Here is a 41,821-nt window from a genome sequence, read left to right as displayed (position 1 = left end):
GAGGCTCCCTGTTCAACGAGAGCGCCTCCTTCGCCGGCCCCTACGGCGCGGCCGAATGGGACGTCACCAGCTTCGCCGGCGGCGACGGCTGGGGCTTCGGCGGCGGCTGGGGCGGCGGCTGGGGCGGTTGGGGCGGCGGCTCCTTCTACGAGGAGAACGCCTCCTTCGCCGGCCCCAAGGGCGCCGGTGAAGTCAACGTCACCGCCTCCACCAACGACGGCCTCTTCTACTAAGCCACACCAACCGGCGGCCACCACACCGCCCACGACTTCCTTCCCAGGGAAGACCCTGGCGAGCACCCGCTCGCCAGGGTTCACACATATATAAGGGGTCCTCTTCCCCGATGGTCAGCCGCCGTCCCCGCCGCGCATCCAGGCATTGCGACCGGAGGCCCGATCACTCGCCTCATGCGGCCGGACCGCGTCGTCCTGGCCCAGACGGCGCGGATCGCGGGGCGGCCGGTTGCGCTCCGCGCGTTCCCGCCGCCCACGCAGCAGGATCGCGGTGACCGCGCCGACGACGAGGACCGCGATCAGGGCCGACCACAACAGCACATCGCCATCCACCTGACTCCCCCCTTCCAGACGGTCGGGCGCCGCACGGTGGCGGCGCGGTGATCCCTTACCTCCGCCCCTACCCGCTCCTGGGACGGACATGACGACCGGGCCGCCCTGCCGGCGGGAAGCCCGGTGGTTCGGGCCGCTTCCGGGGACATCGCGGGACGCGGACCGCCTCGTTCGGCGGGGGTAGGCTGACCCGGGCGTGGACGTCCGCCTTCCGTCGGATCCGGCCGGACGCGCGCCCCCACCCCACGCGCCCAGGAAGGAAACGGTGACCGATGGCTGTGCGCTTGATGGCGCGGACCCTGCGCGGCCTTGAGGACGTCGCGGCGCGGGAGATCGAGGAGCGGGGGCTGGGCCGGGTCGAACGCCTGCGTCACCGCGAGGTCTGGTACACCGCTCCACGGCCCGACCTCGGCCTTCGGACCGTGGACGACCTGTTCCTCCTGGCCGGGGTCGTCGAGGGTGTGGGGCACACAAAGGCCGACCTGGCACTCTTCGGCGAGCTCGTGGACGAGACGGTCCTGAAGGAGCTCCTGGAGGTCCGGCGCGCGAGTGGGGGCTCCGCCGCGGTCCCGGGAGTGGACGTCGCGGCCTCCTTCCTCGGAAAGCGCAACTACAACAGGTACGACATCGAGGACGTCGTGGGGGAGAGGGTGGCCGGGCTGCTGCGATTGCCCTACCACTCCCGCCGGGGCGGTACCGCGCCCCCGCAGGGGGGACTCTCCCTGCGGGTCACGGTCGAGGGGGCCCAGGCGGTGCTGGCGTTGCGCCTCGCCGACCGGCCGCTGCACCGCCGCACCTACAAGGAGGCGTCCACGCCGGGCACCACCCACCCCCCGCTCGCGGCGGCCATGGCCCGGTTGGCCGGCATCGAACCGGGCATGCGGGTGCTCGACCCCTGCTGTGGGACGGGCACGATCCCGATCGAGGCCCGCGCCATCGCCCCCGAGGCCAGGATCGTCGGAACCGACCATGGCGCCGACATCACCGCCAAGGCGGCCGCCAACGGGGTGGCGGCGGCCGGCGGCGAGGCGGGCGAGACGGCTTGGGCGGTCGCCGACGCCGGTCGGCTTCCCCTCGGCCCCGCCACCGTCGACCGGATCGTCAGCAACCCGCCATGGGGGCGCCAGGTCGAGGCGCGCGCCAGGCTGGCGGGAGGGCCGGGGCGTTTCTACGGCGAGATCGAGCGGGTGCTCACCCCCCAGGGGACCGTGGTGCTCCTCCTGCACGAGCCCGAGGAGCACATCGCGCACGCGGAGGGGGCGGGGCTCCGGCTGCGCGAGGCCATCCCGGTCAGCCTGTTCGGAACCCGGCCCTCGATCGTGCTCCTCAGCCGGTAGGACACGGCCCCGGCAGCGCCGCCTCCAGATCATGCCGTCCGGTCCCGGCTTGTCGCTGCCGCTGTGGGGGCGTCCCTTCCGGGCTGTGCCTTTTCTGCCGGGCGGGCGCGTTGCGATCAAGCCGTTGTGGGGTGAACCGGGATAGAACGCGCGGGCGCGGTGTATTCCGCTCCACGAGGGAGGGGCGTCCTCGACCGAGAAGTATTCTGGTCGGCGTCGACCGGCGCGGGCATCGTTGATCCGGCGGAGGAGGTCGAGACGCTTGAGAACCTTCGGTGCCCATGGAATCCCAGGGAGGTTCCCAAGTATGTTTGGGAGGTTTTCAGGGATCATGCCCGTTTCTGCCCTAGGGTTCGGTGCCGTCCGGCCGGGTGTTCGGGCTGTTCAGGCGCCGTGGCAGCCGCCCTCCGGGGCGGCTGAGGATCGCAACAGGGTCTTCAGTGGGTCTTGTGCGGGGCGGAGGATGTGGCAGCCGCCCTCCGGGGCGGCTGAGGATCGCAACAGGGTCTTCAGTGGGTCTTGTGCGGGGCGGAGGATGTGGCAGCCGCCCTCCGGGGCGGCTGAGGATCGCAACGTTTAGTTACTGCACTGTTTTCAGTGCGTCCGGACGGTGGCAGCCGCCCTCCGGGGCGGCTGAGGATCGCAACCACCGCCCACCAGGGCGGAGTCCACATCCGGGCCTCCCAGGTGGCAGCCGCCCTCCGGGGCGGCTGAGGATCGCAACGTTTAGTTACTGCACTGTTTTCAGTGCGTCCGGACGGTGGCAGCCGCCCTCCGGGGCGGCTGAGGATCGCAACCACCGCCCACCAGGGCGGAGTCCACATCCGGGCCTCCCAGGTGGCAGCCGCCCTCCGGGGCGGCTGAGGATCGCAACCTCCTTGTGGTGAGCCTGCCGCGCCCGGCCTGGGCGCGTGGCAGCCGCCCTCCGGGGCGGCTGAGGATCGCAACACGAGGGTCTTCAGTGGGTCTTGTGCGGGGCGGAGGATGTGGCAGCCGCCCTCCGGGGCGGCTGAGGATCGCAACACGTCACACGAAATGGTGTGGCGGAACTCGGAGAGTGGCAGCCGCCCTCCGGGGCGGCTGAGGATCGCAACACTGTGCCTACTCGTAGATGTCGATGTCGGCATACAGTGGCAGCCGCCCTCCGGGGCGGCTGAGGATCGCAACTGATCGGGCTAGCCGGGTCGATGCTGCTCTACGCCGTGGCAGCCGCCCTCCGGGGCGGCTGAGGATCGCAACTGCTCAGGGTGCTGACCAATCTCACCACGAAGGAGAGGTGGCAGCCGCCCTCCGGGGCGGCTGAGGATCGCAACTCGAGGCCGAGGGACCGGCCGTGTCCAACGGTGCGGTGGCAGCCGCCCTCCGGGGCGGCTGAGGATCGCAACCCCGCCTCCCCGGCCGACCCCGACCCTGAGACCTAGTGGCAGCCGCCCTCCGGGGCGGCTGAGGATCGCAACGCGCGGGCGATGGCCGAGGCCCGCGCGGAACAGGAGGTGGCAGCCGCCCTCCGGGGCGGCTGAGGATCGCAACATGGGCCTTGGCGGCGCTTTTGGTGACGCCGATCGCGTGGCAGCCGCCCTCCGGGGCGGCTGAGGATCGCAACACGGCTGAGCCGTGGACCGAGCGGCAGGCAGCAGAGTGGCAGCCGCCCTCCGGGGCGGCTGAGGATCGCAACTTCGCAGGAACCAGAACAGCGCCAGGCACAACGCGGTGGCAGCCGCCCTCCGGGGCGGCTGAGGATCGCAACGGGGGGACCCGGCTGCACGGTCCAGGCCAGCGGCGGTGGCAGCCGCCCTCCGGGGCGGCTGAGGATCGCAACCCCGCTGCGGCAGGGCCGGATGAGCCGTGGCAGGTCGTGGCAGCCGCCCTCCGGGGCGGCTGAGGATCGCAACCCGCCAGCACCGGCGGACGCCCCAGGCCGCGGAACGTGGCAGCCGCCCTCCGGGGCGGCTGAGGATCGCAACCCCTGGTAGCCGTCCCGTGGGAGCTAGGGATAGGGCCGTGGCAGCCGCCCTCCGGGGCGGCTGAGGATCGCAACTACGACCGGGCGCCGGGCGGCGCCGCCCACATGGAGTGGCAGCCGCCCTCCGGGGCGGCTGAGGATCGCAACCCCATTGTGGGATGGCGTCCGACCGGCTTTGGGGATGTGGCAGCCGCCCTCCGGGGCGGCTGAGGATCGCAACCACATCTCGGGCGGGATGTAGCCGTGCCACTGCTCGTGGCAGCCGCCCTCCGGGGCGGCTGAGGATCGCAACATCGCCTGGTACCTGCGCCGCCCCAAGGCGAAGCTGTGGCAGCCGCCCTCCGGGGCGGCTGAGGATCGCAACCCCGGCGACGGGCTCACCGTCGAGGTCATCGACGCCGTGGCAGCCGCCCTCCGGGGCGGCTGAGGATCGCAACTTCCTTGTGCTGCGGGTGTCGAGCACCAGCTTGGGAGTGGCAGCCGCCCTCCGGGGCGGCTGAGGATCGCAACAGCCGGCCGCCGAGCGGGCTCCTCTCCGGTAAGTCGTGGCAGCCGCCCTCCGGGGCGGCTGAGGATCGCAACTTCCTTGTGCTGCGGGTGTCGAGCACCAGCTTGGGAGTGGCAGCCGCCCTCCGGGGCGGCTGAGGATCGCAACAGCCGGCCGCCGAGCGGGCTCCTCTCCGGTAAGTCGTGGCAGCCGCCCTCCGGGGCGGCTGAGGATCGCAACCACCAGCAGGGCCGCGCGCGACCCCGGAGAGGTCGTGGCAGCCGTCCTCCGGGACGGCTGAGGATCGCAACAGCCTCACCACGGGGGAGCGGTCGCCTGCGATCATGTGGCAGCCGTCCTCCGGGACGGCTGAGGATCGCAACCGCCGAGGCGTCGGGTACCCCGATGGCGGTGGTCGCCGTGGCAGTCGCCCTCCGGGGCGGCTGAGCGATCGCAACTACAACTGGTACTAGGGCCACCTGAGCGGGTGGACGAGGCAGCCGCTCTCTGGGGCGGTTGAGGAACGCAATCGGGCGCCTCGCGAACGCGGGCGTGAGTTGCCTTATCCTCGGAAAGCGGGTCCGAGGAGTCATTTGGAGGTCGTCCTCGGGCCCCGGAGAGGGTCCTAGAAGGGGTTAAATAAGGCCCCCTTCTAGGACCTATTCGCATTTCAGGGGAAAATCCTGAGCAGCGAGAGGACGGTCCTGGCTAGAGCTGACGCCAGCCTGACCAGCTTGAGTGTCCGAAGTAGGTAACTCATGAAATTTCCCTCTCTGTCCGAATCGTGCCCGCGGCGTCTGCGGGCCTTGCGGTGAGGAGCTTAGATCACCGCAAGGCCCTGTTGGGGGCAACGGGGTAATTCATTGACCCGCTACGCGCTAGAGCTTCCTAGAAGGAGGCGGCCTGTTAAGGTCGTTGGTGTGGGTGAGGCCCAAGGCGGTGCCGGCCTGTTCTGGGTTCATGCGGCGCCGAGGATCGTAAATAGGACGCTCTGCGTGTAGCGGGACAAAATGGGAAACTCTGGCCCGGTTGGGGCCAGAGTTGTTCCATATGTCGATCTTTTAGGCATTTCGCGGAAACTCCAGCGGTTGTCGGCGGGGTGGGCTACCGTTCCAGAGATTCCAGCTCAACGCGCTTAAAGCGGGAGGGGGACATGGAACTCTGGGGGCATAGCGCTGATGAGTGGGGGAGACGCCATCGGCTCGAAGATCACCTGCGTGGTACGCAGGAACGGGCACGGCGCCACGCGGAGGTGTTCGGCGCCGGCGAGCTGGCCGCCTACCTCGGGATCGTCCACGATGTCGGTAAAGGCGCCTGTTCCTGGCAAAACGGGCTGCTACGGGCCGAGGCGTCCGGCGGCCGAGTAGGGGTTCCGCACAAGCACGCCGGGACCTGGCTGGCCGATAAGGCCGGACTGGACGTGTTCAGTGGGGTGGTGTTCGGTCACCACGGCGGGCTGCCCTCCAAAGCCGGCTTGGAGGCCGCGCTGGACGAGGCCGACAACGAGCAGTCCTCGCTGGTCCAGGAGGCCATCGACCGGGTGGCCGCACGGGTACCCGAGATCCTTGACGGACCGGACTTTCCGGTCTGGCTTGAGGAAGCCGCGGCGCGGGATCCGCTGGTGGTCGAGGTGCTGGTGCGCATGGTCTTCAGTGCGGTGGTCGACGCCGACTTCCTCGACACCGAGGAGCACTTCGCCGCCGCGCCGCGCCGCGAGCATCCCGTGCGTGCCTGTGACCTGGCGGAGCGCTTCGAGGAAGGACTGCGAGCCAAGCTCGCCAGGCGGAAGCCCACACCGGTGGACGGGATCCGACGCCGGGTCTACGCCCAGGCGGTCGCCGCGGCCGAGGGGCCGCAGGGGTTCTACCGCCTCCCCGCCCCGACGGGCTCGGGCAAGACCTTCGCCGCGGCCGGATTCGCCCTGCACCACGCCCACCGCCACGGCCTGCGCCGGGTGATCGTGGCAGTGCCGTTCACCGCGATCACCGAGCAGAACGCCCAGGAGTACCGGGACCTGCTGGACCGGCAGGGGGAGGAGCCGGTCGTGCTGGAGCACCACAGCGGTGTGGACCTCGACGACGGCGACGACGCCCCCGAGCACCGGTGGGCCAAACTCGCCGCGGAGAACTGGGACGCCCCCTTCGTGGTCACCACCACCGTGCGGTTGTTCGAGTCGCTGTTCGACCGCCGCCCGGCGGCCACGCGCCGCCTGCACAACCTGGCCGGGTCGGTGATCGTGCTGGACGAGGTGCAGTCCCTCCCCGATGGGATGCTGGTGCCGATCCTCTCGATGCTGCGCACCCTGACCGAGCACTTCGGGGTGACGGTGCTGCTGGCCTCGGCAACCCAGCCCGCTTTCTTCGAACTCTCCCCGCTCAGGGATATCAGCGCTCGCGACATCATCACCGAGCCCGCGCCGCTGTACGCCGAGCTGTCCCGGGTGGACTACGAGTGGTGGTGCGACCCGGCGCCCAGCCTGCAGCAGGTCGCCGAGCGCGCCGCGCGATGTGCCTCGGTGCTGGTGGTGTGTAACACCACCGCCCAGGCCGGCGAGCTGCACCAGAAGATCCAGCGGGAGCGCGGAGCGGGCAAGGGGCCGGTACTGCACCTGTCCACCCGAATGGTCGCCCTCCACCGTAAAAAGACCATCGAGGAGATCGCCGGGCTCAATGCCGCGGGCGCCCCGGTGGCGGTCGTCTCGACCCAGCTGGTCGAGGCCGGGGTGGACCTGGACTTTCCAGAGGTGTTCCGTGCCTTCGCCACCGCCGAGGCGATGCAGCAGGCGGCCGGCCGCTGCAACCGCTCGGGGCACCTGGACAAGGGACGGGTGGTGGTCTTCGAGGTCGCCGGTGAGGACGGCCGCCTGCGCACCGGCGGGGAGTTCGTCTACGGGGCCGCGCTGGGGGCCACCCGCGCCTACTTCGGGCCGGGGCGGGCCCTGCCCGACGATCTGGAGGCCCTGAGCAGGTACTACCCCGTCCGGTTCACGGGCAAGGGCGTCGAAAAGCGCGGCGAGGAGATCCAAAAGGCCCGGACCGACTGTGACTTCCCCAAGACCGCCGCCCTGTTCCGGATGATCGAGGAGCACACCGTCCCCGTCGTCGTCCCCCATGCCGTCCCCGAGGCCGAATCGCGTGTCCGCCAGGTGATCGGCCTGCTGCGCCGGGGTGTGCCCGCGGGCGGGCTGTTGCGCGAACTGCGCCCCTACCTGGCCACCCTGCCCAAGGGGGCGGTGGGCAGGCAGGCCGCGGGCCTGCTCGCCCCGGTGGCGGGCGACCTGTGCGAGTGGCTGGGCGACTACGACCCCTTGCGCGGCATCGAACTCTCCGACAGTCAGGAGTATGTGCTTTGACCACCCCCAACAGGGGCGGACCCCCGCCGCTGGCGGTCGAGGTTACCGGCCCCTATGCCTGCTTCACCCGTCCCGAGCTCAAGACCGAGCGGTTCAGCTATCCGGTGATGACCCCCTCGGCCGCCAAAGGGCTGCTGGAGGCGATCTTCTGGAAACCGGAGTTCACCTACCTCATCGAGCGCATCGAGGTGCTTTCCCCCATCGCCTGGTTCTCGGTGCGCCGCAACGAGGTCGATGAGATCACCTCTACCGACTGGGTGCGCCGTGCCATGGCCGATCCCGCAGTGCGCTTCGACGCCGAGACCAAGCGCGACCAGCGCAACATGGTCGGCCTGCGTGACGTGGCCTACCGCGTCTTCGCCCACATCCGGTTGCGCGAGCACGCCGACGCCCCCCAGGCCAAGTACCGTGACCAGTTCCGCCGCCGCGTGGAGCGCGGCGCCTGCTTCTCCCAGCCCTTCCTGGGCACCCGCGAGTTCTCCGCCTCCTTCAGCGCACCCACCGCCCGCCGCCCCATCCAGGCCAGCGAGGACTTCGGGATGATGCTGCACAGCATCGATTACTCCGGGCCTCGCGAGACCTACCGGTGGTTCCACGCCCGCATGGACAACGGTGTGATGCAGGTGCCCGAGCAGGGGGCCGAGCTGCCCGGGGCCCCGACGGCGCGCACCGGTGGGCGGGGGTGAGCGGGGTGCTCCTCAAAGCCCTGGCCGATCACGCCCCCCACGTGGCGGGGCTGCCCCCGGCCGGCTACCGCCCCCGTGCTCTGCGCTGGCGCATCCTCATCGACGAGCAAGGGCGCCCGCTCAGCCGTGACGCCGAGGGCAGGCCGGCCCCGGACGATCTGGCCGACGCCGACAACCGCAACGGCATCCTCACCGACGCCCCCTACATCTACCGTGCAGGGACCAAACCGCCACCGATGCTGCTGGTGGACACCCTGGAGTTCGTCCTGGCCCGGCCCAAGACCGACACCGCCAAGGCCGCGGAGGAGGCCGTCCGCCGCAACGACGCCTACATCGAGCTGCTGCACCAGTGGGCCGCCACCGAGCCCGCCGACCCCACGGCCGCGGCCGTGCTGGCCTTCTTCACCAATGGGCACCATCTCGACATCACAGTGCCCGAACAGGCCAAACCCTCCGACACGGTGGCCCTGCAGGTCGCGGGGCAGCCGGGCTGGCCCCACCTGGGCCAGGCCGCCCAGGAGTGCTGGCGGCGCACCGTGACCCAGCGCAAAAGCGCCCGCGCCGGCCAGGGATACTGCCTGTCCTGCGGCCAGGAGGGCGTGCTGCTGGACACCCTGCCCGAACCCATCAAGGCCGGGGCGATCCCCACCGGCAATACCCGTGGCCGCGACGCCCAGCTGGTGTCGGTCAACAAGAGCGCCCAGGGGCGGGGCGGCCGCATCCAACTGACCGACATCCCGCTGTGCGAGCGGTGTGGCGCTGGGTCGGCCGCGGTGCTCAACGCGCTGCTGGCCGAGGAGAAACATCGCTATCGGACGGCTGACTCGGTCACGGTGTGGTGGCTGAAGGATCCGGTTCCCTTCTCTCCGCTGCGCACGCTGCGCGAGGCCCGCCCCGACCAGGTCGCTGCGGTCTTCACCGAGCTGGACCGGGCCCGCCACCCCCGGGCAGGCCGGCGGATCGACCCCAACAAGTTCTACGCGCTCACCCTGTCGGCCAACCAGAGCCGGGTGGTCGTGCGCGACTGGGTCGAGGTCCCCCTCGAACGGGCCTTGGCCAACATCGCGGCCTGGTTCGACGACCACCGGATCCAAGACCCGCGCTCCGCGGAGCCGGTGTGTGTTCCGCTGTGGCTGATGGCGCTGAGCCTGGGGCGTGGAACAGGCGAGGGAGACAGCTCCTGGCGCTACATCCACGGTAGCGAACCCGCATACGCCGAACGCGACCTGCTGGCCTGCGCCCTGCAAGGCCCCCGGCACCGTCCGCCCGACCGGCTGCTGCAGCGCCTCATCCAGCGCGTCCGCGCCGATGGCCGGGTGGACCTGGCCCGGGCGGCCTTGCTGAGGCTGCTGCTCATCCGACGCGACCCCGCCGAAAGGAACCGGCTGATGCCTCAGCTCAACCCCGACGACGATCGCCCCGCGGTGCTCTGCGGGCGGATCTTCGCCGTACTGGAGGACATCCAGTACTACGCCCTGCGCGACCCCCGCTCCAAGAAGGGACCCAACACCACCATCACCGACCGGTTCTTCAAACAGGCCGCCGTGGCGCCGCTGTCCCAGCTGGTGCGGCTGCGGACGAACGCCAACGGTCACCTCAAACGCCTGCGCCGCGAGGCCCCCGCAACCGCGGTGGCGCTCAGCGACCGGCTGCACGAGCTGTTCGGCCGTCTGCCCGAAGGCCCGCCGGCGACCTTGGACCTGCACGGTCAGGGCCTGTTCATCGTGGGCTACCACCAGCAGCGCGCCGCCACCCGCGCGGCCCAGCGAGCAAACCGCACCACCACCCCTGAGGAGAACAACACGTGAGCACGCCCAGCCCGTACCTGGACCCCGCCCGCAAGCACGACTTCGTCTTCTTCTTCGACGTGCGCGACGGCAACCCCAACGGCGATCCCGACGCCGGCGGCATGCCCCGCACCGACCCCGAGACCGGGCAGGGCCTGGTCACCGACGTGGCCATCAAACGCAAGATCCGCAACACCATCCCGCTGTTCAAACACGGCGAGCCCGGTTTCGACATCTACGTGGAGGCCGGGGTATCGCTGAACTCCCAGCACGAGCGTGCCTACGCCGCCCTGGGCCTCGAAGGCGACAAGAAGAACAAGAAGCAGACCGCGGTCAACCAGCCCCGCGCCCGGGACTGGATGTGCGAGACCTTCTTCGACGTGCGCATGTTCGGCGCGGTCATGAGCACCGGCGACAAACCCGCCGGGCGGGTCCAGGGCCCGATGCAGCTCACCTTCTCCCGGTCGTTGCACCGGGTGCTCGACCAGGAGCACGGCATCACCCGCGTCACCCAGACCAAGACCGAGGACACCGAGCAGGGCGAATCCACCGAGATGGGCACCAAGCACACCGTTCCCTACGGCCTCTACCAGGGATTCGGGCACTTCAGCGCCCCGCTGGCCCAGCGCACCGGTGTCACCACAGCCGACCTGGAGGCCTTCTGGCGGGCCATGACCATGATGTTCGAGCACGACCGGGCCGCCTCCCGCGGCGAGATGGCATTGCGCGGCCTCTACGTGTTCACCCACGACGACGCCTTCGGCCGCGCCCCGGCCCACACCCTGTTCGACCGTGTCCAGGCCCGCCTCACCGACCAGCCCCAGGGCGCGGACGAGCGGGCCCGGGTGGTGCGCTCCTTCGACGAGTACAAGATCACCGTCGACCAGGAGGGCCTGCCCGAAGGCATCACGCTGACGCCACTGGTGGACGGGTGAGCGCCACCCCCGGTCACCGGCCGCCCTGGCCGGTGACGCTGTCGGCGCTGGAGCACTACGCCTACTGCCCTCGCCAGGCCGGGCTCATCCTCCTGGAGGACGCCTTCACCGATGACGCCGCAACAGTGCGCGGGACCCTGGCCCATCGCAGGGTCCACGACCCCGGTCAGGAGTCCCGTCCCCGCGTGCGCACCCTGCGGGCGCTGCCCGTCTGGCACGACGAGCTGGGCCTGACCGGGGTGTGCGACGTGGTCGAGATCCACCCGGACGGCACCGTGCTGCCCGTCGAGCACAAATCCGGCGCCTACCGGCCCGGCGGGGCCGCCGACGTGCAGGTCGCCGCCCAGGCCATCTGCTTGGAGCAGCGCCTGAGCACCCGCATCGACACCGCCGCGATCTACGCGATGGCCGATCGCCGCCGCCACACCGTGGCCGTCGACGCCGCCATGCGCCAGAGGGTCGCGCGCATCACAGAACAGGTCCGCGAGGTGATCAAGAGCCAGGCCCTGCCGGCCCCGGCCGCCGATGCCCGCTGCCGGCGCTGCTCGATGAACACCGGGTGCATGCCCAAGGTCCTGGCCAAGCGCCCCCGGTTCGAAAAACTGCGGGGCGCGCTGTTCACACCGGCTCCCGAGACGGAATGGGATGACTGAACTCCTCAACACCCTGTACGTGCAGACGCCGGGCGCCTCGCTGCACCTGGACGGCGACGCGGTGCGGGTCGCGCTGCCTGAGGGCGGGCCCCGCCGCCCCCTGCCGCTGCTGCGCCTGGAGTCCATCGTGGTGATGGGCAACATCCAGGTCTCCTCCCAGCTGCTGGGACGCTGCGCCGATGACGGCCGTCCGGTGGTGTGGATGAGTCAGGGCGGGCGCTTCCGGTTCCGCACGGGCGGGCCCACCCGCGGCAACGTACTGCTGCGCCACGCCCAGCATCTCGCCCACGCTGACCCCGGTGTCCGGGTGGAGATCGCCCGGGCCTGCCTGGCCGGGAAGATTCAGAACTCCCGCCAGATCCTCCTCAAAGGCGCACGCGACTCCACCACACACAAGACCCGGTTGCGCGCGGCCGCCGAAGATCTGGCGGGGTCGCTGGAATCGGCGGGAAGAGCCGGGGACGTGGAAACCCTGATGGGGGTGGAGGGCAACGCGGCCCGCACCTACTTCGAGGCTTTCGCGCTGCTGGTGCGCCCCGAGACCGGGTTCGTGTTCCCCGGCCGTGTCAAGCGCCCGCCCACCGACCCGGTCAACGCCTTGCTGTCCTTCCTCTACGGGCTGGTGCGCTCGATGGTGCACGGCGCCTGCGAGCAGGTCGGCCTGGACCCCTATGTAGGGTTCCTGCACGGCATCCGCCCGGGCAAGCCGGCGCTGGCTCTGGACCTGATGGAGGAGTTCCGCTCGGTGTTGGCCGACCGGGCGGCGCTGACCCTGATCAACCGACGTCAGATCGACCCCGAGGATTTCGAGACCCTGCCAGGGGGAGCGGTCCAGCTCACCGAGGAGGGCCGCAAGACGGTGCTGGGGTACTGGCAGCAGCAACGCGCCAAGGAGTACAACCATCGGGTGCTGGGACGGCAGGTGCCCGCGGCGCTGCTGCCTTCGGTGCAGGCCCGTCTGATGGCCCGCCACCTGCGCAAGGACCTGCCCGGATACCTGCCCTGGACGGTGTGAATGGAACTGCTGGTCACCTACGACGTCTCCACCACCACCCCGGAGGGCGCCCAGCGGCTGCGGCGGGTGGCCAAACTGTGCGAGGGCTATGGGCTGCGGGTGCAGAAGTCGGTGTTCGAGGTGGTGTGCAGCGACGCGGATCTGGTGCGCTTGAACGACGCGCTGCACCGGATCATCGATGACACCGAGGACAGCATCCGCATCTACCGGATGAACCGAGGCTCGTTCAAGGCGGTAGAGGTATTGGGGGCGGCCCGCCGGCTGCCGCACGACGAGGCGCTGGTGCTGTAGTTGGGAACCTGGAGTGGACATGGATTCCCGGGGAGGTTCCCAAGCATGTTTGGTGGGTTTCCGGGTGTCGTGTCTGTTTCGGATCGGGTGCTCGACGCTGTTCAGCGGAACGTTTTCGCTGCTCGGGCGCCGTGGCAGCCGTCCTCCGGGACGGCTGAGGATCGCAACGCGTCCGTGTGACGCCGGTCCGTCCCCACCGCGTGGTGGCAGCCGTCCTCCGGGACGGCTGAGGATCGCAACCTCCTTGTGGTGAGCCTGCCGCGCCCGGCCTGGGCGTGGCAGCCGTCCTCCGGGACGGCTGAGGATCGCAACCTGCCCGGGGAACCGCTCATCCTCTCAGGAGCTGGGTGGCAGCCGTCCTCCGGGACGGCTGAGGATCGCAACGCTGGCCTTGGCCTCCAGCAGCTCGACCAGTAGGGGTGGCAGCCGTCCTCCGGGACGGCTGAGGATCGCAACCCGGTCGCGATCTGGCAGAACGGGCAGGGCTCGTGGGTGGCAGCCGTCCTCCGGGACGGCTGAGGATCGCAACCCCGCGCCGCTCGTCCCGGCCACCAGCACCCGGCCGTGGCAGCCGTCCTCCGGGACGGCTGAGGATCGCAACCAGGCGTCGGTGGACCAGGCGTCGGTGGACCAGGCGGTGGCAGCCGTCCTCCGGGACGGCTGAGGATCGCAACCTCCCAGAAATCATCCAGCTCATCAGCAAGCGAATTGTGGCAGCCGTCCTCCGGGACGGCTGAGGATCGCAACTCTCCTTCGGGGAAGGCCCGCCCCGGGGACGGCGGGGTGGCAGCCGTCCTCCGGGACGGCTGAGGATCGCAACCCAGTCGCCTTGGGGGGTCTGGTGCCAGCGGACCCCTGTGGCAGCCGTCCTCCGGGACGGCTGAGGATCGCAACAAATTCCCCGGCGGGGGGCTGGTGCCCCTATTGGTGTGGCAGCCGTCCTCCGGGACGGCTGAGGATCGCAACACACCGGCGGTGCCGGGATCGTGGCGAGCTTTGTCGTGGCAGCCGTCCTCCGGGACGGCTGAGGATCGCAACGTCTCCCCGGCGGCAGGGGTCAGGACACCGGTGGCGGGTGGCAGCCGTCCTCCGGGACGGCTGAGGATCGCAACGTCGACCACGATGAGGATCTGGGGGCGGTCGGGGGGTGGCAGCCGTCCTCCGGGACGGCTGAGGATCGCAACATGGGCCTTGGCGGCGCTATTGGTGACGCCGATCGCGTGGCAGCCGTCCTCCGGGACGGCTGAGGATCGCAACGGGCTGGCCTACTGGCTAAATTCCAAATCGAAGTTGTGGCAGCCGTCCTCCGGGACGGCTGAGGATCGCAACCGCAGTAGGCGTCTCGGAGAGCAAGATCGTTGGGGGTGGCAGCCGTCCTCCGGGACGGCTGAGGATCGCAACAGCACCGAAATCCGGGCGATGGGTCACACCCCGCGGGTGGCAGCCGTCCTCCGGGACGGCTGAGGATCGCAACGTGCACCTCCTCATTGAGGAGGCCGCCGAGCTGGTGTGGCAGCCGTCCTCCGGGACGGCTGAGGATCGCAACCGGTGGACCACCGCCCTGTACAACCTGGACCTGGGGGTGGCAGCCGTCCTCCGGGACGGCTGAGGATCGCAACGCCACCTTGGGGATCGGCTACCTGACCCCACCAACTGTGGCAGCCGTCCTCCGGGACGGCTGAGGATCGCAACCCAGTCTGATCTCCGGGCCACCGTGTTCCAGGGGTGTGGCAGCCGTCCTCCGGGACGGCTGAGGATCGCAACTTGGGGGTGGGTGCCCGGTATTGGCAGTATCACCGCGTGGCAGCCGTCCTCCGGGACGGCTGAGGATCGCAACATGGCCACGATCGGGAGGCCGTCTCGGACCGCGTCGTGGCAGTCGCCCTCCGGGGGGCGTGGGGGATCGTGAGCACCGAACTTCTAATCCGGTGGTCGTGGGTTCGAGGTGGCAGCCGCCCCTCTGAAGTGGCTGGGGGCCGCGACGACCGCGTACAGCCTCGTCCCGGAGGTGTCTGGGAAAGGGGCGGCGCCCTGGGGATGGATCCCGGGCGCCCGCGCGTCCGCCCGGGGTGAGGGGCGTGGTGGCTGCGGGGCGTCTCCGGAGCGGCACAGGGACACGCGGGGGACGAACACGGGGCCGGTGGGGACGAAACGGGTGTCGGGAACGGGGAACCCCAGGCCGGGGCCGCGCTGGAGTGAGGTTGACCTGGGGTTTCGGGGCGCACCCGGCAGGATTCGAACCTGCGACCATCGGATTAGAAGTCCGGTGCTCTATCCACTGAGCTACGGGTGCCTGATTCAATTGTGGACCGTCGGCGGGGGGCGTCGTGGACCTGGGTCCGGCGGTGTTCCCCGCTGCTTGGTGATGCTACGGCCGACAGGGGAGAGCCGGTCGGCTCTCTCATGTCCTCAAGGGGTCATCTTAGGGTATTCGGCAGATGTCACCCATGGCCGGGCGAAATAGTAACAACTACGGCCATTCGTAGTCGCGCCTCGTTAGCGTGTGGTATCCGCCAAAACGGTGGCTATCGGCTCGGGGAACACGTTACCGCTGATCAATGGTCGGCGCGGCGCAGGCCGTGGGTGTTTCGCCATCCCACGGGGGCGCGCGCGAGCACGGGACTTCTCCGGGCGGAGGGCCCTCCAGGAGGGAACGCGTGGGTCACCAGGTGAACCACTGGCCGCAGGTCAGCATGGCGATCCAGGTGAGCAGAACGATCATGAGGCCTCTCCCTAACGAGCCCGGCAGGGTGCGGGAGGGAAACGCGTGTGCCGATTTCGTACATGTGTGTTCACCGAAAGCGGATAGTGCTGGCTCGCCCTCGTGCCCGCCCGACCGGAGGGGGACGACCGGCGCACTACGGTTGAGCCCGTGAAGAACAGACGCCGGCGACGACGATCCGGTTCCAGCGCGCTCGGCCTGATCGGTGGCGTGGTGCTGGACCGGGTGCTTCCCGACCCCCGCCGCGGCCACCCGGTCGCCCTGTTCGGCGCCGCGGCCGCGGCCCTGGAGCGTCGCGTGTACGCCCCGAAGCGGGCCCGGGGCGCCGTCTTCGCGCTCCTGGCCGTCGCCCCGGCGGCCGCGCTCGGGGCGCTCGCCGAACACGGCGCCGGCCCTCGTCGCGAGGCCGCCGTCACCGCGGCCGCCACCTGGGCGGTCCTCGGAGGCAGCATGCTGCGGCGCGAGGCCGCCCTGATGGCCGACGCCCTGGAGGCCGGCGACCTCGACGCGGCCCGCCGGAGGCTGCCGCACCTGTGCGGACGCGACCCCGACGGGCTGGACGCCAAGGACCTGGCCAGGGCGACGGTCGAGTCCGTGGCGGAGAACACCTCCGACGCCGTCGTGGCGCCGCTCCTGTGGGGGGCCCTGCTCGGGGTGCCCGGACTGCTCGGCTACCGGGCGATCAACACGCTCGACGCGATGGTCGGGCACAGGTCGGAGCGGTACGAGCGCTTCGGATGGGCCGGCGCGCGCCTGGACGACGTCGCCAACTGGGCGCCGGCCCGGCTGACGGCGCTGCTCACGGCCGCCGCCGCCCCCGTGGTCGGTGGCGGAGTGGCGCGGGCCTGGCGGACCCGCCGGGCCTACGGCCACCGGCACCCCAGCCCGAACTCGGGCCAGTGCGAGGCCGCGTTCGCGGGCGCCCTGGGCCTGCGCCTGGGCGGGACGAACGTCTACGGGCAGCGGGTCGAGCACCGCCCGGAGCTGGGCGACGGCCGCCCTCCCGAGGTGGGCGACATCCGCCGGGCCATCCGGCTGGCCGGGGCCGTCGACACCGCGGCGGCGGTCACCGCGGCGCTCCTCGCCCTCGCCCTCTCCCGCCGCTTCGGGCGGGATCGCGGGTGAGATCGGGCGGGCGCGTCCCGCACTGATGTCCAGACCACCGGACATGCCGGGACCGCCCGGCTATATCGTGTTCTGGGCGTCCCGCCGGGCCGGTGGGACGATCCCACCACGCCCCTGACCCGCGAACGAGGAACGACGTGAACCGCGCCACCAACGACGGCGACGCCCCGGCGCTGCTGATCGCCGGAACGACCTCCGACGCGGGCAAGAGCGTCATCACCGCAGGGGTGTGCCGGTGGCTGGCGCGTCAGGGCGTCAAGGTCGCCCCGTTCAAGGCGCAGAACATGTCGCTGAACTCGGTGGTCACCCCCGACGGGGCCGAGATCGGCAGGGCGCAGGCCATGCAGGCCGCCGCCTGCGGAATCGAGCCGAGCGCGGCGATGAACCCGGTGCTGCTCAAGCCCGGAGGCAACCGCAGCAGCCAGGTCGTCGTCCGGGGAAGGCCGATCGGCGAGGCCGACGCGGTGAGCTACCAGGACTACAAGGAACGGTTGCGCGGGATCGCGGTGGAGGCGCTGGCGGAACTGCGCTCCTCCCACGACGTGGTGATCTGCGAGGGCGCCGGCAGCCCGGCCGAGATCAACCTGCGCGCCGGGGACATCGCCAACATGGGACTGGCCCGCGCCGCCGGCCTGCCCGTCCTCGTCGTGGGCGACATCGATCGGGGCGGGGTCTTCGCCGCGCTGCACGGGACGCTGGCGTTGCTGGAGCCGGAGGACCAGGCGCTGGTCGCCGGCTTCCTCATCAACAAGTTCCGCGGCGCGCCCGAGCTCCTGGAGCCCGGCCTGGACATGCTGCGCGGGCTCACCGGACGTCCGGTCATGGGGGTGCTGCCGTGGCTGGACGGACTGTGGCTCGACGTCGAGGACTCCCTGGGGCTCGGCGCCGACCGCGGCGCGCCACGTCCTCCGGTGGGCTCCCAGACGCTGCGCGTGGCGGTGGTCCGGCTTCCGCGCATCAGCAACTTCACCGACATCGACGCGCTGAGCGTCGAACCGGGGGTGGACGTCCGCTTCGTGACCGCGCCGCACGAGCTCGCGGACGCGGACCTGGTGATCCTCCCGGGCAGCCGGGCCACCGTGGCCGACCTGTCCTGGCTGCGCGAGCGCGGATTGGCCGACGTGATCGCGCGCCGTGCCGCGCAGGGCCGCCCCGTCCTGGGGATCTGCGGCGGCTACCAGATGCTGGCACGCGCCATTCACGACGATGTGGAGTCGGGAGCGGGAGAGGTGGCGGGCCTGGGCCTGCTGCCGGCCCGCGTGGTGTTCGCGGCGGACAAGACCCTGGGCCGCCCCGTGGGCGCCGCCTACGGCGAACGGGTGAGCGCCTATGAGATCCACCACGGGGTGATCTCCGTCGACCATGAGACGGAGGCGGAGCCGTTCCTCGACGGGTGCCGCCTGGGAGCGGTGTGGGGGACGACCTGGCACGGGGCCCTGGAGAACGACGGCTTCCGGCGTGCCTTCCTCGCCGATGTCGCCGGGCGGGCCGGCCGGGCCTTCGTCTGCGCGCCGGACACCGACTTCGCCGCGGAGCGCGCGGCGAGGTTGGACGCGCTCGGCGATCTGGTCGAGCAGAACGTCGACACGGACGCCCTGTGGCGGTTGATCGAGACGGGGGCGCCGGCGGGACTGCCCGTTGTGCCTCCCGCGGGGCCGCGCTGGGGGGCGTGAGGGGCGGGGCGCACGGGACCGGAGAAAACGCTGGCGTTTTCGTGACCGTGGGATTACAGTTGGTGATCGTAAGCGGTCAGTGTGAGAATCGCGTGGGCACCCGCCTGCTGTGGTGGGCGTGGTGTGTACGAGGACGATGTGGATCTCCCCACGGAACGAGACAACCGCCTAAGCCGCCTCCGGTTTCCGCCGGCGGCGAAGCACTCTTCCCAATGGAGGCTTTAGGTGAGCACCGTCATGTCCGCGGAGTCGTCCCCTCTCACGGGCGAGGTGGCGTCCGGTCACCGCGTCACCCTGTTCCTCGACCCCGTGACCCGGGCCGAGGTCGAAAAGGCCGTGGGCGAGGGGGACATCTCCTCCCACCTGGCCGCCCTTGTCGGTCGCTACGTCCGTTGGAACGAGACCAGGGAGTGGCTGAGCGCGCTCGAGAGCGCCTACGGAAAGCTTCCGCCTGAGGCGCTGGAACGGCTCTATCGTCAGATGCTGGGTCTTCCGCGGTCTGCCGGATCCGAGGGCAGGTCACTGACCATCACGCTGGACGCCGAGGAGTTCGCGGCGCTGGACGCCCAGGCGGGAGACCGTCCCATGGCGTCCTACGCGCGTGAGGTCCTCTTGGACCACATCACCGGATCGGCCGGGCAGGATGGTGGCACCGGCCCATCCGATGATTCCGGAAGGGGCGCGGTGGCCGGCTAGGTCGCCTGCCGGTTCTCCGCCCGCGGAGAACCAGGAGGTGGCCACCGGTTCGGCGCTCCGGGTGTGGCTGCGGGAGCCGATTCCCCTCGTCGGCTCCCGCGGTCACCCAACGTCCGCCCAGCGGGTCAGTCGGCGGAGAGGAGGGCGTCTCCCTCCCGGATGAACCCTTCCTGCACCATCCAGTCACGGGCCACGTAGACGGGTTCCTGGCCTTCCTCGTCGACCCGGGCGTTGAGCCGGGTGATCGTCTCGTTGTCGAGTTTCTCGGCGATCGGCGCGAAGATCTCTTCCAGTTGCGGGTACTTCGCGGCGAACTCCTCCTTCACCGTGATCGCGGGGTTGTAGATCGGGAACGCCTTCCGGTCGTCCTCCAGCATCTCCAGGCCGAGCACGTCGATCCTGCCGTCGGTGGAGTAGGCCGAACCGAGTGTGCACGCACCGTCGCTGACCGCCGGGTAGACGACCCCGGCCGACATCACCTCGGCACTGCTCGGGAACTCCTCCTCGGGCAGGTCGTAGTCACGACGCAGCGCGGTCAGTCCGTCATCACGGTTGAAGAACTCGGTGTCCATGCACAGGGAGCGTTCCTCCTGCGGAATGTTGGCGATGTCGGAGATCCCCGACAGGTCGTACTTCTGCGCGGTCTCCGGGGTCACCACGATCGCGTAGGTGTTGTTCATCGGTGCTGGAGGATCGAACCAGACCATGCCGTTCTCACGCCGGTCCAGGTCGCGAATACGCTCGAACTGCTCACGGGAGTCCGGGATCACCTCGTCCTGTCCCTCATAGACCAGCCAGGCGGTGCCGGTGTACTCCCACATCAGGTCGTTCTCGCCGATCAGCATGGACCGCCGGGCGTTGTCGCTGCCCTGGATGTTGGTCTGGTCGATCACCTCGAAGCCCGCGGCGTCCAGCGCGAGAACGGCGATCTTGCCCAGGATGAGCTGTTCGGTGAGTTCCTTGGAGGTCACCCGGACCTCCTCGCCCTCCAGCTCGGGGTGGTGGGGGATCGATCCCGGCTCGATCGGGGGGATGTATCCCGAAGCCGATTGCAGGCCGCAGCCCGAGGTCACGAGCGCCAGGCTCAGGCCCGCGGCGACGGCGGAACGAAGACGAACCGACATCACAGTCCCTTCGGTTGCGCGAGCTTGGTCACGACCCCGGCGGCCCAGTCGACCAGCAACGCCAGGAGCGCGATGAGGATCGAGCCGACGACCAGCACGAGCGTCCGGCTGGTGTTGACACCCGACACCACCAGCTCGCCGAGCCCTCCGGCGCTGATGAAGGCGGCCAGACCGGCGACGCCCACGTTGAGCACGAGGGTGGTGCGGATCCCGGCGAGGATCACCGGCGCGGCGAGCGGCAGTTCGACCTTGACCAGCACACGCCAGGCGGGCATGCCGATTCCCCGCGCGGCGTCGATGAGCGCCGGATCCACCTGCCGTAGGCCCACCATGGTGTTCCGCAGGGCGGGCAGCACGCTGTAGATGACCAGCGCGGTGATCGCCGGCCAGAACCCGACCCCGACGCCGATGGCCAGGAGGACGATCACCCCTACGGGGGGCGCCGCCTGGCCCACGTTGGCGATGGCCAGGACCAGGGGCGTCGACCAGCGCATCCACCGTCGGCTCACCAGGATGCCCAGGGGCAGGGCGATGGCGAGCACCAGGGCGGTCGAGACCGTGGTGATGGCCACGTGCTCCCAGGTCTTGGTCCAGATGTAGTCGAGCGCCAGCGACCGCGCCTCGGTGGAGTCCAGGTCGGCGTTTCGCACGTAGACGATGGTGAGGAGGCCGAGGAGAACGATGGAGACGGGAGTGAGCAGGATCCGCAGTCCGGCGCCGAGCGGTGCCGACGCCTCCTGGGCCGCTGAGCGGCTCTGCTCGGCGGAGGTGACGCTCATGCCGTATCACCGCCGTCGCGCCCTGTGGCGTCGGGGACCACCGCGGCGGGTGCCGGCTCGGCCGCCACCGAGACCGCCGACTGTCCGGCCGCGACACGTTCGCGACGCAACCGCCGCTCCCGTTCCTTGATCTCGGCGATCGCCTGCTGGACGGTCGCCAACGTCACCACGCCGGTGTAGTGGCGGCGCTTGCCGACGACCGGGACGAGTTCCTGTTCGGCGTTGAGCAGCGCCTCGACCGCCTCCTGGAGTGTCGAGCGGCCGGAGATGACAGTGTCGATCCGGTCCTCCTCACCTCCGGGAAGTTCGCCGACCGGTCCGCTCGCGCCTTCCAGGGCCGCCGCGCTCACCCAGCGCAGGGGGCGCTGGCGTTCGTCCAACACGATCGCGCAGTCACCGCCCTCCTCGGCCATCCGCCGGCGGAGGTCGGCGGCGTCGTCGGTGGCGCGGGCCCGTACGGCCTGTTCCAGCGCGACGTCGGAGACCCGGGTCAGTTTCAGCAGCCTCATCGACGACTCCCCGCCGATGAACTGCTCGACGTAGGATCCCGCGGGGTTGGTCAGGATCTCCTCGGCCGTCGCGTACTGCACGATGCGCGACCCCTTGTCGAGGATCGCGATGCGGTCGCCGAGCTTCAACGCCTCGTCGACATCGTGTGTCACGAACACGATGGTCTTGGACAGCTCCTCCTGGAGGCGCAGGAGTTCGTCTTGGAGGCTTTCCCTGGTGATCGGGTCGAGGGCGCCGAACGGCTCGTCCATGAGGAGCACCGGCGGATCGGCGGCGAGCGCGCGGGCCACCCCCACACGTTGCTGCTGACCGCCCGACAGCTGCCGGGGGTAACGGTCGCGGTACTGGACGGGGTCCAGGCCGACGAGTTCCAGGAGCTCGTCGACCCGTGCCCGGATGCGCTGACGGTCCCAGCCCAGCATCTGGGGGACCTGCGCGATGTTCGCGGCGACGGTCATGTGCGGGAAGAGACCGGCCTGTTGGATGACGTAGCCGATATGGCGCCGCAACTCGTCGGGTTTCTGCGCGCGGGCGTCCAGCCCGCCGATCAGGATGCGCCCGGACGTCGGTTCGATCAGCCGGTTGATCATGCGCATGGTGGTGGTCTTGCCGCAGCCGGACGGGCCGAGGAAGACGACGATCTCCCCGGCGGGGATCGTCATGGTCAGATCGTCCACCGCGGCGTCGGGGGAGCCCCCGTAGCGTTTGGAGACGGAGATGAGCTCGATGGGGACCCCGCGGGCACCGCCGTTCTCGGAGACGAGCTCGGCCAGGGACGGGGATGGGGTGGTCTCAGGCATGGGTGCGGATTCCTCGCGAGGTGGTGAGCTTGCCGATGAGGACGAAGACGGCGTCGAAGAGCAGCGCCAGGAGGACGATGCCCACGGTCCCCACGAGCGTGGCGTTGAGCGCGTTCGCCGCCCCCAGGCGGGCCAGTCCGGAGAAGATCTGCTCACCCAGGCCGGGACCCGACACGAACGCGGCGATCGCGCCGATCCCCATGGCGAGCTGGGTGGAGACACGCAGCCCGGTCAGGATCACCGGCCAGGCCAGCGGCAGGCGGACGCGCACCAGGACCCGGGTCCTGCTCATGCCGATCCCGCGGGCGGCGTCCACCAGGGCGGGATCGACACCGTTGAGTCCGACGATCGTGTTGCGCAGGATCGGCAACAGCGCGTAGAGCACGATGGCGATGACGCTGGGGGCGACTCCCAGGCCGAAGGGGCCGATGAGAAGGCCCAGCATGGCCAGCGACGGGATGGTGAAGACGACGCTGGTCGCCCCGGTGGCGATGGCCGCGACGCGTTCGTTGCGGTGGACGACGACGCCCAGGCCGACACCGACCACCGCCGCGACCAGGACGCACTGGGCGATCATGCTCGCGTGCTGAAGGGCCTGGAAGGCCAGCATGTCGGAACGGCCGGCGATGTACTCCCAGAGGGTCACTGTAGGGCCGCCTCCCGGGACCGGGAGGGGACAAGGACAAGGGGTTCGATCATGGGCCGCTTCTTAGCCAGCCATGCGGAGACTACTCACCTATCGGGCCATGGTGACTATTCCGTTGCCGTGCGCATGCGAAAGCGTGACCTGGGAGGCGGGGTCGACATGCGGCCCGGAACGGGTGCGCGGGCCCCGTTCCCCGCCGCGGACCGCGGGGCGTCACGCCGACCGCGCGAGCGTCCGAACGTAGTCGAACCATCCCGGATCGCGCCCCGGGCCGGGGCACGCCTGGCCGTTGTGGACGGTCACCATCGTGCTTCCGCCGACCGCCCGCTCCTCGACCAGCAGCAGGAACAGGATGAAGAAGCACGCGAGGAAGCCCCCAATGATCGCGAGCACCAGCGCCCACGTGGCCGTCCTCTCCTCCTGGCCGCTCATGTCGTCGCCGGACCAGATGCCGCTACGCAGGGGGGAGGGAGCCGGAAGGAGTGAGCACCTCCGTCAAGGTCACCGTGATGTCCCCGATACCGCCACGGGCCGGTGCGGAGCGTGGAACGCGAGCTCGCCGTAATGCCGTGCGGCCTCGTCGTAGGAGGCGGCATGGTGGCCGGCAGAGCCGAGGGGAGCCGCCGGGGTGGCGGGGAGGCTCACGCTCGGCGATCCTCGCGAATCCGCGGAGGCGACGCCGATGTTCCCGGACATCGATCCGGACACGCCCCCACCGCCCCCCTCTGCCATGATGAGGCGACGACGCGAAGGAACACGGTGCGAATCCGTGGCTGTCCCGCAACTGTGAGGGGGAGCCGCCCCGAGACGACGCCACTGCCGCGACACGGTGGGAAGGCGGGGGCCGGTGCCCGAACCCGAGCCAGGAGACTTCGCGACGTCACGCACGAGTTTCCGTCAAGGGGCGAGGACCCCGACAGGAAGAAGGACCCGCGTGGCAACCATCCTGCTGCTCTCCACCGCCGACACCGAACTGCTCGCCGCCCGCGCCGCCGACTGCGGATACCGGACCGCCAACCCCGCTCGGACCGCCCCCGCGGAGCTGCCCGCGCTGCTGGAGGGAGCCGACATCGCCGTGGTGCGCCTGCTGGGGGGCCGCGAGGCGTGGGCGGAGGGCCTGGAGGTCCTCCGTTCCTCGGGTGTCCCGGTCGTCGCCCTTGGCGGCGAGGCCGCTCCCGACGCCGAGATGATCCGGCTCTCCACCGTCCCGGTCGGCGTGGCCACCGACGCCCACGGCTATCTGCGGGAGGGCGGGGTCGGCAACCTCCGTGAGCTCGCCCGTTTCCTCTCCGACACCGTCCTGCTCACCGGCGAGGGCTTCGAACCGCCGCAGCGCATGCCCGAGTTCGGTGTCCACGGCGACCGGGAGCAACGCGACGACCGGCCCACCGTGGCCGTCGTCTTCTACCGCGCGCACGAGCTGTCGGGCAACACCGCCTTCGTCGACGTCCTGTGCGACGCGGTCGAGGCCGCGGGGGCCAACGCGCTTCCGGTGTTCTCGGGGTCGTTGCGGGGACTGTCCCGGACGACCACCCCCGGGCTCTTCGACCTGCTCGCCCGCGCGGACGCGATCGTGACGACCGTGCTCGCCGCGGGCGGGGCGGTGGCCGCCGACGCCTCCGGGGGCGGGGACGAGGACGCCTGGGACGCGGGCGCGCTCGCGGAGCTGGACGTGCCCGTCCTCCAAGGGCTGGTCCTCACCTCCAGCCGTGACTCCTGGCAGGGGTCCGACGCCGCGCTCACCCCCATGGACGCCGGCATGCAGGTGGCCATCCCCGAGTTCGACGGCCGGCTGATCACGGTTCCGTTCTCGTTCAAGGAGGCCGATCCCGCCAGCGGAATCCCGGTCTACGTCGCCGACCCCGAGCGGTGCGCGCGGGTGGCGGGGATCGCGGTGCGCCACGCCCGGCTGCGGTCGGTCCCCCACGGGGAGCGGCGCCTGGCGGTGGTCCTGTCGTCCTATCCGACCAAGCACTCCCGCGTGGGCAACGCGGTCGGACTGGACACCCCGGCCTCGGCGGTGCGGTTGCTGCGCGAGCTCGCCGCCCAGGGGTACGACCTCGGCACGGACGATGCGCTGTGGCGTCGCCCCGCACCCGAGGAGGGGCGCCGCGAGGACGACGGGGACCCCCTCATCCACGCGCTGATCGCCGCGGGCGGTCACGACGTGGAGTGGTTGACCGAGGAACAGCTCGCCGGCGCGACGGCCCGGGTCCCCCTGGAGGACTACCGCCGCTGGTTCGACGCGCTGCCCGTCGAGCTGCGTGAGCGTATCCGCCAGCACTGGGGGGAGCCCCCGGGCGAGCTCTACGTCGACGACTCCTCCGGACGGCCCGAGATCGTGCTGGCCTCGCTGCGTTTCGGCAACGTCGTACTGATGATCCAGCCGCCGCGCGGGTTCGGGGAGAACCCGATCGCGATCTACCACGATCCCGACCTTCCGCCGTCGCACCACTACCTGGCCGCCTACCGGTGGCTCGAGACCCCGCGCGACGCCGGCGGGTTCGGCGCCGACGCGGTGGTCCATCTCGGCAAGCACGGAACCTTGGAGTGGCTGCCGGGCAAGGGGCTGGGGCTGGCCGCGGAGGACGCGCCCGACGCCGTTCTCGGCGATCTTCCGCTGGTCTACCCGTTCATCGTCAACGACCCGGGAGAGGGCACCCAGGCCAAGCGGCGCGGCCACGCCACGGTCGTCGACCACCTCGTCCCGCCCATGGCGCGTGCCGACACCTACGGCGACATCGCCCGACTGGAGCAGCTGCTCGACGAGTACGCCCTGGTCGGTGACCTGGACCCGGACAAGGCGCCCACGTTGCGGGCGCAGATCTGGACGCTGATCAAGGCCGCCGAACTCCACCATGACCTGCACACCGAGGAGATGCCGGCCGAGGACGAGTTCGACGACTTCGTCATGCACGTCGACGGTTACCTGTGCGAGATCAAGGACGTGCAGATCCGCGACGGATTGCACGTCCTCGGTGAGGCGCCCCAGGGGGAGGCGCGGGTCAACCTCGTCATGGCGGTGTTGCGGGCCTCGCAGGTGTGGGCCAACCAGATGGGGGCCCTGCCGGGGCTGCGCGCGGTGCTCGCCGCCGAGTTCGGGTTGGCGGAGAAGGCGCTGCTCGCCGAGCCGGGGGCGGCGGTCACCGTCCCCGAGGCGCTGACCTCCCTGGTCGAGGGGCCGGCCCGCACCGGCTCCGACGCGATCGATCTCATCGACACGTTGGCCCGGCGCATGGTCGAGCGGATGGAGGAGATCGGGTGGGCGGCCGGCAAGACCGACGCCGTGGTCGGCGAGACGCTGGGGCGGCCCCTGCCCGAGGCGAGCCGGGTGCTGGCGTTCGCGGCCGAGGAGGTCGTGCCCCGGCTCGCCGCCACACGCGACGAGATCGGCGCGGTCCTGCACGCCCTCGACGGAGGACACGTGCCCGCCGGGCCTTCGGGGTCGCCCACGCGCGGTCTGGTCAACGTGCTCCCCACCGGCCGCAACTTCTACTCGGTGGACCCCAAGGCCATTCCCTCGCGCAACTCCTGGGAGGTCGGTCGCGCGCTCGCCGACTCACTGATCCAGCGCCATCTCGACGACACCGGCACCTATCCCGACTCGGTCGGTCTGACCGTGTGGGGCACCGCGGCGATGCGGACCCAGGGGGACGACATCGCCGAGGTGATGTGGCTGCTGGGGGTGGAGCCCACCTGGGACGACGCCTCACGCCGGGTCACCGGATTCGAGGTGGTGCCCCTTGAGGAGCTCGGCCGGCCGCGCATCGACGTCACGCTGCGGATCTCCGGGTTCTTCCGTGACGCCTTCCCCCACGTCATCGGGATGATCGACGACGCGATCAGAACGGTCGCCGAGCTGGAGGAGCCGCCGGAGGACAACCGGCCGCGCGCCCACGCGCTCGCCGACCACGCCGAGCACGGCGACTGGCGTCGCGCCACGACGCGGATCTTCGGCTCCAAGCCGGGCGCCTACGGGGCGGGACTCCTTCCGTTGATCGACGCCCGTAACTGGCGTGACGACGCCGATCTGGCCGAGGTGTACGCGGTGTGGGGCGGTTACGCCTACGGGCGGGGGCTGGACGGGCGGGAGGCGCGCGCGGACATGGAGGCCTCCTTCCGGCGGATCTCGGTGGCGGCGAAGAACCAGGACACCCGCGAGCACGACATCGTCGACTCCGACGACTACTTCCAGTACCACGGCGGCATGGTCGCGATGGTCCGCAGGCTGACGGGGACGAACCCGGCCGCCTACGTGGGGGATTCGGCGCTCCCCGACCAGGTCCGCACGCGCACCCTGGGGGAGGAGACCCGGCGGGTGTTCCGCGCGCGGGTGGTCAACCCCCGCTGGGTCGAGGCGATGCGCCGGCACGGGTACAAAGGGGCGTTCGAACTGGCCGCGACGGTGGACTACCTGTTCGGCTACGACGCGACGGCCGGGGTCGTCGACGACTGGATGTACGAGAGCCTGGCGAAGACCTACGTCTTCGACCCGGTCAACCGGGAGTTCCTGGAACGCTCGAACCCGTGGGCGCTGCGGGGCATGACCGAACGTCTCCTGGAGGCGGCCGAGCGCAGGTTGTGGGAGCGGCCGGACGAGGCGACCCTGGAGCGTCTCCGCGAGATCTACCTGCGGATCGAGGGCGACCTGGAGGACGGCGCGTAGTCGCCGGCGTCGCGCGGAAGGGGCGCGCCGTCTCGTGCCGGCCGGGAGGGCGCGCCCCTTGCGGCCGGCCGCCGCGTCGGGGTCGGCGCGCTCCCGGGAGCCGCCGGCCGTGGGGTCCGCCTCGCCCGCTCTTCGGGGACGGCCGGCCTGTCGAGGGCCGGCCACATCGGCCCCGGCGCGTGCGGTGCTCCGTCCGCGATGGCCGTCCCGGCAGGGCGATGCCGTTCGGTGGGACATGGTCGGCCGGCCAGGAGCCGGTGGACCACACGGCGCTGTACCGGCGGCAGGGCGTCCGCTTTCGGTGTCGGGGTGGGGCGGCAGGAGGTCGGAGAGGTCGCGTAGGACCGCGGTGGGCCGGGAACGGGCCGTGCGGGAACCGTCCCCGCAGGGCCGTGTGCTCCTCGACCGCGTGGAGCGGGCGCGCCACCCTCGGGTGGTCGTGTTCCAGATCGTCGGCCTGGGGCCACGGCGCGTCGGGCGGGGGAGCGGGCGGTGTCCGGTGGTGGCCGCCCACCATGTGGCGGCAGCGCGGGCGGTCCACGCGCGGTCACCATGGGGCGCCGGCGACGACACGGTCGGCGGGTCCGCGCACGACGGTCAGGGCCGCGGAGCTACCGAGTGGACCCACGGCGGTCCCCGGGCGAGGGCCGTGCCCGCGCGAGGTCGGCGGGTGGACCGGGGCCGTCGGCGGCCTGCCTCCTCTCGTGGCCTGGGGCGGAAAGAACGCCCATTTCCATGCTTATGCAGTTATTTTTTCCTGATTTCCGGTCCCCGGGGGCGGCACCGCCTTGTGGTAGGGGCCTTCGTGGCCGGAAACGGTCCCGCCTCTTGCGGGAGCGGCGGAGATGTGCGTCGCGACGTCCTCGGGCGCCGTCACCGCTGGTGGCGCGGGTGGCCGGTCCGCTCCGGCGGATCGGTGGCCGCCGGTGACGGTGGCGCGGCCGGACGAGAAAACGTGAAACTCTTTCGCGAAATCGTTCCGCTGCGTAACCTGCCCGCACCCCCGCGTGAACGAGGTGGAACATGGTCCGACGCGCTCACGGGCGCACGGTCGTCGCGTCAGGTGTGGCGGTCGTGTGTCTGGCCACGGGAACGGTGGCCGCCCCCACGGCCTCCGCGCAACCGGAGGGTCCCGACGCGGCCGCGATGATGGCCGCGGTCGAGGACTACTGCGGCGACGGCTGCCACGACATCCTGGCCCCTGGACAGAACGGCAACGCGACCCTCGTCGAGATCCTCGGCAACCGGCTCTTCGGAACCCGGCCCGCTCACTCCGACACCCAGCTCGAACCCTACGACGACCTCCTCCACGACCACCCGGAGCTGACCGACGCCGCCCTCGGCGACTACTTCCTCGACGCCTCCTTCGGTGTCGCCCCCGACCAGGTGGGACGCGAGTACAGCCCCCGTGACGACGTCACCGTCGTCCGCGACGAACAGCACGGCATTCCGCACGTCTACGGGACCACTCGCGAAGGCACCATGTACGGCGCCGGATACGTCGCGGCCGAGGACCGGCTGTTCCTCATGGACCTGCTGCGCCACCTCGGCCGCGGCGAACTGACCGGGTTCGCCGGCGGCGCCGAAGGCAACCGGGAACTGGAACAGAGCCTGTGGCGCGGCGCGCCCTACACCGAGGCCGACAAACAGGCCCAGATCGACCGGGTGGCGGCGAGCGGCGAACGGGGCCGCCAGGCGCTCGCCGACGTCGACGCCTACATCGCCGGCATCAACGCCTACATCGACCGCGCGGAGCGCAGACGCGACTATCCCGGCGAATACGTCCTGACCGGCCACAAGGACGCCATCACCCAGGCCGGCGAGATCGAACACTTCACCCCGACCGACGTCGTGGGCATCGCGGCCATGGTCGGCCTGCTGTTCGGCGGTGGGGGCGGCGGCGAGGTGCACTCGGCGCTGCTGCGCGCCTCCTTCCAGGACCGCTACGGGCCACAGCGAGGCGTCGAGCTCTACGACGCCTGGCGGATGGAGAACGACCCCGAAGCGGTGGTCACCGTGTCGGGAGAGTTCCCCTACGCCCAGACGCCGCGGGAACCGGTCGGCGAGGCCATCCCCGACCCCGGATCGGTCGTTCCCTACGACATCGTGCACGACGCCACCGGGTCGGCGCGCACCGGCGCCGACGCCGATCCCGTCGCGGCCTCGACCGGGGAGACGGCGCCCGGCGAGGAGACCACGACCGTCGACCGGCTTCCCGAGGAGCAGCAGGCGGAACTGGAACGGATGGCGCGGGAGGGGGACCTCGACGCCGCCGAAGGCGTCTTCAACGACGGTGTGCTCCCCGCCGACCTGTTCGAAGGGGAGCCGGGCATGTCCAACGCGCTCCTCGTGGCCGGCGAGCACACCGCGGACGGCCACCCGATCTCGGTCTCGGGACCACAGACCGGCTACTACTCGCCGCAGCTGCTCCTGGTCCAAGAGCTCCAGGGACCCGGGATCAGCGCGCGCGGCGCCTCCTTCCCCGGCGTCAGCTTCTACGTCCAGATCGGCCGCGGCGCCGACTACGCCTGGAGCCCGACGTCGGCCGGGCAGGACATCACCGACACCTTCGCGGTCGAGCTGTGCGAACCCGACGGGAGCGACCCGAGCGTGGAGTCGCGCCACTACCGGGACGGGTCCGGGTGCGTCCCCTTCGAGGAGCTGTCCGTCACCAACGAGTGGGAGCCCACGGTCGCCGATCAGACGCCCGCCGGCTCCTACACGCTGACCTCGCTGCGCTCGCCCCATGGTCTGGTGGAGTCGTTCGGCACGGTCGAGGGCACGCCCGTCGCCTTCATGGTCCGCCGTTCCACCTACCTGCGCGAGGTGGACTCCATCATCGGCTTCCAGCGCTTCAACGATCCGGCGGAGATCCCTTCGGCCGCCGACTTCCAGGAGGCGGCCATGGACATCGGCTACGCCTTCAACTGGCACTACAACGACGCCGACGACATCGCCTACGTCAACTCCGGCGCCAACCCGGTGCGCACCCCGGGCACCAACCCGAACATGCCGATCGACGCGGCGTCCCCGGCGGGGTGGGCCGGCTGGGACCCGGCCACCAACGAGGCCGAGTACACGCCGCTGGCCGAACACCCCCACTCCGTCAACGCCGACTACTACGCCAACTGGAACAACAAGCCCGCCGCCGGTTACACGTCGGGCTACGGCACCGGCTCGGTGCACCGGGCCGACCTCATCGACGGGCGGCTGCGCGACCTCGTCGACGCGGGGGACGTCACCCCGGCCCAGGTCGTGCAGGCCATGGAGGAGGCGGCAAGCACGGACCTGCGCGGCGAGCAGGTCCTTCCAGAGCTGCTGCGGGTGCTGGACAGCGCGCCCGTCGACGACCCGGATCTGGCGGGGCAGGTCGCGGCGCTGCGGGAGTGGATGCAGGCCGGCGCCCCGCGAAGGGAGGCGGCCAAGGGGGACGGCGAGTACGAGCACGCGGAGGCGATCAGGATCATGGACGCCTGGTGGCCCCTGCTCGTGCGCGCCCAGTTCGAGCCGGGGCTGGGCCCCGACCTCTACGAGGGGCTGACCAGGGCCGTCCAGATCGACGAATCGCCCTCGGGATTCACCGGCGGCGGAGGCTCCGGCGGGGTCAACCAGGGCCAGACCCACAAGGGGTCGAGTTTCCAGTACGGCTGGTGGTCCTACGTCGACAAGGACCTGCGCCTGGTCCTCGGCGAGGACGTCGCCGCCCCGCTCGGGGAGGTCTACTGCGGGGGCGGCGACCTCGCGGACTGCCGGGAGGTGCTGCTCGCCTCGCTGGCCGAGGCGGCGGCGCTGCCGGCCGGCGAGGTCTACCCGGGGGACGCCGACTGCGAGGCGGGTGACCAGGTTTGCGCCGACGCGATCATCCACTCTCCGCTCGGCGGGGTGGTCATGTACCGCGTCGCCTGGCAGAACCGGCCCACCTACCAGATCGTCCACCAGTTCGCCGATCGGAGGGGGTAGCAGCGGCCGTACGCCGGGGCGGCCCGGTGCCGCGTGGGCGGCGATCTACACCGGATCGTCGCCTACGGGCGGGTGCCCCCCGGCGTCCCGCGGGGTAGCTTTAGTGATACCCGCCACAGGGAGGCCGGTCGTCATGGCGTTGTGGGTTGGTTGGTTGCTCGTGGCCCTGGTGTTGGGCGTGGCCGAGATCTTCACGCTGACCCTGTCCCTGGGCCTGATCGCCGCCGCCGCGTTGGTCGCCGGGGTGGTCGGAGCCCTTGGGGCCGGGGTGATCGTGCAGGTGCTCGCCTTCGCCGTCGCCGCCGCGGCGGGGTTGCTCGTCGTCCGACCGATCGCGCGCCGTCATCTCAGCCAGCCACCGCCGTTGCGTTCGGGGACCGCCGCCCTCGTGGGCAGGACGGCGGTGGTCGTCGAGGAGGTCACCGCGGAGCAGGGGCGTATCAGGCTGTCCGGTGAGGAGTGGTCGGCCCGGGCCCTGGACGAGACCCAGAGCATCCCGGCCGGAAGCCGGGTCGACGTGATGGAGATCGAGGGCGCGACGGCCATCGTCTATCCCCACGACCAGCTTCCGTGACCACACCCCTGAGCCCCATCCCCGGTATCCGCTAAGGCAGGAAACAGATGTTCGGGATACAAATCGTCTTCCTGGTCCTCGCGGCGATCATCATCGTCGCGGTCGTCTCCACGGTACGGATCGTGCCCCAGGCCCGCGCCTACAACATCGAGCGCTTCGGCCGTTACATGCGCACCCTGCAACCGGGACTGAACTTCATCATCCCGGGTGTGGACCGGGTCAACACCAAGTTCGACCTGCGCGAGCAGGTGTTCTCCTCGCGTCCCCAGCCGGTGATCACCGAGGACAACCTGGTCGTCAACATCGACACCGTCCTGTACTACCAGATCACCGAACCGCGTGCCGCGGCCTACGAGGTCGCCAACTACCTCCAGGCCATCGATCAGCTCACGGTCACCACGCTGCGCAACGTCATCGGCGGCATGGACCTGGAGCGCACGCTCACCTCGCGCGAGGAGATCAACTCCCGGCTGCGCGGGGTGCTCGACGACGCCACCGGCAAGTGGGGCATCCGGGTCAACCGGGTGGAGATCAAGGCGATCGACCCGCCTCCCACCATCAAGGAGGCGATGGAGAAGCAGATGCGGGCCGAGCGCGACAAGCGCGCCGCCATCCTGCACGCCGAGGGCGAGCGGCAGTCGCGCATCCTCAAGGCCGAGGGCGCTCGCCAACAGGCGATCCTGGAGGCTCAGGGAGAGCAGCAGGCGGCGATCCTGCGTGCCGACGGCGAGGCCAAGGCGATCGAGCGTGTCTTCCAGGCGGTCCACCGCAACGACGCCGACTCCAAGCTCCTCGCCTACAAGTACCTGGAGACGCTGCCGACGCTCGCCAAGGGCGAGGGCAACACGTTCTGGGTCATCCCCGGCGAGTTGACGCAGGCCATCCGCAGCGTCACCCGGGCCTTCGCCGGCGAGGACGACGGTGCCGCGGAGCGGCCCGCCCCCGCGGGGAAGGAGGGGGCCACCGAGGAGGGGACGACACCACAGCTCACGGCGGGGAAGATGGGCGACGAGGCGGTGCGGGCCGCCGACGAGGCGGCCGAACGCGCGGCCGAGGCGGTGGCCGACGCCCGGGCCGAGGCCGACGCGGCGGCGAGCCCCGCCACGCTGCCCGGCCAGCGCAGACAGGACTGACCGCGGGGCGCCGCCCGGTCCGACGGGGAAGGCGCCCGGCCTAGCCCAGCAGGAGCTTGCCCGTCGTCCGCCGCCCGGTCAGGTCCTCGTGCGCCCGGGCGGCGTCGGCCAGGTCGTAGCGGCCTCCCACGTGGACCTTCAGGCTTCCCGTCCCCACCAGCCCGAGCACGTCGGAGGCGCGTTCCAGCAGTTCCTCCCGGTCGGCGGTGTAGTGGGCCAGGCTCGGCCGGGTCAGGTAGACCGACCCGGCGGAGTTCAGCCGCTGGGGGTCCACCGGGGGGACCGCGCCACTGGACTGACCGAACAGCGCGAGCACGCCTCGCGGGCGCAGACAGGCCAGGCTCGCGTCGAAGGTGGTGGCTCCCACGCCGTCGTAGACGGCCTGGACCCCGGCCCCATCGGTCAGCCTTCGCACCGCGTCGGCCACGTCGGTCTCGGTGTAGCGGACGATCTCGTCGGCGCCGGCCGCCCGTGCCGCCTCCTCCTTGGCGCCGGTGGAGACCGTGCCGATGACGCGCGCGCCGCGCAGCTTCGCCAACTGGGTGAGCAGGAGGCCGGTTCCCCCGGCCGCGGCGTGCACCAGGACGGTGTCGCCCGGCTGTACCGGGTAGGTCGTGTGGGTCAGGTAGTGCGCGGTGAGCCCCTGGAGCAGCACGGCGGCCGCCTGCTCGGAGGTGACGCCGTCGGGGATCGGGACGGTCCGGTCGGCGGGGACGGCGGCGCGTTCGGCGTAACCCCCGGGGAGCATGACCCAGCCGACCCGTTGGCCGACCGTGACGCCGGTGACGTCGGGGCCCAGCTCGCCGACCGTGCCGACGGCCTCGACGCCCGGGGTGAAGGGCAGGGGTGTGGCGTAGGCGCCGGAGCGTTGGTAGACGTCGATGAAGTTCACGCCGCGGGCTTCGACGTCGACGATCACCTCCCCGGGACCGGGCCGGGGGTCGGCGGTCTCGGCCGGACGCAGGACCTCGGGTCCTCCGTGTTCGGTGACGACGATGGCGCGCATGGGGCCTCCTGGGGTCGGTCGGATCAGTCCTCGGCCGCGCTGGAGCCGTCGGTGGGCTCGTCGGAACCGATGCGGTGCAGGAAGAAGTCGTCGAACATGACGAGGGCGTCGTCACCGCCGCCACTGCTGCGCTGGACGGTGATGCCCACGTCGCGCTCCTCCCCGTGGGGGAGCGGGGCGGTGTCGACCGCCTCCAGGACGTGTTCGTCGTTGACCCACAGGTTCAGGGTCATGGTGTTGGCGGAACGGTCGAGCTCGCAGGCGAGCGTGAGCCGGTTGCCGGCACCCTCGGCGGTGTCGAACCCGGGAACCTCGTCGGTGGTGGCGAGCGCGCTCGCGCCACCCTCGTCTCCGGCGACGCGGCGGATCTGGGCGCCGGCGCCGTCGAGGCGGACGAGCGCCTCGTACCTGGTCCGGTCCTCCTCGTCCTGGTGGAAGCAGTGCAATCCCATCTGCCCGTAGCCGGGGCCGGAGTCGACCACGGTCTTCGCGCCGACCAGGATCCGGTCGGGCACGGCCCCCTCATAGGGGGCGAACTCGCCGCGGGTGGGCTGGTCGTCGACGCTGGCCCGCAGCGCGTACTGCCCCTCGTAGTAGCCGTCGTCGTAGTAGTCGTCCCCGGGGACGTACTGCTGCCCGTTGTTCCAGCCGGTCTCGGGGCTGTAGAAGTCGTCGCTGTACAGCGGCGTTCCCTCGGGGATGGACGGGCCGCCGAAGAGGGCCACGCCGCCGATGACCGCCGCGGCGAGCACCACGACCCCCGCCGTCGCGGCCCCGGCCGCCTTGAGGCCGCGACGCCGCTTGGCGGATCCGTCCTGTCCTCCCGGAGGGAGGTGGGTGCCGGGCGCGCCGGGACCGGGCGGTCCGAAGCCGCCGAAGCCGGGGGGAGCCGGAGGAGGGGAGCCGGGGACGTCGAAGCCCGGATGGCCCGTTCCGTGTCCCGCCGCTCCGATCCGGTAGGGGCCGTGGAAGCCCTGCTGCGGGCCGGAGGGCACGCCCTGGGGACCGGAGGGCACGCCCTGGGGGCCGGAGGGCACGCCCTGGGGACCGGTGGGGAGGACGTGGGAGGGCGACGGGGAAGGGCCCTGTGGGCCGGAGGGCGGACCCGCCCACGCCGGGTCGCGCGGGTGCGAAGGACGCCCGCCCGGCGGGGTGGGCGTGGTCGGGGGAGCCGGGTCGGGCGGCAGCGCGGCGGTGGCCTGCCGGGACAGGTCCTCGGTGACGGTGGCGCCCTCGCGTCCGTCCGATGGGGTGGTGGTCGGGCCCTCGGTTTCCTCTGGCGCCGGTCGCGCGGTGGAGGGCGGCGTCCAGGAGCGCACCACGGTCTGGTCGATAACGGACTCGCTCGGATCCTCCTGGCCGACCAGGCGGTTGAGCAGCTGCTGGGCGGTCGGCCGGCGGGACGGGTCCTTGTCCAGGGCGTGGGACACCAGGTCACGAAGGGTGGGATCGAGTCCTTCGAGGTTGGGGGCCATGGAGACGATCTGTTGGAGGACGGCCGGGACGGTCGGCGCCTCGAACGGGGCTCTGCCCGTGCCGGCGAACACGACCAGGCACCCCCAGGAGAAGATGTCGGAGGCCGGCGAGATCTCCCGCCCCTCGATGAGTTCGGGGGCCAGGTAGGCCGGGGTGCCCATGAGCTGGCTGGAGCGGGTCACCGCGCCGTCGTCGTCCATGGCCCGCGCGATCCCGAAGTCGATCACCTTCGGTCCGACCGACGACAGCAGCACGTTGGCCGGCTTGAGGTCGCGGTGGATGACGCCGGCCCGGTGGATCGCCGAGAGCGCGGCGGCCACCCCCATCGCGAGGCTGTCGAGGGTGCCGCCCTGCATGGGGCCCTCGGCGGCGATCGCCTGGGCGAGGTTGGGGCCGGCGACGTACTCGGACACGATGAACAGCGGGTCACCGTCGAGGCGGGCGTCCAGCACGGCGGCGGTCGAGAAGCGGGCGACCCTGCGGGCGGATTCGACCTCCCGGGCGAAGCGTCGGCGGAAGTCCTCGTCGTCGCTCAGGTCGGGATGGATGAGCTTCACCGCGACGAGGCGCTCCGCGCTGTCGCGGGCGAGGTAGACGGTGCCCATGCCGCCACGGCCCAGCCGGCCGAGGATGCGGTACTCCCCGAGCTCGGTGGGATCGCCGGTGCGGAGGGGCCTGGCGCGCTCGTGCCCGTTTGACGTCACAGTGCTGAGTTCCTTTGTGGATCGCGTGATTCGCGCCTCATAGCGTACAGAGATCCCCGTCAGGGGAGGCCGGGAGCGGACCCGGCTCGGGAGGGCGGGCGTGGGACCCGTTCAGAAGTGAACCACGATCGGCTGTGGCGCCGCGAGCGCTCGGGGATGTCCGTGGAGGCGACGGTGTCGATCCGGTCACGGGGGGTGGGAGACGTTCCCCGGCGGACCCCCCTTCGCTATCATTAGAACACTTGTTCGAACGAGGAGTCCGTTCCTCCTCGCGGACGGTTCCGCGCACGCCTGGGCGTGCCTGCCGGATGGTGGAGGGGGCTGCATGGGCCGCGGCTACGGGGCGCTGGTCACGGTGTGGGAGCGTGAGGAACGCCCGGTGCGTTTCCAGTGGCAGGGGCGGATCCACGTCGTCCATCGGATCCTGGACCACTGGGTGACCCAGGCGGCGGCGGTGTCCGACGGCGGGGAGGGCGCCCTGCGGCTCCACGTCTGGAGGGTCAGCGCCGGTCCCGACCACGCCACCGGCGTCTACGAACTGCGCCACGACCCCGCCAACCGCGAATGGCGGCTGATCCGGCCGGGCGGGTGAGCGGGACGCGCCCCGCTCAGCCCGCGCCGGCCCCGTCCCGGCGGCGGGCGGTCCGGCGCGCCAGTTCGGCGAGCAGCCGTTCCTCCGCCTGCGGTCCGGCGCCCACGCGTGGCAGCCGCCACAGGAACACTCCGCCCAGGAGCCACCAGGCCCCCACGATCCCCCACTCGTAGGGCCAGGTCAGCGCGGCCGGCATGCCCGGCAGATACAGCGTCGCCAGCCCCAGGCTCAGCACCAGCGCCAGGGCGCCCACCAGGTTCCCGGCCGGCGCGCGAAACGGCCTGGGCATCCCCGGCTCGCGCCGGCGCAGCACCAGGAACGACAGCGCCACCACCACGTAGGCCACCACGATGTTGACACCACCCGCGTTGACCAGCCACGACAGCATCCGGTCGCCGAACAGCGGGGCGAGCACCGACAGCCCGCCGATGAACAACAGCGCGTTCGACGGGGTCCGGTAGCGAGGGTGCAACCGGGCGAACCAGCGTGGCAGCATCCCCGACGACGCCATCGCGTACAACAGCCGGCTCGCGCCGATGAGGAAGGCGTTCCAACTGGTCAGGATGCCGGCGATGCCGCCGAGGACGAGGACGGTGCCCATGGCCGGGCTGTCCCACAGCGCGGCCATCCCCTCCGCCGACGCCAGACGCGCCCCCGCCAGCTCCTCGCGCGGCAGCGCCGCGCCGACCGCCAGCATGACCAGGACGTACCACGCCGTCGCGCACCCCACCGAGACCAGGAGCAGCCGCCCCACCTGACGGTAGGGGACCCGGATCTCCTCCGCCGACTGGGGGATCACGTCGAAACCGACGAACAGGAACGGCGTCGCCACGAGGACCGCGACCAGGCCGGAGACACCCCCGTCGAACAGCGGCCGCATGTTCGCCGCCGAACCGCCCACCAGGGTCCCCGTCGCCAGGGCCACGCCCACGGCGAGCAGGAACAGCACCGCGACCGCCTGGAACACCCCCGCGGGGCGGATGCCCACGTAGTTGACGGCGGTGATGACGAGCGCCGCCACCACCCCCACCGCCGCCCACGAGGCGTACACGTCGTAGCCGGCGACCGTCCACATGTGGCCGACCCGCATGTCGGGGAAGAGGTAGAGGACGGTCTCGGGAAGCGCCACCGCCTCGAAGGCCACCACCGTCACATAGCCCAGCACGATGCCCCACGAGGCGACGAAACCGCCGTGGGCGCCCAGGCCGCGCAGCGCGTAGTTGTGCTCGCCGCCGGCGCGCGGCATCGCCGAGACGAGTTCGGCGTAGGTGAGCCCGACGAGGGCCACGACCGTACCGCCGATGACGAACGCCAGCGCCGCGCCCAGGCTGCCCGCCCCGGTGAGGAACTCGCCGGTCAACACGACCCAGCCGAACCCGATCATCGCGCCGAAGGCGAGCGCGAGAACGTCACCGCGTCCCAGGACCCGGGCGAAACCGTCGTTGCCGTGGTCGCTCACATGCCCTCCCGATCGCGTGGGCCGGGGAACAGCATCACCCCCGGAACGGGAAAAGGGAAGGGGGCGCCGACGGCGGCGAGGCGCTGTCCGCGGGGACGGGGCGTGGGTCAGCCTTCGGCCGCCATGTCGAAGAAGTCCGCCTCCAGCCGCACGGCCCTCCGGAACACGGCGCGGACGTGTTCGCGCCCCTCATCGGGCAGGGCGGGGCCGATCCGGTCGAGTTCGCCGCGCAGGAACCCCACCCACGCCCGGAAGTCCGGTCCCTCGTGGAGGTCGATCCACTCGCGCAGCACGAAGTCGGCGGGCGGTTCGCCGGCGCGGCTCGCCCATCCCAGGTAGCTCCACTCCACGACGCACAGGACGGCGAGGATCGACGGGTAGTCCTGACTGGAACGGGCCTGGTCCATGAGGGCGAGGAAATCCGCCGTCGCCGGCTCGGGGCGCGCCGAGGCGCGTTCGCCGGGGGTGACGCCCAGGGCGTCCAGGGCCCGGTCGAAGTAGGACGCCTCCTCCTCGGCCGCGGTCTGGCCGAGGAAGCGGGCGAAGGTGAGCCGGCCGGGGAAGGTGTCGGCGCAGGCGACCGCCGCGCCGAGCAGGGCCGTCCAACGGTCCAGGAAGAGGAGGTCTTGGAGGAGGTAGCGGCGCATCCGCTCCCGCGCGGCCGTGCCGTCGAGGATGGCGGTGGCGAACGGATGGCCGGTCACGGCCGACCAGTCCGGTTCGCTCGACTCCCGCAGCCACGCGCTGAACCGGGGGTCGGGCGCCTGGGCGCTCCAGGTGTCGAACGGGACGGCGTTCACGGATCCTCCTCGGGGCGCTGGGAGGGGCCGGTGTCCGGCCCCTCCCCGGGGCTACCCGCGTGGCGATGGCGCAACCTCGGCGGCCGGCTCAGTCGCCTCCGCCTCCGCCACCCCCACCGTCACCACCGGAGCCGCCGTCGCCTCCCCAGCTCCAGCTCCAGGAGGAGGCGCCGTCGGAGCCGCCGTCCTGCGCGGAGGAATCGGAATCGCGGGAGCGGCGTGGAGCGCCGCCTGAGCCGCGCCGCTTCTTCTTCTCGTCGTCCTGGTCCTTCTTGCGCCACCACACCTGGAGTTCGGGGGAGAGCACGGGCACCGCCTCGGGTCGGGGGGTCGAAAGGGTCGATAAACGGCCAAAGGGAAGATACCCCCATATTCCAACCGCCACTCCCGGTGAAACGTCGAACGGTCGTTCCCGGCCGCGCCGCGCCCCGACCGTCGGGAAGGCGCGGGGTCGTTAACGTGGCCGGCATGACACAACGACTGGTCGAGGCCGTGGACGAGACGGTGGCCGCCTTCTGGGCGATCGGGGGAGAGGAGCGCACGGTCAACGGCGCCCACTGGACGCGCAACCTGAAGGCCCCCGCGGTGGAGTACTGCAATACCGTGGGCGGTCTGGTCGGCGACGATCCCCACCGGTTGCGCGACCTGCTCGGCCAGGCCCGCGCCTGGACGGCGTCGCCGGCCATGCGGGTCCACGTCGGAGCCACCACCCCCACCGCGACGGAGGCGGCGCTCCTGCTGGCGGGGTGCGAACTCGTCGAGACCCTGCTGGAGCTGGTCGTCACCGGCCCGCTCGTCGGACCCACACCCGCGGGCGCGGGCGTCGACATCCTCCCCGTGGAGGACGACGCGGGATGGGAACGGCTGGCGGAACTGTTCCGGCTCGACCACGAAGAGGAGGACGCAGGGGAGGGCCGCCCGCCGCGCCCGGCCGAGGAGACCGCCCAGGCCGTCCTCGCCCGCAGGGCCAAGACGCCCGCGGTGCGCTACTGGCTGGCCGTCGAAGAGGGCAGGCCGTGCGGGTTCTTCTCCTCCTGGCCGCGCCGGGGCGAGATGGCCAAGGTCGAGGACCTGTTCGTGCGTCCGGAGCACCGGGGCAGGGGAGTGGCGACCCGCCTGCTGCACCACGCGGTCGCCGACGCCCGCTCCCAGGGGGCCGGCCCGGTCCTCATCCGCGCCGCCCACGACGACCGGCCGAAGCACCTCTACGCCCGGATGGGGTTTCGCCCGGTCGCGGTGACGCGCTACTACGCCTTCGACGGCGGCGACTGATCCGCGGAGGACGCCTGTGAGGGCGTGTGCGATCCTGGGAGCGGCGTCGGCCGGTGGCTCCTCCGTGAGCCATCGGCGTGCAGGAACCCGGTGCGAATCCGGGGCGGTCCCGCCACTGTGACCAGGGAGCAGGCCCGCATACTCCGCCACTGCCGGACCTCACCGGTGGGAAGGCGCGGGCGAGCGAGGATCTGGGAGCCAGGACACTGCCAGGCGCCACGACCCACCCCTCACGGGCGTTGAGGGTGTGCGCGGGATGTCCGCGCGCCGTCCACGCCCGGCGCACCCCCGGGCGTGGACTCCCGGGAAGGAAGGACCCGTGTGAGCACTGCTGCTCGCTATCCCTTCAGCGCGATCGTCGGCATGGCCGACCTCAAGCTCGCGCTCCTCGTCAACGCGGTCTCCCCAGCGGTCGGCGGTGTGCTGGTACGCGGGGAGAAGGGCACCGCCAAGTCAACGGTGGTACGCGCGCTCGCCTCGCTGCTGCCCGATGTCGAGGTGGTCGCGGGGTGCCGTTTCTCCTGCGACCCCGCCGCCCCCGACCCCGACTGCCCTGACGGGCCGCACCCCGGTGCCGCGGCCCACCAGGCCCAGACCCGTCCGACCCGCCTGGTGGAGCTCCCCGTCGGGGCCAGCGAGGACCGGCTGGCCGGCTCCCTCGACATCGAACGCGCGCTCACCGAGGGGGTCACCGCGTTCGAGCCCGGCCTGCTCGCCGCCGCCCACCGTGGCGTGCTCTACGTCGACGAGGTGAACCTGCTCCACGACCACCTCGTCGACCTCCTGCTCGACGCGGCCGCGATGGGGACCTCCCACGTCGAACGTGAGGGGGTGTCGGTCCGCCACGCCGCGCGGTTCCTGCTGGTGGGGACCATGAACCCCGAGGAGGGTGAGCTGCGGCCACAGCTCCTCGACCGGTTCGGACTCACCGTCGAGGTGGCCGCCACCCGGGAGCCGGCCGAGCGCGCCGAGGTGGTGCGCCGCCGGCTCGCCTTCGACGCCGACCCGGCGGGGTTCGCCGCCGCCTACGCC

30 protein-coding genes, 1 tRNA gene, 2 CRISPR repeat arrays and 2 riboswitches (1 of these 35 running past the window's edge) are annotated in these 41,821 nt (G+C 71.4%); of the genes, 19 read left to right on the top strand and 12 right to left on the bottom strand.

Annotated elements, in window-relative coordinates; genetic code table 11:
• Positions 1–233 (top strand): hypothetical protein (locus tag ACYVHU_RS24855; protein ID WP_498949619.1); only part of this gene is annotated, 233 nt, incomplete at its 5' end.
• 114 nt (positions 234–347) lie between these two features.
• On the opposite strand, the gene ACYVHU_RS24850 is transcribed toward ACYVHU_RS24855, so the two are convergent.
• Positions 348–566 (bottom strand): hypothetical protein, encoded by a 219-nt coding sequence (locus tag ACYVHU_RS24850; protein WP_144390274.1) that lies wholly within the window; start codon positions 564–566, stop codon positions 348–350.
• Between the two features lie 272 nt (positions 567–838).
• Between ACYVHU_RS24850 and ACYVHU_RS24845 the strand changes: the two genes are divergently transcribed.
• From ACYVHU_RS24845 to cas2, 8 genes are all read left to right on the top strand, one after another.
• Entirely contained in the window at positions 839–1,903 is a 1,065-nt protein-coding gene (locus ACYVHU_RS24845; RefSeq protein ID WP_235001171.1) for a methyltransferase domain-containing protein, read from the top strand.
• Between the two features lie 393 nt (positions 1,904–2,296).
• Positions 2,297–4,736: direct repeats of the CRISPR family, unit length 37 nt; unit sequence GTGGCAGCCGCCCTCCGGGGCGGCTGAGGATCGCAAC.
• A 770-nt stretch (positions 4,737–5,506) separates the two neighbouring features.
• Complete coding sequence (locus ACYVHU_RS24840) at positions 5,507–7,705, top strand: CRISPR-associated helicase/endonuclease Cas3 (protein WP_078763824.1); 2,199 nt, start codon at positions 5,507–5,509, stop codon at positions 7,703–7,705.
• The gene (gene cas5c / locus ACYVHU_RS24835) at positions 7,702–8,391 is read left to right on the top strand and encodes a type I-C CRISPR-associated protein Cas5c (RefSeq protein ID WP_235001172.1); all 690 of its coding nucleotides are present in this window, start codon (positions 7,702–7,704) and stop codon (positions 8,389–8,391) included. The genes ACYVHU_RS24840 and cas5c overlap by 4 nt, the downstream gene beginning before the upstream one ends.
• Positions 8,388–10,199, top strand: a complete 1,812-nt coding sequence (cas8c, locus tag ACYVHU_RS24830; protein ID WP_159457304.1) for a type I-C CRISPR-associated protein Cas8c/Csd1 — start codon at positions 8,388–8,390, stop codon at positions 10,197–10,199. Before cas5c ends, cas8c begins: the two co-directional genes overlap by 4 nt.
• The gene (gene cas7c / locus ACYVHU_RS24825; RefSeq protein ID WP_078763826.1) at positions 10,196–11,113 is read left to right on the top strand and encodes a type I-C CRISPR-associated protein Cas7/Csd2; all 918 of its coding nucleotides are present in this window, start codon (positions 10,196–10,198) and stop codon (positions 11,111–11,113) included. Before cas8c ends, cas7c begins: the two co-directional genes overlap by 4 nt.
• Positions 11,110–11,766, top strand: a complete 657-nt coding sequence (cas4, locus tag ACYVHU_RS24820; RefSeq protein WP_078763827.1) for a CRISPR-associated protein Cas4 — start codon at positions 11,110–11,112, stop codon at positions 11,764–11,766. The genes cas7c and cas4 overlap by 4 nt, the downstream gene beginning before the upstream one ends.
• Positions 11,759–12,781: a type I-C CRISPR-associated endonuclease Cas1c gene (gene cas1c / locus ACYVHU_RS24815; protein ID WP_078763828.1), complete on the top strand. Its 1,023-nt coding sequence runs from the start codon at positions 11,759–11,761 to the stop codon at positions 12,779–12,781. Before cas4 ends, cas1c begins: the two co-directional genes overlap by 8 nt.
• The gene (gene cas2 / locus ACYVHU_RS24810) at positions 12,782–13,072 is read left to right on the top strand and encodes a CRISPR-associated endonuclease Cas2 (protein ID WP_078763829.1); all 291 of its coding nucleotides are present in this window, start codon (positions 12,782–12,784) and stop codon (positions 13,070–13,072) included.
• A 131-nt stretch (positions 13,073–13,203) separates the two neighbouring features.
• Positions 13,204–14,909: direct repeats of the CRISPR family, unit length 37 nt; unit sequence GTGGCAGCCGTCCTCCGGGACGGCTGAGGATCGCAAC.
• 383 nt (positions 14,910–15,292) lie between these two features.
• Here the strand turns inward: cas2 and ACYVHU_RS24805 are convergent.
• A tRNA-Arg gene (locus ACYVHU_RS24805) sits at positions 15,293–15,365 on the bottom strand.
• 579 nt (positions 15,366–15,944) lie between these two features.
• On the opposite strand from ACYVHU_RS24805, the gene ACYVHU_RS24800 reads away from it, so the two are divergent.
• The 3 genes from ACYVHU_RS24800 (at position 15,945) to ACYVHU_RS24790 (ending at position 19,288) form a co-directional block, all read left to right on the top strand.
• Positions 15,945–16,919: a cobalamin biosynthesis protein gene (locus tag ACYVHU_RS24800; protein WP_078763830.1), complete on the top strand. Its 975-nt coding sequence runs from the start codon at positions 15,945–15,947 to the stop codon at positions 16,917–16,919.
• 137 nt (positions 16,920–17,056) lie between these two features.
• Positions 17,057–18,592: a cobyric acid synthase gene (locus ACYVHU_RS24795; protein ID WP_078763831.1), complete on the top strand. Its 1,536-nt coding sequence runs from the start codon at positions 17,057–17,059 to the stop codon at positions 18,590–18,592.
• A gap of 225 nt (positions 18,593–18,817) precedes the next feature.
• Positions 18,818–19,288, top strand: coding sequence for a hypothetical protein (locus tag ACYVHU_RS24790; protein WP_078763832.1), 471 nt, complete (start codon positions 18,818–18,820; stop codon positions 19,286–19,288).
• A 125-nt stretch (positions 19,289–19,413) separates the two neighbouring features.
• Here the strand turns inward: ACYVHU_RS24790 and ACYVHU_RS24785 are convergent, their stop codons facing one another.
• The 5 genes from ACYVHU_RS24785 to ACYVHU_RS24765 all read right to left on the bottom strand — a co-directional run bounded on the left by ACYVHU_RS24785 (position 19,414) and on the right by ACYVHU_RS24765 (position 23,579).
• Positions 19,414–20,412 (bottom strand): glycine betaine ABC transporter substrate-binding protein, encoded by a 999-nt coding sequence (locus ACYVHU_RS24785; RefSeq protein WP_078763833.1) that lies wholly within the window; start codon positions 20,410–20,412, stop codon positions 19,414–19,416.
• Complete coding sequence (locus ACYVHU_RS24780; protein WP_078763834.1) at positions 20,412–21,191, bottom strand: ABC transporter permease; 780 nt, start codon at positions 21,189–21,191, stop codon at positions 20,412–20,414. Before ACYVHU_RS24780 ends, ACYVHU_RS24785 begins: the two co-directional genes overlap by 1 nt.
• On the bottom strand, positions 21,188–22,501 hold the full coding sequence (locus tag ACYVHU_RS24775; RefSeq protein WP_078763835.1) for an ABC transporter ATP-binding protein: 1,314 nt from the start codon (positions 22,499–22,501) through the stop codon (positions 21,188–21,190). The genes ACYVHU_RS24780 and ACYVHU_RS24775 overlap by 4 nt, the downstream gene beginning before the upstream one ends.
• A complete protein-coding gene (locus ACYVHU_RS24770; RefSeq protein WP_200813761.1) occupies positions 22,494–23,147 on the bottom strand; it encodes an ABC transporter permease in 654 nt (217 codons plus the stop codon). Before ACYVHU_RS24770 ends, ACYVHU_RS24775 begins: the two co-directional genes overlap by 8 nt.
• Positions 23,148–23,360: 213 nt before the next feature.
• Entirely contained in the window at positions 23,361–23,579 is a 219-nt protein-coding gene (locus ACYVHU_RS24765) for a hypothetical protein (RefSeq protein WP_078763836.1), read from the bottom strand.
• A gap of 317 nt (positions 23,580–23,896) precedes the next feature.
• A riboswitch (cobalamin riboswitch) is annotated at positions 23,897–24,020 on the top strand.
• Positions 24,021–24,081: 61 nt separating this feature from the next.
• Here ACYVHU_RS24765 and cobN point away from each other — a divergent pair.
• From cobN to ACYVHU_RS24745, 4 genes are all read left to right on the top strand, one after another.
• Entirely contained in the window at positions 24,082–27,813 is a 3,732-nt protein-coding gene (gene cobN, locus ACYVHU_RS24760; RefSeq protein ID WP_078763837.1) for a cobaltochelatase subunit CobN, read from the top strand.
• 1,023 nt (positions 27,814–28,836) lie between these two features.
• On the top strand, positions 28,837–31,773 hold the full coding sequence (locus ACYVHU_RS24755) for a penicillin acylase family protein (RefSeq protein WP_498949615.1): 2,937 nt from the start codon (positions 28,837–28,839) through the stop codon (positions 31,771–31,773).
• Between the two features lie 133 nt (positions 31,774–31,906).
• Positions 31,907–32,347, top strand: coding sequence for an NfeD family protein (locus ACYVHU_RS24750; RefSeq protein ID WP_078763839.1), 441 nt, complete (start codon positions 31,907–31,909; stop codon positions 32,345–32,347).
• A 47-nt stretch (positions 32,348–32,394) separates the two neighbouring features.
• On the top strand, positions 32,395–33,480 hold the full coding sequence (locus tag ACYVHU_RS24745; RefSeq protein ID WP_078763840.1) for an SPFH domain-containing protein: 1,086 nt from the start codon (positions 32,395–32,397) through the stop codon (positions 33,478–33,480).
• A gap of 40 nt (positions 33,481–33,520) precedes the next feature.
• Here ACYVHU_RS24745 and ACYVHU_RS24740 read toward each other — a convergent pair whose 3' ends face one another.
• Together ACYVHU_RS24740 and ACYVHU_RS24735 are read right to left on the bottom strand one after the other, a co-directional pair.
• Positions 33,521–34,486, bottom strand: a complete 966-nt coding sequence (locus tag ACYVHU_RS24740; RefSeq protein WP_078763841.1) for a quinone oxidoreductase family protein — start codon at positions 34,484–34,486, stop codon at positions 33,521–33,523.
• Between the two features lie 23 nt (positions 34,487–34,509).
• A complete protein-coding gene (locus tag ACYVHU_RS24735) occupies positions 34,510–36,666 on the bottom strand; it encodes a serine/threonine-protein kinase (RefSeq protein WP_432939303.1) in 2,157 nt (718 codons plus the stop codon).
• Between the two features lie 325 nt (positions 36,667–36,991).
• Here ACYVHU_RS24735 and ACYVHU_RS24730 point away from each other — a divergent pair, with 325 nt between their 5' ends.
• Positions 36,992–37,258 carry a DUF6504 family protein gene (locus ACYVHU_RS24730; protein WP_078763843.1) on the top strand — a complete coding sequence of 89 codons (267 nt, stop codon included), beginning with the start codon at positions 36,992–36,994 and terminating at the stop codon, positions 37,256–37,258.
• A gap of 16 nt (positions 37,259–37,274) precedes the next feature.
• On the opposite strand, the gene ACYVHU_RS24725 is transcribed toward ACYVHU_RS24730, so the two are convergent.
• From ACYVHU_RS24725 to ACYVHU_RS24715, 3 genes are all read right to left on the bottom strand, one after another.
• Positions 37,275–38,717 carry an APC family permease gene (locus ACYVHU_RS24725; protein WP_078763844.1) on the bottom strand — a complete coding sequence of 481 codons (1,443 nt, stop codon included), beginning with the start codon at positions 38,715–38,717 and terminating at the stop codon, positions 37,275–37,277.
• A 107-nt stretch (positions 38,718–38,824) separates the two neighbouring features.
• A complete protein-coding gene (locus ACYVHU_RS24720; protein ID WP_078763845.1) occupies positions 38,825–39,517 on the bottom strand; it encodes a TenA family protein in 693 nt (230 codons plus the stop codon).
• Positions 39,518–39,605: 88 nt separating this feature from the next.
• Positions 39,606–39,824: a hypothetical protein gene (locus tag ACYVHU_RS24715; RefSeq protein WP_144390276.1), complete on the bottom strand. Its 219-nt coding sequence runs from the start codon at positions 39,822–39,824 to the stop codon at positions 39,606–39,608.
• Positions 39,825–39,985: 161 nt separating this feature from the next.
• Here ACYVHU_RS24715 and ACYVHU_RS24710 point away from each other — a divergent pair, with 161 nt between their 5' ends.
• On the top strand, positions 39,986–40,789 hold the full coding sequence (locus ACYVHU_RS24710) for a GNAT family N-acetyltransferase (protein ID WP_144390277.1): 804 nt from the start codon (positions 39,986–39,988) through the stop codon (positions 40,787–40,789).
• Positions 40,790–40,869: 80 nt separating this feature from the next.
• Positions 40,870–40,998, top strand: a riboswitch (cobalamin riboswitch).
• A 112-nt stretch (positions 40,999–41,110) separates the two neighbouring features.
• Positions 41,111–41,821 carry the 5' end (the start) of a magnesium chelatase subunit D family protein gene (locus ACYVHU_RS24705; protein ID WP_498949614.1) on the top strand. The gene runs 1,326 nt beyond the window's last position, so 711 of the gene's 2,037 nt are visible here — the first part of the coding sequence; the start codon lies at positions 41,111–41,113; its stop codon lies off the right edge, out of view.

It is taken from the genome of Marinactinospora endophytica (genome assembly GCF_054780875.1).
This window is presented reverse-complemented; position numbering and strand designations above follow the sequence as displayed.

Coding starts and splice junctions, on each gene's coding strand:
- ACYVHU_RS24845 (WP_235001171.1), top strand. CDS start 839: ATGGCTGTGCGCTTGATGGCGCGGACCCTGCGCGGCCTTGAGGACGTC.
- ACYVHU_RS24840 (WP_078763824.1), top strand. CDS start 5,507: ATGGAACTCTGGGGGCATAGCGCTGATGAGTGGGGGAGACGCCATCGG.
- cas1c (WP_078763828.1), top strand. CDS start 11,759: ATGACTGAACTCCTCAACACCCTGTACGTGCAGACGCCGGGCGCCTCG.
- cas2 (WP_078763829.1), top strand. CDS start 12,782: ATGGAACTGCTGGTCACCTACGACGTCTCCACCACCACCCCGGAGGGC.
- ACYVHU_RS24785 (WP_078763833.1), bottom strand. CDS start 20,412: ATGTCGGTTCGTCTTCGTTCCGCCGTCGCCGCGGGCCTGAGCCTGGCG.
- ACYVHU_RS24780 (WP_078763834.1), bottom strand. CDS start 21,191: ATGAGCGTCACCTCCGCCGAGCAGAGCCGCTCAGCGGCCCAGGAGGCG.
- ACYVHU_RS24775 (WP_078763835.1), bottom strand. CDS start 22,501: ATGCCTGAGACCACCCCATCCCCGTCCCTGGCCGAGCTCGTCTCCGAG.
- ACYVHU_RS24765 (WP_078763836.1), bottom strand. CDS start 23,579: ATGAGCGGCCAGGAGGAGAGGACGGCCACGTGGGCGCTGGTGCTCGCG.
- ACYVHU_RS24755 (WP_498949615.1), top strand. CDS start 28,837: ATGGTCCGACGCGCTCACGGGCGCACGGTCGTCGCGTCAGGTGTGGCG.
- ACYVHU_RS24750 (WP_078763839.1), top strand. CDS start 31,907: ATGGCGTTGTGGGTTGGTTGGTTGCTCGTGGCCCTGGTGTTGGGCGTG.
- ACYVHU_RS24745 (WP_078763840.1), top strand. CDS start 32,395: ATGTTCGGGATACAAATCGTCTTCCTGGTCCTCGCGGCGATCATCATC.
- ACYVHU_RS24740 (WP_078763841.1), bottom strand. CDS start 34,486: ATGCGCGCCATCGTCGTCACCGAACACGGAGGACCCGAGGTCCTGCGT.
- ACYVHU_RS24730 (WP_078763843.1), top strand. CDS start 36,992: ATGGGCCGCGGCTACGGGGCGCTGGTCACGGTGTGGGAGCGTGAGGAA.
- ACYVHU_RS24710 (WP_144390277.1), top strand. CDS start 39,986: ATGACACAACGACTGGTCGAGGCCGTGGACGAGACGGTGGCCGCCTTC.